This is a genomic window from Oligoflexia bacterium (genome assembly GCA_034439615.1).
GTDB lineage: Bacteria > Bdellovibrionota > Bdellovibrionia > JABDDW01 > JABDDW01 > JAWXAT01.
In genome coordinates this window covers 1-55,529 of record JAWXAT010000010.1, presented here as the reverse complement: position 1 = coordinate 55,529, position 55,529 = coordinate 1, and the positions used below count along the sequence as shown (strand labels likewise).

The following is a 55,529-nucleotide window of genomic DNA, read 5'->3' as shown; positions in this document are numbered from 1 at the left end:
ATCATCGATATGATCAGTTGTGAATTTTATCGCGTCGGGTTTTTTTGATTTATAATTTTCATCAAAATCTTTTGCATCTGCTGAGTCGGCCACCATTAATGTCAGCTGTGGTAACACCTTCTTTTCATAACCTAAAATAATTTGAAGTGCACTCGTGTTTGTATTTATGAATAGTGGATTTGGGTTTTTTGGATCCTCTTTGTCGTTATTTTTTTTGCTAAATGTTTGAGCTATGAGCTTGCCATCACCATCAATTTTAATAAGCAAAGGTACTGTGATAACCAGATCTTGCTTTTTTTCTACACAATCGGGCACCAAAATGTTGTCAGCTTTTTGATCCGCCCGGCATTCAGGTGCAAGAGAGGCTGTGATTCCTGTAAGTCCAAAACTTCTTAATATTTCATTGTTAGTATCTTTTGCGACAATTGCTCGAATATTTACTTTGATATCAGGAATAACTAATTTTAATACAAGTATGGCCCCGTCTCTTTCGCCTGATTTTGCAAAGAGATTATAATCTGGAAGTAATGACATGTGTGAAAGTTTGAGAGAAAAACCTATATCTTTGATTTTCATCTCAAGCTTAGGGTTTTTCATACTGTAGTTTTGAGTCCATTTTTTAATAGCTGATTTTATATCATGTAGGGTGTCTTCATATTTTTTGTATTCCGGAGGTAAACTATTTAGATCAATTTCTTGATCAGGAATTAACGATAATTCTTTAAAATGGCCGGATTTAAACGACATGCCGTAATTCCAAAGAATATGTTCGAGTTGATCATGTAAAAGTACATCTTGCCCTTTTGGATTACTTAAAAAGAGACCCATGGCATCGGGAATGGGATTGTCCATACTCATAGTAATACCCGTGGCAGCCATGGTATTTGGTGTAACCAAAGTTAGTGCTAAAAGTATGAAAACAAGAGACTTCCTCATAACCAATAGTATTGCAAGACTGGCACCCTTTAAATCGAATTTAAGGTCTTATCATGAGTAATTCTAGCTAGTTATGAGTCAAAGAGCTGTAGATTGCTGTTCAGCTGTCTAATGCTTATGCAAAGAAGCCGCAAATCTTGAATGAACCCCTACAGTGTGATTTAAAATAAGTATGAAAATAAATCCTACTGTTTTTGAATATCCGCTCACCATCAGAGAGTTTCACATTGATACACTTCAACACGTAAACAACGCCACTTACCTGGCTATTTTTGAAGAAGCAAGGTGGGAGCTCTGCACTAAAAATGGTTGGGGACTTAAAGAAGTTCATGAAAAACAAAAAAGCCCGATCATCTTAGAAATCAATATTCGGTTTAAGCGCGAAGTTCATTGCCGAGAAAAAACGATCATCAAATCACGATGTATTGAGTATGAAGGTAAAACGGGAAAGCTTGAACAGATACTGTTTAAAGAAAATGGCGAAGAGGCGTGTTCTGCCACGATAATATTTGGTTTTTTTGATTTGAAAACAAGAAAACTTATATTGCCAACTCCTGAGTGGCTCAAGGCCATCGGGATGGATTAAAGCGTGCATTCCAATCACAAAATTAAAATGATCATTTTTGATCTTGGCGGTGTTCTCTTTGACTGGAACCCACGGTACCTATTTAAAAAAATATTTAATTCCGAAGAAAAAATGGAATATTTTTTAAATAATGTCTGTAACCAAGAATGGAATTTACGCCAAGATAAAGGTCGACCATTTATTGAGGGCATCCAAGAGTTACTTAAAAAATTTCCTGAACATAAATCAGAAATTGAAGCTTACCATCATCGATGGATAGAAATGTTAGCAGGCCCCATTTCACCAACAGTTGAACTTCTCGTTGATCTTAAAAATGCAGGCTATCGTCTTTGCGTTCTATCTAATTGGGCCACTGAAACTTTTGCGCTAGTACGGCCAAAGCATGAGTTCTTAAATCATTTTGAAACTATTTTAATTTCTGGTGAAGAAAAACTTATTAAACCCGATCTTGCATTTTATAACCTACTTTTAGAGCGTATAAAAGTGCCCGCCGCAGAGTGCGTCTTTATTGATGATGTCGCCGAAAATATCGAAGCAGGAAAATCTATAGGAATCAGAGGCATTCAATTTCTCAACACCCAACAAGTCAGAAATGACTTAAAAGATCTGGGTGTTGATTTATTTATCTGAAATAATGATCTGACGTTGGCATTCGTAAACAAGAGATTGCATTTTTTGATTAAAAACAAGACTTGTATCGGTGAATTCAGCACCGATGTGTAGAAATTCTTTCGACTCGTAAGTATTTTTTCTTCGAAATTTAACCTTAAAACTCACATCTACGGGTTCACTTGTACCGACAGATAGATTTCCGGTAACAAGGCTCCCCATTTCAAATAATGAAGCCTCAGATACTGGAACTTGAAATGCACAGCCCCCAGCAGAAAGATCTATCAACGTAAAATTCTTTCCAGAAATATTAATAGCCGCATACATGATTATTTTGGGAATCGTAACTCGAAAGCTATCGCGCCTTTGAAGTTTGAATAATTTTTTCAAGGAGATTTCATAAATATTTTCTGCTTCAGATATTAACGTTCCTCCTGCAAAAAACTTTGCGCTGGCCTGATCAAAGGTCAATGTAATTTCAGTGCCCTCGCCAAGACTTGGGCCATTTTTATAACGCCCTTTGATCAATGAATTTTTATATTGGTGCACTGCAACTTCGGTGAGTTGTGCGCTGGCATTTTTATTAGTTACATCTTTGATAAAGATAGAGTTTTTCTTATTACTAATAAATTCAAAAATATCGGCTTGCTCAACAGCATCAATAAGTTGAAAGAAGTTTTGGTCATTACTGTTCGAATCTTTGCTCATACAACATTAGACACATATTAATGGGGAAAAATAAAGGGCTTGGATCGAATCCAAGCCCTTTTCTTGGGCTGCCATACCCAGGGCCGTAGTATTATTTTGATGACGAATCAATTGCTATAAGCCTTTTATTGAAGGCGTTTGTTAATTTAAAAGCCAGAGATTCTTCTGGATTGTTATGTTTGTGTAAATAAAGTGCTGCCATTAATGCGGCTGTGAGGCTTGCGATCATCAGAGCCCCCATGATTTTTGAGAAAGCAGATCTAAAATCAAACTTTTTAGTTATGAGAAATTTCTCACTAAATTCTTTAGAAAAATTTAAACGGCGTCCTTCAAGCGCATCATCATTGACGAGTTTCATAATCGCCGTATCAACATGAGTTGGTAGTTTTGAAAATTCTAATCCTAAGGCATTCAGACTACCTGTTCGTTCTTCAGCTTGTTTCACCCATACAATTTTAGCTTCGCACTCAAAGTTTTCATCTTTGTTCAAATAAAGCTGAACCTTGATTTGTTGGCCCATTTTGAATTCAGACCATTCCGGTGCCTTAAACGCAAGACCCGCAGGACTCAGGTTTGTGATATTTCTAGTAATGAGCGCGTCGTCTCCAATACGTAGCGACCAATTATGATGAGATTTGCGTTGTAATCTATGGATCTGTCTTTTTGACCTATTAAAATTAAGATGCGTCATAATCCCCTTACTCTAATTAATGCGCATTAAAGCCTGTTGGCTGGAAGCCATTCCTGCGTCTGCGCTATGATGTACTACTCTTGGAAGAATCAGACCATCCTGAATGCATGTAAGTATTTGAAATTACTAAATTTTACTTATACGGTGGTGATTATAATATGAGCGGTTGTCAAAAAATTATTAGACAGTCTAAGTGCCAATGGAGGTCACCGTAAGGCCTAATAATGGCACTTTAAACACTCTAAAAGTCTAGAAACACTGATAAATTAGCCATAAGGCTGGCCTCAGCTTTGCTCTAACCAGCACTTGATGAGTCGATTAGGTGTTTGTATCTTCATTATTATCTTAGCCATATTCGCTGTAAATAAAGGCTCCGCGAACCCCAAGGCCAATATGCTTTCTTATAAAGTGTGGAAACAAAAGAAAATCACAGATTCTCAAGCCTTGTTAACAGAACTTAAAAAAGAAATTCGAAAATACAATAATCCAAAAAACCCTGAAGAAGAAGAGTACCTTTCATCTCTGAATTTGCGTTTATCCCATGCAGAACTTAATTGGGGAGTAATCCAAGAGCTTTCAGCTAACGATTATTTTTTGCTCTATTTAGCTCCGCAAGCGAAGAACAATTACGAAGCTCTCAAATCTGCGGCAAAAACTCTAAGTCCCAGTGACATGGCCGATATTCTTGAGGCCTATCAAAGAAAACTACAAGCCCCCGAGCTCGTCGGAGCCCAGGGTGGATCATCCCAATTCGAATCCCCAGCCCTCTAATCAGAGTGCTTGATCTTCAAAAACTCTTACCAATTGCCAACCAGATCGAAGGTTTGTGTTGTTGCACATGGTGGTGTGAGCACAACCCATGATGGTATTGAGGCAGCTTACTGCTTCTTCACAAGCTTGAAGTATGCTTGTTTCTTCACTGGAGTTAACTTTTACGAAACATCGCCCAACGTAATAGGTGTTACGCAATTCGCATGTGCCGCCATTATCGGCTTTGGCTACCGGTGCAAGTGCGAAAATGAACGTAAGTGCGGCTAAAACAGAGAATATGAACTTCATATAAACCCCCTTAAATGCTTACTAGGACTTACTCTTAAGCCCTTATAATTTTTACTACCCGAGGGCAAAATATCAGCACAACCTTGACAAAGTAAATAGCGAACACACATTAGTGACGATTCGAGGAATTTTAATAAATTTCCATACTATGTATCGATATTTATGACGATTTGCGCTACGTTGCGTAGCGCTATAGCAATTAATCAATGAAGGAGGTCTTAAATGGCAACACCCAGTATGAATGTACGCCCATTACACGACAGAATTTTGGTACTACGATTGGCTGAAGAAGAAAAAACAGCTGGTGGTTTGTATATCCCCGACAACGCTAAAGAAAAGCCCCAACAGGCTACAGTTGTTGCAACCGGCAAAGGACGAGTCCTTGATGATGGCCGTGTTGTGCCGTTGGAAGTTAAAAAAGGCGATAAAGTCCTATTTAGCAAATACTCAGGAACAGAACTTAAATTTGAAGGCAAAGAATATCTCATGATTCGTGAAGAAGATGTTCTAGGCGTTATTCAGTAATAATTAAGGAGAATAAAATTATGTCAGCAAAAGAATTGCGTTTTAGTGAAGATGCTCGAAATGCCATCCTTCGCGGAGTTAACCAACTTGCAAATGCAGTAAAAGTAACTCTTGGCCCCAAAGGCCGTAATGTTGTAATCGAAAAATCTTTTGGCGCGCCAATGATCACCAAAGACGGTGTCACTGTTGCAAAAGAGATTGAACTCGAAAATAAATTCGAAAACATGGGCGCTCAAATGGTTAAAGAAGTTGCCAGCAAAACAAACGATGATGCTGGTGATGGAACAACCACTGCGACTGTATTAGCACAAGCTATCTATCGTGAAGGTGCTAAGATTGTAGCCGCTGGCCACAATCCTATGGAAATCAAACGCGGTCTTGATAAAGCCGTTGAGAAAATCGTAGACGAACTTAAAAAAATCTCACAAAAAGTAAACGGTAAAAAAGAAATTGCTCAAGTTGGTTCAATTTCAGCCAACAACGATAAACAAATCGGTGAATTGTTAGCCGAGGCAATGGAAAAAGTTGGCCGTGAAGGCGTTATCACAGTTGAAGAAAGCAAAACTGCTGAAACAACACTAGATGTTGTTGAGGGTATGCAATTTGACCGTGGTTATCTCTCACCTTACTTCATCACCAATGCTGAGCGTATGGAAGCCGTTCTCGAAGACGCTTACGTATTGTTGTATGAAAAGAAAGTAAGCGCTATGAAAGACCTCATTCCTTTACTTGAGGCTGTAGCACAACAACACAAACCACTTTTGATTATTGCAGAAGACATTGAAGGTGAGGCATTGGCAACATTGGTTGTTAATAAACTTCGCGGAACACTTCAAGTTTGCTCAGTTAAAGCCCCTGGCTTTGGCGATCGTAGAAAATCAATGCTCGATGATATCGCTACCTTAACTGGTGGAAAAGTATTGAGCGAAGAACTCGGTCAAAAACTTGAATCAGCTAAGATCAGTGATCTTGGCCGCGCTAAGCGCATTGTTGTTGATAAAGACAACACCATCGTAATTGACGGTGCTGGTAAAAAAGCTGAAATTGAAGCGCGCGTTAAATCAATTCGTGCTCAAGTTGAAGAATCAACAAGCGACTACGATAAAGAGAAACTCAAAGAGCGTCTCGCTAAACTTGTAGGCGGCGTTGCTGTAATTCATGTTGGATCAGCTACCGAAGTTGAAATGAAAGAAAAGAAACAGCGTGTAGAAGATGCTTTAAACGCAACTCGTGCAGCTGTTGAAGAAGGTATTGTTGCTGGTGGTGGCGTTGCACTTGTTCGCGCAGCACAAGCAATCAGAAACATGAAACTTCCTCCCGCTCAACAATGGGGTGCTGATATTGTTCGTCGTGCATGTGAAGAGCCAATTCGTCAGATCGCGTTCAACGCTGGTCTTGATGGTTCAATCGTTTTGGATAAAGTTCAAAATGAAAAGAATCCTAGCTTTGGTTTTAACGCATTTACTGAAGAGTACAGCGACCTTGTTAAAGACGGTGTTATTGATCCCGTTAAGGTTGTTCGTTGCGCACTTCAAAATGCGGCCAGTATCGCTTCATTGATGCTGACAACTGAAACTATGATTGCTGAAAAGCCTAAGAAAGAATCTTCTGGCGGTGGCGGCGGAATGCCCCAAGGTATGCCCGGAGGCGGCTTCGACATGTAATCGAGTCGAATCGAATTTCCAAAGCCCCGATTCTTTTGAGTCGGGGCTTTTTATTTAGTGAGGAGAATTTATGAAATTTAATTTACTCATGCTTTTGGTTTTAATAGTTTCAAACACAGCTGTCGCAGCTACGGAATCCACGGTTAGTATTTCTCGATCACAAGATCAAAGACGAAGTGCCTTGGCTAATATTAATCAAAACAATGTTGAGCTTGGTGGCACAATTGATTTTGGGTATTCAGTAGTTGGCGGATCTCTTTTTCAGATAAATCCTACGGTGCGGTATTTTGTTATTGACCGTTTAGCATTAGGGGTCACTGGTAATTTTATAACAAGTGCTGTGAGTACTTATCTAAATATGGGGCCTTCAGTTGTCTATCATTTTTGGTCAAATGAACGTGTATCTACTTATGTCGGACAAGATTTTCTTTATAACTTAAATGAATACAACGACTACTCGTACAATAGTTCTATTTCAACTCGTTGGACGAGTGAGACAAAGTTGGGGATGAACTATTTCATTACTCCTGTTGTCGCATTTGGCCCAAGAGTTTCATATTTGCGTAATTTTGCATCTGATGTGGGGGCATTTACTCTCGCTGCAGCCTTTAGTCTTTATTTTTAAAAAATTAAAAAGGTCTTAGCTTAAGGTGTCCGCCGCCCCCTTGAAGATAGGGGGCGAGCCATTTGTAGTGATGAAGTGATTTTGGTTCAAAGGATTTATTTTCAGTTAGCCAATTGTAGAGGGCCTCAACTTCTTTAAGCGAAACTTCTGTGAAACCCTCAGACCATGTTGCGGGAATCACATTCACAAAACGTTTAATCTCATCTTTATAAATATCCCAAAGTATTTTTTGTTTTTTCTTATAGAGATCGGCAGTAAGTGTCAGTTTAATTTCAGGTTGTATGTTGTATGCAACTGAATAGACAGAGGTGTTTTTAGAAAATACTTTATGTGTTGCATAGCTGACATCTTGATGGTGAGCGTGGCCGTATTCACCTAAGATTCCGTGTGTGAAAACTTTGTTGAATTTTTTAAGCGTGAGAAGTTTTTCAATTAATGCGTGAACATCGAGTCTGTGTTCAAAGATATCGGGAAATCCCCAACACTCGGCTTTTTTTGCACCAAGAGCTTTGCATGATTTTTTAAACTGCCCGATTCGAAAGTCTCCCATGTCATCGGCGTTTCCATCGGTGACACAAATCACATGCCAGTCATATTTTTTTGAAAGAATAAGGCCGCCAAAAAAAATTGCTTCATCATCGGGGTGAGCAACAACAACGAGTGCGCTGGGTTTTTTGAACATAAATTTTTCCTTAAAGTCTGGTAACACTTGTGTTTTGGTTTGCCTGCTTACACAATAAGGTTACTCAATGAGTGAAGCGTTAAGCAAGGGATGACATGAAACTGATTCACTGCAAAGATCCGCAAGAGGTTGCCACGACAACTGTAGATTTGTTAAAGGCTTATGCACAAGGTGTCACAGGTGCGTTGAATATTTTTTTACCCACAGGTGGTACACCGACATTGATTTATAAGGGTTTTTCTCAAGAAAAAGATTTTTGGTCAAAAAAGCTATGCCCCATTCAAATAGATGAATTTATAGATTCACGCCGTCTGTTTTACAGTCAATTGCGTGAACAAGTTCTTTTGCCATTGGGTGTCGAGAATAAATCAAAACTTATTGATCCATCGTGGTCCGATGCACAAATGCTTATGCATGTGGAAGATGTGATTTCAGAAAAAATCCATGTAAGTCTTTTGGGCTTGGGGCCTAATGGGCATGTTGGTTTTCATGAGCCTGGCCAAAGTGGACTTTCATTTATGGGTGGGCGAGTAATCATTGCCGATGAAACCCGAGACCGCGTGACCGGAGCAAACACAAATGATGTTTTCACTTTCGGAGCCGGAGCATTTATGCGTGCAGAAAAAATAATCATGGTGGTAATCGGAAAAGAAAAATCCGCAATTCTAAAAAAAGTATTAGAAAGTGAACCCACTCCCTTAATTCCAGCCACACTACTAAAATCACACAGTAACCTCACAGTCATCATTACATAAAGGCACGGCCTTACTTTTCGTAATCACTAAATGGCTGATTTTATTCGGAATAATTGATTTGCAAACATCATTGGGATTACGAAAAGTAAGGCCGTGCCTGCTAGAACATGTAGTCGATTCCGGTGATGAGGGTGGTTAGGCTTTGGCTTGAGTTTAGGCCGATGATGCCGTTGCCTCGGTTGCCGGCGCCTGAATAGGTGCTTGAGTAAAATTCAAAATTTAAATGTGCGTGTAGCCCATATTGAGGGGCGAGTTTATATGAGCCGCCAAAAGAGAATGCGGTGATTGTCGTGTCACTTGTGGCGCCGCTTGATACGGGAGTTTCAGTGACGTTGGGGTATAAAAATCTATCTAAATTAATATCTAAATACCAGGCGTGATCGTTAGTAATTGGGAGTGAACCGCCAAGGCCTAAATACATTCCACTATAAGAAGTTGATGTGAATGTGAGTGGGGTGCTGGCATCAACAAACATACTGTATTTTGCAAAACCAGCGTGAAGGTTGATCTGTGGGCCCCAGAAATTATCTTGTAGTAAAAATTTATAACCACCATGTAAATCATAATGCGCATTGTTTGCAGCTAGTCGAGACGGGGCTCCTCCCGCTTCAGGATTTGGTACACTAAACACACCTTGTCGAATGAGACCTGACATATACCAATTTGATGTCAGCCAAATTTCTGCGGCTAAATCAATCTGTGGGTAAATTGGAGCATCACCTGAATATGATTTTTGTTCATTTGTAATTGTATTTTGAATGCTTGTTGAGCTTCTCAGTGAGCCAAGACCTAAACCTAATCCGATTTTACCAAGTGTGGGTTGTTTTGGTGGAAGCCATTCTCTTGGGTTTTTTCCAAAACTCACGTTGTCTTGACCAAGCTCACCATGAGGTGTGGGTCTAAACATTTCGGCAGTGGGATCAGCGTAGGTTATAAAATCAAGACCGGTTACTTTACTCTCAGGTGCAATAACGCCTTGATCTTTTTCGGAGAGAATAATTCCAAAACTTAATGTTTCATCGGCTTTTATGATTTTGATTTTCCCCATAATTTCTTTTTCTGTACTTAGTAGAAAATTAAATTTGGGATGCCTTTTTAGTGAAATAACCTGCTCTACACTTACAACTGTATTGTTTCGAATTCCATCGCGAGCACCGATATCAATAGTAACGCGGTTTCCCTGGCGGCTAAGTACTAAGCCTTTGTATGGAATTTTGTTGATGAGCTTGTTGAACATCTCGGTTGTTTTTTGTTCTAGCTCTTTTGTTTGCATAATAGGTTCGTTTGCAACCAGTTCTTGAACAAAGAGTTGCCCATCAGACACAAGGTAGAGATCAAGTGTGATGTCTAAGCCTTTTTTTTGTTTAAGTACTCTTCCTGCTACAAAGGCCTCGGCATTATTTTTGATGCCTAATTTTTTGATGAGTTCAGGTTGGCCTTCATAATCTTCAATGGAATTTTGTGCGTTAGCGTCTTTGACTTCGACTTGATCAAAGCGATGGGTGTTTTTGAGAAGTTCATTAAGTTTATTCTCTAAATGTCGGGCGTAGAGGCCGTTAACGTTATCTGTTGCGGGTAAAACCCCTACTTTGCGAACAGTAATTTGTTTATCAATTTGACTGTGATAAGAATTTTTAACTGAAACTTTATTTGTGGGTTGTTGCGCAAAAGCGTAAACCCCAAAGACTGTTAAGAAAATAATAATCAGTGTGCTGTGTTTCACGTTGAATTAACCTCTTTCATTAATTTTAAAGGTGATTGCTGCCAGGGTCAATGCAAGCTTGCCAAATAGCGTGAAGCTTAACTAGACCCATCACTATTTCGAGGCTAACGTCGAGCCCAGTTTTTATCGATATTGATCCAAACTAAGACGAAAAATACCGAGAAGTAATGTAATGAGAACACTTGTTGTTATCGCATTACTTCATCTTGGTGTGCTTGCTCACGCACAAGAAATTGACCCAAGTTTTTTGGGCCTAATGGGAGATACCCAATCGCCAACTGCGCGTCGCCCAGTGCAACCGCAAACTCAAGATAGTACTGAGAGTTCTCGCTATATTCGCAAGTCAACATCACATAAGAAAAAAGATAAAACTGCTCAAATTCAAAATAGAAGGCCTGCGCAAGATGATGGCGAAACTGTTTTTGATCGCCCCATAGCTGAATCAGCGGCCCCTAACGTGGCGCCACTTCCCGGGCTAGGTGGCGAAAATTTTAATAATGCATCGGCTCCACCAGCAGAGGTCACTGGAAAAAAAGCAGAAGATTCCGGAATGGGTACGCGCATGAGAGATATGTTGCTCGGCGGTGAATTAGAAGAAATTGATAAATATAGATCGTTTTTAGACTCTGAAGATATTCGTAAGAATCTTTTTGAGTTTACGATAAGTCCTTCGTACATTTACAACTCTTCAGTGAGTCCTTATTATTATCGTAATTATATTAATCAAAGTCCTGGTGCATTTTTCGGATTAAATCTTTGGTTCACACCTTTTTTGGGCATTGTAGCTGACTATCGATTTTCGATGCTCAATGAATTAAAAGACAATCCTACGCAAGATATATATGTTGCTAGCTCTCACACTTGGTTTAATCTCGGTTTAAAATTTAGAAGATTTTTTGGGATGGCACTTAATTCTTCATCTCTCGCATTTACACTTAAGTATGCAGATTATTCACTTTCGTTGCCTCCAAATGTGGGGCGACTTAAGCATGGTTTAGGTGGTGTGGAAATTGACATCGATATGAGTATTCCATCAAGCAAAAGCTATTTTTGGAATTTAGGTTTGATGGTACAGCCTTACATGGTTCATACAGAAAAAGTGGGCAGCGCAGATGTTCGTGCTGGTCAAAGTAATCAAACTATCGGAGTAGGCGCAAATATTGGTGGTGAGTATCGATTCGCTCGACAGACGAGAACGTTTTTTAAAGTTTCAGCGATTATGTATAAATCACAATTTTCTGGCTCTGCAAACAAAACGGACCCAAACACAAGTATGGTTCCAACAAATGTTCCGGTGAGTAATGTGTTTTATCTTTTTGATTTTGGTGTGACTTTTGGCCGTTAAGCCATTTTCATTTTTTTTCTCAAAATATTCAAAACTACAAGTAAGCCAATTACCGCCAATGTGATCATTATGTAGCGTTCTGCGCGTCGCATGTAGAGAAGTCCGATTTCAATTTCATCACCAAAGTAAAATCCTAAATAAGTGAGTGCTGGAACACTGATGAGGGCGGCGAGAGAGTCTAATGTAAAAAAAGTGAGGGGTCGGACTCCGAGCATTCCTGCAGAAAAATAAATCGGAGCTCTAAGGCCTGCGAGAAATCTTGCGACGAAACAAACTTTGCGAGCATTTTTCTTAAGTTTTGCTTGAGCAAGTGCGATTCGTGCTGGGGTCATAACATAACGAACACCTGGGAGACTTAAAACGCGTTTTCCAAAAACTCGTCCGATAGTGAATAATGTAAAGTCGCCAAGCAGAACTCCTACCATGCATACGACTATGGCCCAGTGAAGTTCAATATTTTCTAAATATGAAAGATACCCCGCCGCAAAAAGCGTAATATCTTCCGGAATGGGAAGGCCAAGACCGCAGGCAAAGAGTACAGAGAAGATAGCCGTGTATGCGGCCGAACCTTCAAGGTGACTGATCTTATCTAGAATTAAGTCGAGAAACGATGCGTCCATGGAAACTCTAATTATCCTTTTGGGTGTGCGGTCGTAGCAAGCTTATAATGATATCATGAAACTTCATGTACTTATTGTAGACGATGCACCCTTCATTCGCGAAGTCCTGAGACAGATTTTATTAAAATCTGGACATATCGTCGTGGCGGAGGCGGAAGATGGCGAGGATGCCGTGCAAAAAGCTCAGGAGTTTAAGCCTGATTTAATCATTATGGATATCGTCATGCCGCGAAAAAGTGGTGTGCAAGCCACAAAAGAAATCTGTGCGTTACTTCCTAACACTAAAATAATTGCCTGTAGTACTGTAGATCAAGATACGATGCTTATGAAAATAATGGAGGCGGGGGCCCATGATTTTATCAAGAAACCCTTTGCCGCAAAAGACGTGATAGCAATTGTAAATAAGGTTTGTGAAAAACACCTGGGGGTTTCATCGTGATTAAAGACCTTTTGTTCGTGATAAAAATGCTCGGCCTTACCGTTATTGTTGCATTGGCTTTTCAAACTAAGTTTGGTGATAAAAGTGTTGAAGAAGAATTTCATCACTGGATTAAAACATCTGTCTTTGTGGATCTCATTCAAGAGGCAGTCGATGGCGGTGTTGTGCTCACAAGGGCGGGATACAAATCAGCAGATACGAATGTACGTAAGATTTTGTCAAAATTGAGTAAACGACGTGAAGATAAAAAAGATCGCAGTCTTGGAAATTTTGAACTTAAAAGACATAACGATGGAAAAGAAGATGATGAGGATTTAGAAGAAATCGCTCCAAGAGTGAAATCTTCGGTTCCTCATCCACGGTAATTATTGTTCTCTTTTTCCACTAGATGTTTTGCCTTGATTACTGTTTGCCTTCACATATTTTGCTTCACATGAAAGTTCAGTAGTACAACGGCGTTTCTCAAAATAACGAGAATCATTGCGCGCTGATTTTAAAATACACTCTTCACTACCTTTTATATCAACGGCGTGAGCGGTAGATGAAATCATGGCAAATGCGAATAACAATAAGAGTTTGTTCATAAATACACTCTCCTTCATGGACTTAGTATTACAAGCTATGTGCCAAGGGAGTGGGTGGGCTAACTAGCTGATATTACAGAGGTGAAATGGGTTCTTGACCGTGTGGTTGTCTAAAGAACAGACAACTGGATGCCGTGCAGTCAGCTTATCTGGCGGAGCCTGAGCCGCCAGTATTGCCGGTTGCATCTGATGTAAGTTGAAATTTGCGACGACATTCTTCGGGATTCAGAGCTAAATCGCAGTTTTGATTTTGATCGCAGAGTTCAGTATTTCCATGGAATGCACCGCCTCCTCCGGAAGATGGTTGGTAGGGAGTGCCGCGAAAGCCCACTGTTTGCGCATTAATTCCACCATACAAATCTTGAGTCTTAGTTGCTATAGCACTTGAGACGAAAACGCTCATGAGGATAAAAACTAATACGCTAATTATTTTTTTCATGTTCACTCCTTAAAAGCTCAAGCTTACGCCCGTGGGCTGTAATAAATCTAAAAGATTGCTAAATGTACTTGCCACTTGAATGGCGACCGATGGGCCGGCGGGGCTTGTTACTTTTTCGATTTCGCCACCTTTGCCGTAATTAACAGTAATGCTGCCAACCCCCTCACGCTCAATAATGGAAGGCTTTCCAAAACGCTCTTCGTACTTGATTGCTACTTTGCGTTTTGCTTGGTCTTCAATAACAGCGATGCGTCCGCGAGCATCATAGTTTAGTGTGATTTTTTGGCCATCAGAATTACTGGCTCTAACGAGATTTCCTTTGGTGTCGTAAAAGAACTCACTGGATTTATTGCCGCGAATAACTTTGTTAACTTTTTTAAGATTCGCATCATATTGCAATACTGTTGAAACTCCATCGGGTGTGAGTTTCTTTTTCAAAAGCCCATTATCGTAGTATTCAAATTTTGTAGATTTACCGTTACGAGCAACATTCATGGGTTTGCCTAGTTCATTATATGTAACATCTGTGCTCGCATCGTTTTCTTGGGTTTTACTGCGCTTAAGATATTTTCCGGTTTTATCGTTTTTAAGTTCGTACCAAAATTCATATTTTGCTCTCAAGATTATTTTGTCTTTGCATTTTTTAATAACGCTTGCCCAAAAATGATCACGTGGTTTGTCTTCGGACTCTTTGTAATCATAAGTCTCAAGGCAACCTTCTGGATCTTTATATGAAGTCACGAGATCGTAGTTTTTATTGTAGGTAAGTTCTTTAGTGGCTTTATCTGGAAATGTTACTTTTGTTAGATTATGGAGATCATCGTAGTCATATGTGAAAATCTGCCCGTTAGCGGCTTTGACATAGATGAGATCATTTAGATTCTTAAATTTATAATCGACTTGAATTCCACCAGGCCCGGTGATGCTTTTTACTTTGCCATTGTCATAATAGCTAAAACTTATTTTACGGCCATTGTTGTCAGCTACATCGCGAAGGCGTTTTCCGTCGTAAGCGAAGGTGAGGTAATTGCTGTTGCGGTCATAAATTTTTTCAAGCTTTCCCTGCAATGTAAATTTTTGAATGCTGCCTTCAACTGTTGTGCGTGAATAGTAATTTCCAGATTTTTCAATAAATTCAACATCACGCCCGTGAGCGTAGAAGCGCGATTTATCGACGATAGGGCGAACGATATTGTATTTACTGGCATACTCAGAGCGAAGTGCGTTTTCTGTTTTTAATCGTTTTTCTAATTCATTCAAATAAGCTGCATTTGAATTGGGATTATCGGCCTTTGTTTTTTCAATAATAGTTTTAACTGTTTTCTCAATGTCTTTTTCTGAAAAGCCTTTTGATAAAAATAGTGTTTCTTGTCCGGCGCCACATTCTGTAAGCCTGAGATTTCCTTCGGCGGTGATTTCAAGTGAGGTTTCAAAATCAGAACACCATCCAAAACCAAACAGACCATTATAAAGAGTGCGGCTGTTATAAGCTCGAACAACTTTAAGATCATAACCTGTGCCGGGAATAGATAGGTCTAACCACGCATCAGCGTAATTAGCGTTTTTTAAATCGACAAGAGCGTGGGCATTAATAGAAACCAAACTCAGTGTCAAAACCAGTGCATTAAAAATTGTTTTCATTGAAAATTCCCATATTGTTGTTAGACCTTAATTTTAACAATTTTCCTGATCATCAAGCCACCAATAATTTGTAGCGTCAACATGATTACCAAGATGAACCAGCCCAATGTCTTATTAAAAAGTGGTGCAATGTAAGCTGGATCCATAAAATAAAACACCACAAGCAGTACAAACGGTGTGGCGGTTATAATCATTCCTTGCATAACACCTTGTGCTGTTACGGCTGCGATTTTTTTCTCTATTTTAATTCTCTCACGAATTGTTTTTACGATCGTGTCAAAAGTTTCAGCAATATTTCCGCCGGTGTCTTTGAGAATGTTAACAGCAGTCACGAACATTTGAACATCCGCATAGGGAATACGTTTTGCGAGATCTACCATAACTTCTTCTAAACTTACGCCTAAGGAAATTTGTGAGAGCATAAGTTCAAATTCTTGGGAAATTGGATCGGGCATATTATCGACGATTAATTTCATGGCTTGAGGAATACTTAAACCTGATTTGAGTCCGCTTGACATCAATGTTAGGCCGTCAACTAGTTGATCGACAAACTGACTTGATCTGCGCGCATAGTAAGCGTCAACCAAAAATCGGGGAATCTTCCAGCCCACAAAGGTAACAATGCAACCGAGTGTGATTCCAAATAATAAATTAGGATAAAACAAAATAAATACAAGTGCGCCGCCGCCAAAACTTCCCATGAGCATGGCGCCTGTGATCTGGCGATGATTGATTTCAACAAACATAATATCAAGGCGCTTAATAACGTACTCACGATTGCCAAGGCTTTGTTCTTTTAGCCATTCGAGAATACGATCTGCGTAAGAGTAGACAATAATAAAAATACACATTCCTACGCCAGGTATAACGATCCATGGAGAGCCAAAGAGGGTCATTTCTTAACTCCTCCAGCGGCTAATCCGTTACTCACGCCGGTAAAAAGTGTGCGCGGAACTTTCACACCTTTACGTTCAAACTCTTCAATGAAAGTTGGTATAAAACCAGTAGCTTGAAATTGGCCGATGATTTTTCTATTTTTATCAAAACCTTCTTCTTTGTATCGATAAATTTCTTGAAGTGTGACGATGTCACCTTGCATTCCGATGACTTCGGTAATACTGGTAATTTTTCGTGTACCATCTGAGAGTCTACTAATTTGAATAATGAGATCTATTGCACTTGCAACTTGTTCACGAATGGCGCGTGCTGGGAGTTCCATGCCAGACATTAAACAAAGTGTTTCAAGACGACTAACAGCTTCACGTGGATTATTTGAATGCACTGTTGTTAAACTTCCATCGTGACCTGTATTCATAGCTGAGAGCATATCTAATGCTTCACCGCCTCGACATTCTCCGACGATAATTCTATCAGGTCGCATGCGTAGTGTGTTGCGTACGAGATCGCGAATCGTAACGGCTCCCTCGCCTTCAATGTTTGAGGGGCGAGTTTCAAGGCGAATAACATGTTCTTGTTTAAGTTGTAGTTCTGCTGCATCTTCAACAGTTATGATGCGCTCAGTAGCGGGAATAAACCCTGAGAGCACATTCAGGAGTGTTGTTTTACCAGAACCTGTACCACCGCTGATAATAACGTTGAGTCTATTTTCAATGCAGATGCGCAAGAAATCTATCATCGGTTCAGTCATTGTGCCAAAGCCAACATAGTCTTTATATGTGATGGGAGTTTTTGCAAATTTTCTTATCGTGATACAGGGGCCGTCAAGTGCTAGTGGTGGAATCACAGCATTCACGCGGCTTCCGTCTTTAAGTCTTGCATCAACGTAAGGTGATTTTTCATCAATGCGACGACCAAGTGGTGTAACGATTCTTTCTATGATTGTGAGAAGTTGTTGGTTGCTAGTAAAACTTAAATCAGATTTTGTAAGTCGACCATTTCTCTCAACGAAGATAAGATCACGTCTATTAACCATGATTTCAGAAACTGCGATATCAGCTAATAAATCTTCCAGTGGCCCAAGGCCTAAGGCTTCATCAAGAACTTCTTTTACGATTTGTGCGCGCTCTTCGCGAGAAAAACTTTGCCCTTCTTTTTCAAGAAGACTAGCAATGACTTGTTGAGTTTTAAGTCTCAGATCACTTTCTTTTGCAACATCACCACCTGTTTCAGTAATGCCTTTTTTGAGATCCATTGTTTCAATAAGGCCGCGGTGTAAGCGTCGCTTAAGACTTGTGCGAACATCAAACTCTTCAGATTTTTTTGTATCATTGGGGCGCGCTTGTGTTGTGCTCGCAGCACCGAGAGCTTTGATTTGATTGCCCGTTGTATCAATAGCTTTAACACTTTTGGGTTTATTAAGTTGTCGCATTTTATCAAGTGCGCCACCTTGTGTGAGTTTTCTTACGGTCTCGTGAAATGCTACTGAAATTGCGGTTCTGGGTTGCGACGCTACAAAAGGGGTTGAGCGAGCAAGGGCCGCACCTGCTGTTGTGTCGTCTTGAGGAATTAAACCCACAACATTTTTTCTTAAAGCTTGAGCGACACCCTGGGGGTTGAGTTGTGAACCAGCGCCCACTTTGTTAATAACTATTTGAAGCATGTCAGATGGGAACATCATGCCCATAAGTTGATTGAGCATTTTCATGGTTTGATTTACAGCTAATATTTCAGGCAATGTTAATACCAGTGCGCATGAGGCAACTTCCATAACTGCGAGTTGTGGATTTAAAAAAGTAGTGCCAACATCTACAATGATAAAATTATAAAAATTACTTAAGCCATCGAGAGATTTTTTAAGACCTTCGATATTCACATCATAGGCATCGCTAGGGCTTTTTACAGCACCGATAAAATGTAAGCCTGATGCATGTGGTGTAATGAGAGAATTAATTGTTGCTGGCGCAATTTGTCCGCTAAACGTTGCGACTTCAGAAATTGTTTTATTCGGACGTAAACCAAGAATGACGTTTTGATCACCACAACTTTGTGCATCAAGGTCGATAAGTAAAACGCGAGCACGCAATTCTAAAATCAGAGCTTGGGCAAAGCCTGCTGCAAAAACACTTTTGCCAACGCCGCCTTTTCCGCCTGATACCGCAATGATATGACATTGTTGATTGATCGCCACAGTGACTTTTCTCCCAACTTCTTATCGGAAAAAACGTGAGAATCTTCAAGGTAACTAGATCTATGTCGAGTCGAGTTTTAGCTTATTCTTTTAAGCGAAACTTCTTTTTGATGTCATCACTGCCTTCAGAGGCTGAATACATAATTACGGGTGTGACAAACACCACAAATTGACTTTGGTTACGCTGAAACTGTTTACTGGCATACAGTGAAATCAAAGGATTCTCACTAGCACCTTTTGGTAATCGATTATAAGCCATGCTTGAGTCATTGCTTACGAGTCCACCAATTGCTGCACTTTGTGCACTTCGTACGGCAAGACGAGTAGAAATGCTTTTACTACTAACAAGCGGGCCTTTTTCGGTCTGACCGATAAGACTTTTTAAACTAAATACGATAGTCATATTCACGCTGTCTGATTTGCTACTCACAATGCTGGGAGTAATTGTCATGTCAATGCCAGCTTCTTCAAAATTTGTTGTGAGTTGACCGTACTGATTTTGAACGGTGTATGGAATACGCGTAATTGATTTAATCATTCCGGGATTTCCATCTTGAACGATAATGCTTGAGCTTTGAAGAACGCGCGCATGCCCGTGTGCTTTTGCGAAATTAAGTTTTGGCAATAAATCGTTTATTGTACCTGTGATCGTGCTTAAAACTCCTCCCGGTGAGTTGCCACCGGTGGAGAATTGCACTCCTGAATCTTCTTTTAAAGTAGGGGTCCATTGAAATCTAAAACCCCGCGTGTAATCTTTTTGAAGTTCAACAAAGTGAACAACAACCTTGATGATTTTACCGGGTTGGGGTTCAGCACCGGGCTTAACACTTAATAAATTAATTACAGAATCAATTTTACGTTTTTTAAGAAGCCCCGCACTCTCTGCAGCTTCAATAATAATGTCGGGAACATATGTTTTTGCTATGATCTCAGCTTTTTGCTTTTCGGATTCACTTGCAGCTACACCTTCAAGAATAAATTTTTCATTAACAGCGCGAACATGAATCTCAGGGTTACCGATATCCTTTTCAATAAGTTCAGCGATTTTTTTCTGAGCAAGTGGACTCATTGTAACAATGCTTGAGGCAACATCGCTAAATTGAGTAACAACACTATAAATGCGGTTCATATCTCGTGGTAATAATATTTCTCCGTCGATAATGACCTTGTTATTAACTATTTTAATTTGAATGCCATCAACGTCACCTAGTAGGCTTTTAATTTCTGAAGCAACGCGGTTAAGATTGTTTTTTCGTACAGTGATGACGTATTCGGCAATGAGTCGGCCTTTTGAATCGCGTAAGTTAAAATTTGTGGTTCCGGCTTGTAGGGGCTCAAAGCGAATGATTTTTAATTCTTTAGCAATTGCGATTCTTACAACACTTCGGTTGTACGATGAATCTTCGCTTAAAGTATCAGGCATGTTTGGAACTTTCTTTTCCTCAGTCAAACCAATGGTAAGGCCGATGTATTGCTTTCCAGCAAAACTTTGATTTGGTACCAGGATAAGAAATCCTAGAAATAAAAATATCAACATTTTCACCTTAATCTTCATGATCCTCCCTAATACTTAACTTCACTGCCACGAACTTCGACAAAGCCGCCCGCTTTAGCAGGAGCGCGTTGGGCAGAGCTAGCAGCTTGTGCTGCAGCAGTGGCAGTAGCTGCTTGTTGTTGGGCTTGTTGAAGTTTGGCTTGTAAAGCGCGATCACTGTCCATTTCTAAGACAGAATCAATTGTGGCTGTTCTTAAACGTGTGAGAATTTTATCATTGCCATTTCTTAAGCTTAGAAAAATTGCTCCGGGCGCAACGCTTAAAATGTAAATTAGATTTTGCGCCTGACGGGGATCTACTTCTACGGTGACGGTATTATAACCGGTGTCGCCGTTAAGATTTTTATAAACGGGTTTTCCGTTAAATGAATCAAGTTGTAATACGCGAGGTATATTATTTGTGACATTAAGACCTGTTGCTAATATCAAAATATCTTGGAGCAATGTTTTAACTTCGCGGCGCTCGTTTTTACCATCTCCATAACTTATGCTTGTAAGTATATCTACGCGATCGCCAGGGCGAATGAGTTTTCCAACGCCTCTGACTTCGTCAACGGGAATTGTAACTGCGCGTTTATCAGGAGCCACTTGTAGTGATAGACCGGTGTTTGGCCCGGGGGCTAAAAGTTTTGTCAGTAAAATTTGCTCACCTTTTTTAATGGGGGCAGCTGCTACTAAACCAACAGCGTCGTCGGGGTTTTCAATTGCACCTGGCTGAATAAAATCAACTGGACGCTCTTCTTGAGTTAACATTGTTTCATCAAGAGTGATCATTTCGACTATATCTTTTGATGCAATGAGAACTGTTTTTGTTGTGCCGTAGCGTTTATCGTATTGGGCTTTTTGCTCTTGAGTGTAACTGTAAATAAGAAACATCGCCACGAGTGCGCATCCCATTGATACCCAAAATGTTCTACTGTTTTGATTCATACTTATCCCCCGCACCGAGCATCTAAGCAAATTCCGTAACCAGATTTAATAACGATCGTTGATGCTTTTGAAGTGCGATCATCCAATCGATCAGACTGCGTGATACTTGGCTTAACTTGATTATCTTCTTTTACCTGAGTTAAAATTCTACCAACGGCACTGATTTGAGCATTATCATTTTCTAATTGATCTTCGTCGTTTATGGCGTGAAATCGTTGTCCGTCGGCTGTGAAATCAACCCCTTTTTGCTTGGCCTCTTCTAGTGTAAGTTCTTGTCGAAGAGTGTTTGGATTGCTGCGATGTTGAAGTGTTTCAAAAAGATAGGTGCGTGCAGCAATAGAATTTAAAATACCTGTATGAATGACGGTGAAAAAATCAATGACGTAAGCAGTGAGTGTGATGAACACAAATAAAAAAGCTAAAGTTTCTACAAGTGCAAAACCTTTTTCATCCTTTTTATTTTTCTTACACATTTTCATCATCAACATCCATTATCTGTAATTGGTATAAATCTTCCGGCATCACAACCCCCGGGGCATGTTGGCGAGACCACTTCAAGAAGTGCCTTATAACTTGTTGACATGAATTTGGAGCATTCTTGAAAAGAGGGCTCTCGAAGTAAAAAACTTGATACCGTAGCTTTAAAAGAACCTCCGTTTGGCGGTTCAATAGCTTCACCCAAAAAAGGTAAGTTTAAATTTAATATCGGAATTATAAATTTGATTTGTGCGCCTACAAATTGATTACGGGTAGATGGAGCATTTATTTGTTCTCGATACGCGGTGAAATCTCCGACATCGCGGCTTTGGGGTGGAAGAACGATCCAACCAGCTTTTTGCGCTGAGGCTAAGAAGGGTAAGCTCTTTGTGAGAACTTCCATTTTATTATTTCCAACATTTTTTTGATCTGTCTCGGTGAGATCGGCTGCAAAATAAGCGCGGCTTCCGGCAAAACTCACATACTGTACGACTTCGGTTAATGTTAATGCAAATGTCAGTGCGCCTAAAAGAGTAGAGATGCTGATAATAAGAATCAGTGAAAACATGAAGTCTACGGTGAGTTGCCCTGATTGATTTAATATATTTTTCATTTTGACACCCGCGTTGAGTGACGTTGAAAAGCCGTTGGGTGATTAGGCGCAGCAGTCCCGCGAGCGGTGACGGGTATTCCAAATTCTATTACGGTTGAAAGTTTGCCCCAAGATTTTCCGAACACATTTTGAAACAAACCTTTTTCACGTAAAATTTTTGCAGCGCCAGTCCAACATACGATGACTACGGCCATCAGAAGAATTGACTCTACAAGAGCTTGACCTGATTTTGATTTCAATCGTTTTAAATTTTTCATGGCATTTTGCTCCATGACCATTGAGTAAGTGCTGCCATCAACATTGATGCTGCAAATGGAAAACGATGAAGTTGTTTATTTTCGATTTTTTTAAATAAAAATAAATGCAAAAGATTTTGTGAAACAGCCTTAATTTCTCCGCGAAATGCAGATTGCAAAACGCCAAAGATCGCACCCCAGATGAGTGAGAAGAGTCCGATCATCAAAATGTTAAGCGCACCAGTGGTGATGCCAACTACTGCTAAAAGTTTAAGATCACCGCCACCAATCACGCCAAACCAAGCCAAAGGAAAATAAAATCCAAAGCCTGTTAAAAACCCAAGTCCTGCATTTGTTAACCCAGCTCCGCCTGCTGTAATTACAACTACGATTACTGAAATAACAGCGCTGATGAGCATGAGTTTATTTGGTATGCGATGAGTGCGAAAGTCGGTAATTGTCGCAGCGGTTAAAATTCCAAATGCGCAAAGAAGAGTGTAGTTATTTATCATTATCCACTCCTCCCTTTGATTTCACAGGAACAGCCCATGCGCCTTTGGCAAAACCCCCGCCTGTTTCAAGGCGTTGTTGGATTTTACCTCCGAGATAGGGTGTGGCACTGCTAAAAGTAAGCGGGACCTTCTTGGCGATGACGCCAATGAAAGTTAAAAAGATAGCCGTGAGTAGAACGAATTCTACAAGTGCTTGCCCTGCCGCATTCACTTTTTAGCCCTTCTCCGATAAATTGAGACTTCTATGTCTCGCCCGTTAATTATTTAAAAACATTGTCGCCAGCATCGCCGACATTACCTGTCCACTTTGTAATTAAGCCGGAAATTTGGCCTTTAAAAACAAGAATGATGGTCGCAAGTACGCCAACAAGTAGAATGTACTCAAGCATCCCCTGGCCGTTTTCATCTTTTAAAATTGCCATAAATTTTTTCATCTGCCCCTCCGGGTAATAAAATAGACATCAATGGATGCGCTTAAACACATCTCACCAATGATTATATCGGCCCAAACCCTTGAATACTTGAGGACCTCCGTCGAGCCACGAAATGCACGGCCTTACTTTTGGTAATTATGAGCTTTAATTGGATATAATAACGAATGTAGTGGAATTGAGGTTTTTAAGACTTAAATCTAGATGGAAAAAACCTGAGGAGCCGTTTGTTTGCTTTTTAAATGCAAATTAACTCAAATAATTACCAAAAGTAAGGCCGTGCATTTTTAGCCGTGGGTGAGGTGATAGCGGACGGTGGTTACGACGACGCGGCGTTTGAAGGCGAGGGCGGCTTTTATGATAATTGCGGTTTGATTATGCAGAATGTTTTGCCACCATTTTGCTGTAACAAACTCAGGAATAATTACGGTAATTCGACCTTCGGGATTTCGCTTCATTTCTTCAGCAATAAAATCAAATAATGGCCGCGTCACTGAGCGGTAAGGTGAAGGCAATATTTTAAGCTCAACACCCATTCCATATATTCCCCATTCATTAATAATGCGCTCTGTGATTCGAGGAGTAATGTCGATGTAACAAGCTGTGATGTTTTTACTAATGCTTCGAGCGTAATTCAGTGCTTCTAAAACGCCACGATGAATTCCTGAAACAGGAATCACCACGTGATGTGTAGAAATGGGCGGGGTTTCTGGTGGTGGCCCGTCAAGGCGCAGTTGACTTCCGACAAGTGTGTAGTGATGTTTGATGCGGCGAAATTGAAAAACCAAAAGTGGTGTCATCAGACAAACGAGCCAACCACCTTGAGGAAATTTTGTAATAACAATAACCATAAGAACCACAAAAGTAGTCAAGCAACCAACAGCGTTGATCACGATATTGCGTTGCCAGTTATTGCCTTTGTGCACATACCAATGTTTCACCATGCCCGCTTGTGACAAAGTAAAACTTAAGAAAACCCCAATAGCATAGAGTGGAATCAAAAGATGAACGTCTGATTTAAAAATCCAGATGAGAAACATCGAAATTAAACCAAGACCCATAATGCCGTTACTAAACACCAGGCGATCTCCGCGCGATGCGAGTTGTCTTGGCAAATATCGATCTTCAGCTAAGAGTGAAGTGACTAAGGGAAATCCGTTGAAACTTGTATTGGCAGCTAAAAATAAAATCAAAGCAGTTGACGCTTGAATGAAGTAATAAAAAAGATTGCTGCCCGTGATGCGCGCCAATTGCGAAATAACAGTTTCATGATCTTTAGGCATAATATTGTAAACGTGCGTGAAGTAACTAACCCCCGCGAATAAAATGGCGAGCAGTATTGCCATCCACACAAGAGTTGTTTTTGCATTTTTTTGTTCGGGTTGTTTAAATGCTGTTACGCCATTACTGATGGCTTCAACTCCCGTGAGTGCTGCGCAACCACTTGAAAAGGCAATTAAGATCATAAAAATACCAACACCATCAGTTGTTTGAGGCATGAGTGGAGTTGTAACTTCTGGTGGATTAATAAAAATGGATTGAATTCCTAACCAAGCAAATAAAATGAACATTCCAATAATAAAAACATAAGTCGGAATAGCAAAAACGCTTCCTGATTCGCGTATGCCTCGCAAATTCATAAACATCAAAATTAAAATCGCAACATTTGCAATCGCCACACTATGCGGCAGCATCGTCGGAAATGCTGACGTAACGGCGGCCACACCAGCTGCAATAGAAACAGCGACTGTTAAAATATAATCTATAAGTAGAGATGCTCCCGCAACGAGGCCAACATTTTCTCCTAAGTTTTCTTTACTCACTGTGTAGGCGCCACCGCCATTTGGATAAGCAGAAATGGTTTGGCGATAGCTCAAGACTAAAATCCACAACAAGCCAACAATGCTTAGTGAAATTGGCCATGTCCAGGGAAGTGCGTGGACAATAATTGCAGCTTTGGCGAGTTCAAGAATTATAGCTTCAGAGGCGTAGGCAACAGATGAAAGGGCATCAGAGGAAAATACAGCTAAGGCTTTTCGTTTAGAGAGTCGTTCGTGGCTGACGCGGTCTGTTGAAAGTGGTACGCCGACCATGAATCTTTTAAGTGCGCTTAACATTGCTGAAAATCCTTACGCTGATTAATGTTGGTGACACTGAGTATAGGCACGTTGCCAGGTGATTGCAAGTAAGGCATATTTGAAGTGTTAATTTGTATTTAGCAAGCGGAGGTAATGCATGTTTCATCAAAATAAAGGTAAGACAACGCCACAAGCTCATGTGGATATTCCCAAAGGCACTTATGAGGATGAACATGGGAGAAAAGGTTTTTTCGGGCGAGTTACACATCTCTATCACACAAACGCTCCCACAAATTGGCAAAAGATTGAGGGTAAATGCAAACCCCAGGCTTTTAACTATTTAAAAATGGCCGCCGGAAAAGACCCCTGGCAGGCAACTTTTGGATTAGAAAATAACGATGTGAAAGTTGGGTTCATGCAACCCACTGGAACAATGCCTTACTTTTATCGTTGTGCAGATGGCGACGTTGTTTATTTTATTCATGAAGGTCAAGGCGTAATTGAAACTGATTTTGGCCCGCTTAATTACGAGCGTGGCGATTATTTAGTTGTTCCAAAAGGAACAACACATCGTTTTGTTACGTCTTCAGGTGCGCAAAAATATCTTGTCGTTGAATCTCGAACAGAAGTTAATTTGCCCGATAAAGGTTTATTAGGTCAGCATGCGCTCTTTGACCCAGCTGTTATTGCAACTCCGAATCCTGAGCCTAAAGATGAAAAAGGAAGTTTTGAAGTAAAAATAAAAAGACAAAATGAATTCACAATAGTCACTTATGGTTTTAACCCACTTGATGTCGTCGGTTGGAAGGGTGATTTGTGTGTTGTGAAAGTGAACATTAAAGATTTTAGACCGGTGACAAGTCATAGATATCATTTAGCGCCTTCTGTGCATTCAACTTTTGTCGGCGGTGGATTTGTCATTTGTAGTTTTGTGCCAAGGCCTTTTGAAACAGAGCCTGGTGCAAATCGAGTTCCGTTTTATCATCGCAATATTGATTGTGATGAAGTGATATTTTATCATGACGGTGATTTCTTCTCACGTAAAGACATGGGTGCTGGAATGGTAACGTTTCACCCGTACGGCATTCATCATGGCCCACACCCAACTGCCGCCGAAGGTGCTAAAGGAAAAGTAATGACAAACGAGTACGCCGTGATGGTCGATACCTACAGACCACTGAACCCAACAAAAGAAGCGCTGGCTGTTGAAAACGCCAACTACTATTTAAGCTGGAAAGAATAACGGCGATGACCAAGTTATTATCCACAACTGTATTTGCATTTTTAATTTTTAATTTATTTTCTGTTGATGCAGAAGCGCGAAAGAAAAAACGTTCGAAACTTAATATTGTTGTGAATCAAATTCTAAAACTTGACGGAACACTTACGCGTAATGGTGAGCCTGCGCCTGAGTTTTCTGGAGTTAAAGATGGCGATCTTCTTGAAACGGGGGAAAGAAGTGTTGCGATAATAAAAATTCCAGGGCTCGGCCTTTTTCGCATGGGTTCTCAGACAAAATTTCGTATGACAAAATTTCAAGGCCGAGACCTTACGCGCTTAGAACTTATTGGCGGTGATATTACAGTTTTATTTAAAAGATTGGGTGATCACGAGATGATTTTGCCCCGAGGTGTAATCGAACCATTGGGCGCAAGTTTTAAAGCTTCAACTGACGCAAAAGAAATCGACAATGTGGTTTTATGCAGCGGTAAACTAAAACTTAAAGCGTTTACAAAGGCAGAAGAAAATGAACGCGCAGCTGAAGCGAATCCAAAACCAAAAGGTAAAAAATCATCACTAACTAAAATTAATCAAACTGCGATTATCGGAATGCCGGTTGTTGCAGCGCCCGTTGTTACAACCGCGAGTGCCACACCGGCTCCTACTGATACACCCTCTGATAAATTACCCACGGAGATTACTCTCACTCTGGAGAGTGAAAGCAAGTATGTGCAACTTGTGGATCAAGGTTTAGAAATAAAACCAAAAGGTGAAATCATAAGTTGTAATCAAAAATTGATGGCGGATTTAGAATCGCTTTACGGTTTGCCGTAAAAACAAAAACCCCTCACTGTTCAGGTGAGGGGCTTAAAGTTCAAATTAAATTTTCAAAAATTTATAATGGATCCTCAGAAGCAACGTCGCGATCATTTTCTACATCTGCTTCAGAAACGCGTCCTTTACCTGGTTTTTGTGGAGAGCTGCCACCTTCTTTTTTTGCCTTAGCAGCTAAGCAATTATTGTATGCACGGATAATAGCGTTGAGGCGTGAATTATGCCGACTATAATCAGACGCCACTTTAATTGGAGCCACACATTTGTTATTTGCGAGTCCAAGGTAGCCATTAAAAGTGCTAACATATGCTTTTTGAGCTGGAGCAAGTTCATTTTTTCTAATTTCATTGATTTGCTTTTGCAACTCATTGATTTTAGCTTGTGCCGTTTTAATTTTTTCATCAGCAGTTTTAATTTTAAGATCGTTACCAACTAAAAGGTATTCAGCTTTACAGGCTTTGGGGTCTTTACATTTACAAACATGCTCTAAACCTTTAAGTTCGCATGCTGGAGTTTCAGCCACCTGTGTTGGTGCGGGTTTTGGCACTACAGGGGCGACAACTGGAGGCGCGGGCTCAGTAGGTGCAGATGTTGACTTTGTATCTGTAATTTTTTGATGACCAGATTCACTATCAAGACCAAAACTAGTTGAAGTTTTAGCGCCCTCTTTAAGTTTTCCGAAATCTTGTACATCTTTTGAAAACCCTAAATAAACGCGTTCACTTTTTTGATTTGCAAATTCTAATTTTCCATTTACTGAACGAACGTAGACTCCGTTTGAATCATTACCTTTAACACGAATAAAACCTTCAAGAGCCTTACCATCGGGGCTAACAAGTGGTGATTTTGGAAGTTTTGAAACGCGCTCTTCTTTTTTAGCACCCTGAGCAACTTGTAAGTTACAGACTTGTTTGCTTACATTTTTTGCTCGGTGAATTTTCCAAAAACTACCATCTTCTTCATAAAAACAGTCTTTCTCGACCATAAAGAAGTGTGCGTTTTCATATTTAGCCATTGCAGAGCTTGCGAACAGCACCATGAGTGAGAAAAGTATTAAATGTTTCATATAAAAGGCCCCCTTAAAAGAATTAGCATTAAGCATATGCACCTCACTGATCGGCTGATATCGACGGAACTTTAGGCTAGATCGCCAAATTAATATACACATAGCGTCAAAACGTTAGACAAGATTCGCATCTATATATCTTGGTCGTTGACTCAATTTTCTGCACCGTGCTAGTTTGCGCCTAACGACTTGCAACCACATGTGGAATATTCAATTTAAGAGGTGGTAATTCTTTGTCCAAAGTAACTTTAAAAGCTTTTAGTTTTATCGACTCACTTCAACCGCAACTTGCCACATTCGTCGGCACAACGGCTCGCGGTTTTTTGCCAATTCCAGGGGATGCTGCCTTATATGTAGAGATCGCGCCAGGTATTGCGATCAACACAGTTATGGATATCGCTTTGAAGGCGACAAAAGTCAGACCCGCAATGCAAATTGTTGAGCGTGCGTTTGGTTTGCTTGAAGTTCATCATCCAGATCAAGGTGAAGTGCGCCAAGCGGGTAAAGCAATTCTTGATTCATTAGAATTAAGCGAAGAACAAAGACAAAAACCAAAAGTTGTTTCAAACCAAGTCATCAGACACGTAGAACCTGACCATGCGATTTTAGTTAACTCAAATCGCTGGGGAAATATGCTGTTACCTGGCCAATCACTTTTTATTTTAGAAACTGAACCAGCGGGCTACATTACTTTTGCTGCAAACGAAGCAGAAAAAGCGGCCAACGTTTCTTTAGTTGAAGTGAAACCTTTTGGCGCATTCGGGCGTTTGTGGATGGCGGGTACTGAAAGTGAAATCGATTCGGCTCGTGAAGCCGCTATTAAAGCTTTAGAAAATATTACGGGTGTATAACTCATAACTAGTGTCGCGCTAATAATGGCGCACACATCAGGAGATCCAAATGGATAATTCATCAGACGCATTAGGCATGATCGAAACCAAAGGTTTTATCGGAATGGTTGAAGCTTCCGACGCCATGGTTAAAGCTGCAAAAGTAGAACTCGTTGGTTACGAAAAAATTGGTGGTGGTTATGTAACTGCTATCGTTCGTGGCGACGTTGCTGCAGTGAAAGCTGCAACAGAAGCGGGTTCACGCGCTGCTGAAAAAGTAGGCGAACTTGTAAGTGTACACGTTATTCCTCGTCCTCATGGCAACATCGATATGGCTCTTCCACTTGGTCGTGGCGCAAAACGCGTTAACAATAAGTAAGGTTAAAACGCACAGCCGATGTGTACTTTATTAAGTAGTTCACCAAGGACCAAAAGGAACAAATGCTGTTAGGGAAAGTGGTGGGGACATGTGTCGCCACCCGAAAAGACGAAAAGCTTCAGGGTATGACAATGCTCGTGGTTCAACAAATCGATGCTAGCGGTAAAAACGCTGGCGGAGTGATTGTTGCCATTGATTCTGTAGGAGCTGGTGTTGGTGAAACAGTTTTGTTCGCCACAGGTAGCTCAGCTCGACAAACTCAAACTACGCAAAATAAACCAGTAGATGCCGTCATCATGGCCATCGTGGACACCATTGATGTCAACTCTTGATCAAGAGCAAATTAACGTTCTTGTGAAGCGTGTACTTTCACGCATGGGTGAGGTTGAACAAAAAGAATCTCCAGTTGCTGGTTCACGAGGCATTTTCAGCGACGTCAATCGCGCAGTTGAAGCAGCACAAACAGCTTTTCCTGTTTGGTCAGCACTGAGACTTGATCATCGTAAACGAATAATTGATAAATTACGGTGTCGCCTTCGTGAATGTTTACAATGGATGGCAGCTGAGGCTGTGAGCGAAACTGGTCTTGGCCGCGTTGAAGATAAAGTTAAAAAAAATCTTTTAGTAATAGATAAAACTCCTGGCCCTGAAATTTTAAATCCTGAAGTTTTCACAGGCGATGATGGCCTAGCACTTATGGAATATGCCCCATTTGGAGTTTTAGGAAGCATCACACCCACAACAAATTCTACGGAAACAATTATCAATAATGGTATCAGTATCATTTCAGCTGGTAACACTGTCGTATTTAACCCACATCCTTCAGCTAAAAAAGTCTGTGCAAAAGTTGTCGATGTGATGAATCAAGTCATTGTGCAAAACGGTGGGCCAGATAATTGCATCACAGTATTACGTGAACCAACAATTGATTCTGCAAAAGAACTTATGCGCCACCCCGGTATTAGATTACTTGTTGTCACGGGTGGTCCCGGTGTTGTGAAAGAGGCTATGAGTTCTGGCAAAAAAGTTATTGGAGCAGGCCCTGGTAACCCACCAGTAGTTGTCGATGAAACAGCTGATCTTGCAAAAGCTGCGCGGGATATTATCGCTGGTGCAAGTCTTGATAATAATATTGTCTGTATCGTTGAAAAAGAAATTATTGTGGTTGACGCTGTTGCAGATGAGTTAGCTAAACTTTTAAAAACTTTTGGCGCTTATCAATTATCGGCTGAGCAAACGCGTAGACTTGAAAAAGTAGTTGTTGATGGAAAATACCCGGCAAAAAAATTCGTAGGCAAAAACGCAGGTGTTATTTTAAAAGAAATTGGAGTTCCAGCTGGTGATGAACTAAGGCTTATCTTTGCTGATGTTTCTGAGAATCATCCTTTTGTACAGTTAGAACTATTAATGCCCGTTGTTGGTTTTGTTCGTGCACCCAATGTACACGCGGCAATTGATATGGCAAAACGTGTTGAGCATGGCTACGGTCACACGGCTGTTATGCATTCTCGTCACATCGATCATCTTCACAAAATGGCAAAAGTGATCAATACAAGTATCTTTGTTAAAAATGCTCCTAGTTATGCTGGCCTTGGAATGGGTGGTGAAGGTTATACTTCATTTACAATTGCTTCACCCACAGGAGAAGGCATGACAACGGCTCGTAATTTTAGTCGCGTACGTCGTTGCACACTTAAAGATCATTTTAGGATTGTATGATATTTGGCCCAGCCATTGCGTCTTTTGAAATCTCAAGCATTGCGCGGGGATATTTCCTTTTAGACAAACTTGTTAAAAAAGCACCTGTACGAATTCTTGAAGCAGCTGCCGTGAGCCCAGGTAAGTTTTTTATTTTAATCAATGGTGATGAAGCAAGTGTTGAAGAAAGCAGAAAAGAGTTACTGGAGTTAGCTGCAAATCAAATTATTGATGAAGTGTATATTCCATATTTGCATCCTGAAGTTTTACCGGGAATGTATTCTCAAAATCGATTTCCTGTTTTAGAAAGCATTGGTATTGTTGAAACCGCAGCGGTGAGCTCGGGGTTAATCAGTGCAGATCGTGCTTGTAAAGCAGCCGATGTTCATTTGATTGATTTTAGAATGGCTAGAGGAATTGGTGGAAAAGCATATTACTTTGTTACTGGCACATTAGAAAATGTACAAGCCAGTGTGGCAGATGGAATATCGTCGATAGCTGATAAAGGTACACTCATTCGTACAGAGATTATTGCGAGTCCTCACGAGGATTTTTTAAAGTATTTTAATATTGAACCAGTCTCATAAAACATATGTCGTTGAGTCCAAGTTCAATTATAAGTTTAAGGTGTGACTTATGCATTTAGGAAAAATTTTAGGCACAGTAGTTTGCTCACAAAAAGATCCAAGTCTCTTGGGTGTTAAACTTTTATTAATGCAACCCCTTGATGATCAATTAAATCCTGTGGGTGGAACCATCGTTACGGCTGACCCCGTTGGTGCTCGTCATGGTGATACAGTGATGTGGGTTGCAAGTCGTGAAGCAAGCCTTGCTTTAGATAATAAATTTGCACCAGTTGATGCAGCTGTTGTAGGTTTGGTTGATCGCATGGGCGATAGGTCATTTGAATTATGATTTTAGCAAAAGTTTTAGAGTCAGTTGTCAGCACACAAAAAAACCCACACTTTGAAGGGAAAACTATTTTTTCCGTTCAACCACTCAATGAAGGTCTCAAGCCTCACGGCTCAGCTTACTTAGCGTTTGATCATGTGCAATCAGGCCCCGGCGATATTGTGCTCATTTGTCGTGAAGGTAATGGTTGTCGGCAAATGTGGGGTAACGATCAAGCGCCAGTCAATGCAGTGATTGCGGCGATTGTTGATCATATCGAGTTGGAATAATTTAAAAGTAGCGAGTGTCCATTATCCGGACATTTTTCTTAATTAGTCGATTAAATCAATCTAGGCATAGGCACTCATTTGCACAACGAAGATGCAAAGGAGGGTTTTGTGGAAAAAAATCAAATTCATATTGAGATCAGTCAGAAAATATTTTTCATTCGTGGACATAAGGTCATGCTGGATTCGGATTTGGCATTACTTTATGAGGTTAAGACCAAAAATCTGAACAAGGCCGTACGCCGAAATATCATCAGATTTCCTGAAGATTTTATGTTCCAAGTTACTGAAAAGGAAGGGGAATTTTTGAGGTTCCAAATTGGAACCTCAAAAATTCGAGCTACTGATGATGAAAGAGGCGGTCGTCGTTACAGACCCTTAGTATTTACAGAACAAGGTGTTGCTATGCTTTCAAGTGTACTTAAAAGTGAAAAAGCCGCTCTCGTGAATATTGAAATCATGAGAACTTTTGTAAGACTTCGACAACTTCTTTTATCAAACAAAGAACTTTCAGAAAGATTGGACGAATTAGAGAAAAAATATGACTCTCAATTTAAGGCGGTTTTTTGAAGCTATTAGACTGCTTATGCAACCACTCAACCCACCTCGTCGGCCAATTGGGATTTAAGAAATCTTTGAACCTGTCATTAATACGAAAGTCCTGTACTTGATCTAATTAATCGCAATTAGAAGTCGAGTTTTACGGCCCTTCTGTGCGTGCGCCACAACCTTTGATACAATTAAACCATGTGTCTAAAGCATAAGTTTAAATCCAGTGAATCTGGCCAAACTCTCATCGAGTACATCTTCTTGCTCTCTATTGTTATAATTGTTTTGCTTGGCGCTGTTTATCGTTTCAACACGGGCTTTGCTGATTTCGCAGATAAATTTTTTGGTGATGAAAATAGCTACATTGCTTGTCTAATTAAAGAAGGGCTCTTGCCCGGTGACACTGGCGGGCAATGCCCAAAGCCTAAACTTACATTTGAAGCAGGAAAAAAACTTCCCACAAATACCTCAGGTGTTGGTGGCACATCGATTAATCCTACAAATCCAAATAGTGCAACGGGTTCAAAAAATGCCAAGAGTCCCGCGCAATCTTCTTCAGGTGCGGGTGGTGCAGGACGTGCTAATGAAAAATCAAGTAATATTCCAGCCGGAAAATTTGCGGGCAACAACGGAAAATATATTGGTGATAGTGGTGCTGGTGAATCAGGTGAAGGTTCAAATCAAAAAGCCACGGGCACTGGCGGGGTTGCTTCGCGAGGTGGCGGTGGCTCCGGCAGCAGTGGCGGAGGCTCTAATCAGCAAGATTTAAAAACTCGCTATGTTCCGTTTAATAAAGGCGATAATATTTCTGCCAATAAAGGCAATGATTCAATTCCACTTAATGAGCGAGATAAAAAAACGTTGCGAGAAATTTCAGCAGAAAAACAACAGAAGACAGCTAAGGATATCGAAGTAGAACTAACTTTCGGAAATATTTTTCGCTATCTACTTATCGCAGCACTTATTTTTGCAATTATCTTTTTTGTGGGTTCTCAACTCTTGGCAATTAGTAGGGGTAATAAGCGATGATGGCACTTGAATTAAGAGCAATGTACCGTGGCCTTTTGAGTAAGTTTGATTTTGATGGTGTGGCTGCGGATCTTATGCAAAAAATTATCGCTGGTAGTGAAAAAGCTGATGATTATGAAGAGATCTTAAAAAAAGATAAATTTTTTACTACAGTGATTTGTTCACGAGCATCAGCAAATATGAAAGCTTCTGTCGTTTCTAGTTTAGGCCATGGAGTTGTTGTTGTTGGGCAAACAAACGTGCGCAACATGGTATTAGGGCATTCAATCATGCGTATGTTTTCTGAGAACGCAGATGCAGAATATGTAAGTCTTGAAGAATCAGGAAAGCATCTTAAATACGCCTTAAAAGCCGAAGAGCATGCGAAAAAATGTAATAATGAATATGCTGGGCTCGCATTTGCTGCGGGCTACATATTTGATGTCTTCACTTATTGGATAAATAGTGAACTTCGATTTAAAGAAACTCTAGAACCATATTTAGAATCGATATGGAAACACGGAATTCGCACCGCTACATTGGCTTGGGCATTGGCGACTCATGAACGCGTTTTTATTTCACATAGAAAAATTGTATTCGCCGCAGGACTATTACATGACATTGGAAAATTGGCCACATCAATACATGTGTTTAGAGAGTATGCCCCGCTCATTATAAGAATGCGCGATGAAAAAGATTCTCATAAGACCAACGATGCCTACGAGGCTCGAATTGAGCGTGAATATTTTGATTTATCTCATATGGAAGTAGGTTCAGCACTTGTGTTTCAAACTAAGTTTTTAAGAGATCTTGAAACAGATATTGATTTTCACCACGATAGTACACTTTTAAAAACACGGAATCCTGATGCATTCTTGGGTGTCGCAATTTTAAACATTGCAGATCGTCTCGCATGGACAATGGAGCGTAATGCCTCTTTTGGGCAAGAAGAGTTGCAAGAAATACTTAAACCCCATGCAGCATATTTTCCTCTCAAATCAGCTGACGTCATGGAGCTTTTCGCTAAAGTTCGTGGCAAAGGTCAACTTCTCTAAATCCGCATTATTTTACAGTAAAGAATTCACGGTCACTAACCAGATGAAATATTCTGTATGTCTAACTATTAGGTTGAATGAAACCCAGGGGGGTGTAATAAGCGTGAACATGGGGAATGTTTTCGAGTTAAATCGAAAGAGGGTGTTTACAATTGGGGACGCGCGGGAATTACTGCCCGTGGTTCGTCGTGTTACCGAAGAAGCCAACAATCGAATCAAAGGTTTGCTATCACTGCTTGAAGCTGTGCGCGATCGAGATCCTGTAAAAACAAAGGAACTCGAAGAGAAAATCAGCAAGCACGTTGAAGAATGGCAAACAAAAATTGCTAAGCTCGGCGCTGAAGGCAAGGGTTTGTGGTTGGTGGATTTCGATTGTGGAACCGGATATTACTGTTGGAAATTTCCAGAAGAAAAACTGGAACACTTTCACAGTTATACAGAAGGGTTTCAAGCGCGGATACGAATCACGCCAGAGATTTATGGCGCCAAGCATGAACCTTCTCTCGAGCATTAGTTAAATTTGAATTCAGGGATCGTTATGAAATTTAGACTTTTGATGGTCTTTGTTCTATTGCTCTTTGCTTCATTGGGTTTAGCTCAAGATATGACTTTTAAAAGTCATGGAAGAGTCGTTAAAACCCTTGGTGCTAGCGAGTTAGAAAAAATATCACCAGCGCAAACGATTCTCGTGTGGGATCCAACTTCTGAAAAAGAAATTTCTTATCGTGCTCATTCGGTAGAAGCTGTTTTTCAATCTGTTTTCGGTAATGCTTGGAAAAATTCAGAAGAAATACTTTTTACTTGTATTGACGGATATCGCCCCTCGATTCCAACTTCTCGATTCATACAACACAAAGCCTTTATCGCAGTGGCGCGAACAGATAATAAAAATTTTGATCTCATGAAGATTAATAAAAAAATTGAATTAGGTCCGTATTATTTAATTTGGGAAAATAGTAAGTACCCAGAACTTAAAGTGGGTGATGGTCCAAGCTGGCCCTACCAATTAGCGGCTGTTGATCTCACAACGTTTAATGAGACGTTTCCAAAAATTGCACCTCCGAAAAATTCTTCACCCGCTGTGAAAAGGGGTTTTCTGGCGTTTAGAAAAAACTGTCTTCCATGTCATTCCATAAATGGTAATGGCGGAAAAGAAGCGCCAGAATTAAATTATCCAGTTAACATTACGCAGTATTATAAAGAGACCTGGCTTAAAAAATGGATAAGTGACCCAAAAAGTATTCGTTTCCGCACACCCATGCCTCCATTTCCAGAGGTTTCGGGGAGAGATAAAATCATTAATGACATCATTAGTTATTTAAAAGCTATTAGAGCAAATAAACACAAACCTGATTAATTTGATCTGGCTATTATCTATACCAAAACTGGCTTGTTTTGATGCAGTTTTCAGGGCCTAGTCTAATTAAGATGTCACAAGTTGATATTTATTCTTATCAAGATTTTCGTAACTACCTAAAGGACTATTACAAAGTTCGTCGTAGCACTGATCGTAAATTCTCAATTCGATTTTTTGCGCGCATAGCAGGCTTGCGCTCACAAAATTATCTCAAAGTGGTGATGGATGGTAGTCGTAGTCTTACAAACCGCAATGTTCCAAAATTCATAAAAGGTTTAGGTCTTGATCATGCGCGGGCAGAGTACTTTGAAGCACTTGTGCATTTAAATCAATCTCGAGATAATGTCGAGTATCGTAAATATTTAAATCGCGTATTACATTTGCAAAAGAAAAAATCAGCCCTAACACTAGATAGTGCGCAACATGAATTCTTCACAACTTGGTATCACATAGTTATTTTTGAAATGCTTTGCCAAGATAATTTCGTAGAAGATCCTGCACTTATTAGCCGTCGACTTAAGGGGCTAGTAACTCCAAGTCAGGTGCACGAAAGTTTAGAGTTGATGGAGAAAATCGGAATCATCAAGCGTCATGATAAAAAACTCATGCCCATCGCTGCTCAAATCGCAGCACCTGAAAATGTTTCAGTTAAAGAGTTTCGTAAATTTCATGATTCTTTTATTGAACAAGCCTCCCAAGCCCTTCACTTTGATAAACCGGAAGATCGTGAAATACGCACCCTCACGATCGCTTTAACGCCAACACAATTGCCACAGTTTAAGTTAAAGCTAAAAGACTTTCTTAGAGAGATGAACGCTTATTTTTCACATGGTAATGGTACGAGTGTTTATCAACTCAATTTGCAGTTTTTTAAGCTGACAAAGGGTGATGCTGAGAGTTAAATTTGAGCCATGAGAATTGCACTGGCGCAAATAAACCCAACTTTGGGTGATTTTAAAAGCAATGCTGATAAAATTATTGAATTCATTAAGCGCGCTCATGAAAAAAGGGCACATGTAGTTGTTTTTTCTGAAATGGTTCTTTTTGGCTACCCAGCCACTGATTGTATTGAAAATGCCGATGTTGTAGCCAAACAAGAAGTTCAACTTCAGCGAATCATCAAAAATATCCCTTTAAAAATCACCGCTGTATTTGGAGCGGTAATTAAAAATAAATCAAAAATGGGTAAACCCTTTAGCAATGTTGCAGTCATTGCACGTAAGGGTAAAAAACTTAAGTTTTTTGCAAAACAACTTTTACCCACATACGATGTGTTTGATGAGACAAGATTTTTTGAACCTGGCGATGATACCGGCATAATCAAAATTGAAGGTATTGGAAAATTAGCCATCAGCGTATGTGAAGATATGTGGACTGATTTTCCTGGTGGGCCAGTATCTTATTATAAAAATGATCCCATGAAAAAAATAAAGGATGTAGATCTTATTATTAATATTTCTGCCAGCCCCTTTTCAAAAAACAAAATGCAAAAAAGATTAGAGACAGCGCGCAAACATGTCAGAAAAATAAAAGCTCCTTTTGTGTATGTTAATCAGGTGGGTGGGCAAGATGAGCTCATTTTTGACGGCCGCAGTTTTATTTTAGATGAAAAAGGTAAAGAAATAGTAAGAGCTGCTTCATGTGAAGAAGATCTTGTCATGGTCGATTTAGCTTCAAAGCGCTTTGAGCATCGGCCTCAAGATGAATCGCCAATAGAAATAATGCGAAAAGCACTTGTGCTTGGTATTCGTGATTTTATTAATAAAACAGGTCAGAAAAAAATTCATCTCGGTCTTTCAGGCGGAATTGATTCAGCCCTTGCCGCAGCATTGGCAATTGATGCCGTGGGGCCGGGTAATGTCACCGGAATTTTATTACCAGGCCCTTACAGCAGCAAGGGTAGCATCGACGATTCTTTGACCTTGGCTAAAAATTTAAAAATTAAAACTGAGACGATAAGCATTGTTTCTATGTATGAGACTTCGAAACAAACAATGAAATATTTTTCTGGAGATCAAGCTGCTCGAACAGCTTTTGATCAAAATCTCCAAGCAAGACTTCGATGTGTTGTATTGATGGCTTATTCAAATGTGCAATCGAGTATGCTTTTGGGAACATCAAATAAAAGTGAGATCGCTTCAGGCTATTCAACGCTTTACGGTGATTTAATTGGGGGGCTGAATCCGTTGGGTGATCTTTTAAAAGCTGAAGTATATGCTTTAGCAAAGCATTATAATTTAGGGCGAGAAATTATTCCAAAAGAAATTTTAGATAAAGCACCTTCGGCTGAACTTGCTCCAGATCAGCATGATCAAGAATCACTTCCTCCTTATGATGAACTTGATAAGGCAGTTGTAAAATTAGTGGAGCTTAAAAAATCACCTTCAAATAAAACGGAAAATTGGCTAGCTGATAAATTAATTAGTAATGAATTCAAGCGATGGCAATCTCCGCCAATATTACGTGTATCAGAACATGCCTTTGGTCGCGGCCGTCGAAAGCCAATTGCATTCAAAAACAATTAAGTAGTAATTATTTAAGACAAAAATCCCATGAGATCTAGTTGACGATAACTTTTGAGCACTTGTGGAAATCGTACGGGTTGCCCGCTTGAAAGGTTAATTAGATTTTCTAAAACCACAGGTTGACCTTGGGCAAAAATTCTTCCGAGCATTATTGCAAAAAGATTTCCGCAATAACGAGCATCAGCTTCAGCCCTGTGATAAGCCCCCTCTACTGGAATTTGTAAATGAGCCACAAGGGTTCCTAGTTTATAATTGGCGCTGCCTTGAATTACTTTTCGAGCCATTGCACAACTATCAAGAATAAGCCCTTTTGGAGCATTGGTTTCAAATTTTTGAATATCAGCTTTTAAAAATTCGGTATCAAAAGGTGCATTGTGGGCAACCATAGGATCACTAGCGCAAAAGGTCGAAAATTCTTCTAATACTTTATCTATGAGTGGTTGATCTTTAACCATTTCATCTGTGATGCCGTGGATGCGTGCTGCCTCAGGTGGAATGCGCACTTTTGGATTAACTAAACTGGCATAAGATTCAACAGGTTTTCCATTAACAAAACGAACAGCTGCGACTTCAACGATTTGATCGACATGGGGTAAAAAGCCAGTTGTTTCAATATCAAAGGCTACAAATTGCATGATTTTATTTTATTCCCCAAAACAGATAATAATTAACAAGTAGTTACTGAATACTTTAGAATCTACGAATGGTCAAAAAGAAAAAAAACGCCCCTAAAGGGGACAAACTCATGACATTTATGCCTCTGAAGCGCCACTGTTGGTTTTCGGGCATGCCCAGCATTCTCGAGGTGGCTATCGCAAACGACATTCCACTAAATCACTCCTGCGGCGGGATGGGTAGCTGTACGACTTGTCGTGTATTTATTGAAAAAGGGCTCGAAAAACTTGCCCCGCCTAATGGGGTTGAAAAAGAACATATTATAATGCGTGATTGGAAGCCCGATGAACGGTTGGGTTGTCAGGCTACTGCAGAGGATGGTTTGGTTGTCGTTATTCCGTCATTCAACTCTGATGGCATTTGAAAAAATCCATGTGTACCAAGTTTTGCCATCAGGCAATGGGAGTGTGGGGATAACTCGCACTGTGACGCGATATGCTCCCGCTTGATCAGCCGTATATTCTAAGCGGTGAGAGTTTGAGATGCCAACTTTAACCCCGTTTCGGTATAAAATAATCTCGTGAGGAAGTTCAATCTGGCGGCCTAAATCTACGACAAAACGAATCGGACCATTACTTCTTGAAACAGTAGAGCCTGGTAACCACTCTTGTCTTCGTTGTTGCCCGATAAAATAAAACCCAGTTGGATCACCGATAATATCTACGCTGAAATAAAAATTACCTTGAGCAAGGGCTGACATTATTTTTGTGCGGTCACTTTTGTATGACCCGGTTAATTCACTTTTTAAAAGTAAATGATTTTTCATCAAGCTAAACGATTGTGTGTAACTAGGAAATTTAAACGATTCGTTGGGCCATGGAATAGCGTTGGCTGTGGCGTCGCTTCCGCCGACACCTACAAATGAGCGTGTTTTTAATATTTCATCCCAAGCGGATAATTCTTTTTCGGGGTCATTGAAAAGTCTTAAGTAACTTAGATCTGGGTTAAAGGGTAAAATTAGAATGCTCCAAAGAATTGATAATTTATTACTTACAATCTCATCTCTCCAGAGACTATCAAGATTTATAACTTCCATGCCTGTGAGCCCGGAGTCATTTAAATTTCCCCAGGTATGCTGAGGTAAATTAGGATGTGAAGCAATGAGAAAACCCTGACTAGAGGGTCTTGGTTTTTGATGGAGGAGATCGTTAAAAATAATTTGTGCTTGCCCTAAACCTTTAAAAGATTCTGTTTCTGGCAGATCATAGGCTAATAGGTGACCGCCCAAATAGCTAAACTCACCAGCCCAAATAACAGCGACATCATCTTTGTAACCTTCTACAAACTCAGGTTTTTGACCGACGTTAAGATCAGTTAAAATTAAGAAGTCACAATTTGCTAAGCTTGCAGCTTGTGCAATTTCATCGATTGTACCACTGCCTGTACTGAGTTTGGAGTGCACATGAGTAACACCTGAGTAATCATAATATTTTAACTTAGAAACAGAACTCAAAGATGAAATTAAAGGAAAAGTAACTTGTGAACTAATAAATGTAAGTGTTGTATAAAAAATCACGAATAAAAATAAAACAAAAAATACCCAGCGTTTCATTTTGGAATGATTTCAAAGACGACAAGATTACTTGGTAACAGTGTCGGATTTTGTAAGGTGTAATTTTTTTCGATGATCTCGGGCAATTTATCATCTGCTTTTAAAATCACATATCCTTTTTGTGAAGGTAGTGATTCTGGTAAAAAATCATAAACATCCAATCGATCAATACCTTTTATTTTAAAAGCTTCATCTTCGGCGGGGCGGTAATAAGAGTGAAATGCCGCCATTTGATAACTACGTGTATACAGTGGTCGTAAGTTTTTAACCGCCTGTATGTCGGGGGTCCATTCACGAGTAATTTCTGTGTGGTCTTTGTCTTTTCTGATGGGAAGCCAAGGGTGTACAGTGTGAGTAATAATTAATATGCAAAAAACCCCTGCGATACCCAGGCTCATTTTTACCCATTTTGTCCAACGTTCTCTTTCTGCAGTATAATCAAAAACCATCGCATAAAATGCAAGTAGGCTCGGATACCCACACACGGGCCAATTGGCTTCGACCCGTGCACGAAATGATGTCATGAAAAAAAATGCAAATGGAATTATCGCAAAAACAAATAAAAGTTTTTGTTTGTCCCAACGTTTGCGAAGTGACGAATAGGCGACAAAAAATAAAAGTGGATTAATCATCGCAAATTGAGTGCTCAGATATTCAACGGGCATTTTCCATTGAATGGCAGTGCTCTCAAGGCCGTGCTTGGCTTGAAATAAAAATGAAGCAAAATCATTTTGATAATTCCAAATTAGGACAGGCGAAAAAGTTATGATCGAAACAATTCCTGCTAGCCAAATTCCAGGTTTTTTAAGCTCATGAGCTTTGTTATCCCAAAACATCCACGCAAGCATGCATGGAACAAATAAAACCATGACGTACTTTGAAAGCATCCCAAGCCCTACGATTACTCCGAGAAGCAGCCATCTTGAAACGGTGGGCTTATCAAATATCCAAAGTAGTGCTAACATTCCTAAGCTCCAAAAAAATGTTAATGGAACGTCGGGTGTGATGACAAATCCACCAAGTCCGGTAAGTGGGCCAAGTAGAAGAGAGATCATCCAAAAAATTTGTGCACGTTCAGAAAAACCGAGCCTTCGTAACATAAAAATCCAGGGAATATAGCCAAGATGAATGAGTATTACTCCGGGCCAGCGAATACCGACGGCGGTTTTCCAGAGAGGTTGAGCTACTGTCATGATCCATGAGATAAAGGGCGGATGATCAAAATAACTTAAGGCAAGATGACGTGACCATGCGAAGTAATATGCTTCATCAGGTGTAATTGGGATAATTGGCAGCAAAATAGTTTTGATAGCAAGTGCAAGCCACCAAATTTGCCATAACGTCATTTTCCAAAAACCATTGTTTTTGGCTGACCTAGATTTCCTGGAACACCTAATTCGCGACCATTATGGATAATGCTAATTGCCCCACCATTTTCGATGCTGAGTGTGATCTTGCGTTTTGCTTTGAATGTTTGAATTTGATCGGCATTCATGCTGACTTCCTTTGCCGCTGCACCGTCGACATTGATTTTCACGGTGACCATATCAAGTGCTTCAACAATAATTTCTTGGGGAACGGCTACTTCAGCGGGTGATGCAGACGCTGCTGGAGTTGCCGATGGTGAAGCTGATGGTGAGGCCGATGGACTTGCTGATGGTGAAGGCTTAGGTGTTGGAGTTGCTTTGGGTGAAGGTGATGGCGACGATATCGGTGACGGTGATAGCACAGCTGATGGTGATGGCGAACTAATAGCCACGACAGTTGGTGCCGATGATTCCGTCACACTTGCGCCTGGTGAAGCTGCGGCTTCGACGCCGGGACTTGTGTTTGCTGACGGTGCCGATGAAATATTAAGTGGCGCATCGCTGCCGGTAATTGCTTGAACTTCGCCCGAACGCATTTCTTCTTCGCGTTGATTAAGCACTCTTTGTATGGCGATAATTCCAATAATAGTTAAAACGATTGCAACAATTGCTAAAATATTTCGCCCACTGCCAGGTAAGTTTTTTTCAATATCTTCTGCTGTTTCTCGTTGCTTTGTTGCTGCTGAGCTTGGACAAGATAAATTATTTGATTGGGAAGTTACGGGTTTTGTGGTCTTCATTGATGACTGAAAAAGTGCAAGTATGTCAGTAACATCGAGACCTAAATATTTTGCATATGACTGAATGAATCCGCGAATAAATGGTTTTGCGGGAAGTTTACTAAGATCTCCATCTTCAATAGCTTGTAATATCTTGAAACCAATTTTTGTTGCTACTGAAACTTCTTCAAGAGAAATTTTAAGTGACTCGCGTTTGTCTTTAAGAAGTTGTCCTATGTCTTTCATGTAATCTTCCTATTGAATAATTTTAAGCATTGATTTTGCCTTACCTGAATATTCACTATCTGGGTAAAGCTTAACCACTTCTTCTAAACGAGCCTTAGCTTTTTCTCTTTGCCCTAATTTATAATAACAAAGTCCTGTGTAGTAATGGGCTTCGTCGTAATTATTGTTGCAGAGTTTAAGTGCATTTTCAAACGCGTCGGCAGCAGCTTCATATTTTTGAAGCTGAAAGAGCGCTTGTCCATAATAATTATGCCCTGGGCAAAATCGATTGTTAGCTTCCATGGCTTTTTTGAAGCTTTGTAGTGCATGGTTTGTGTCGTTTTTTTTCAGATGCGCTAGCCCCAAATTAACATAGGCTTTTTCTGGCGTTGGGTAAGTGAGATCTTTTGTAACTGTGTTTAACTCAAGAATTGCGGCATCATAGCGTGTGAGTTCAATATAAACACGTCCAAGATTATTTCTCGCATCACTGTACTTGGGGTTAAGTTGTAAGGCTTTGTTCATGTGTGTGAGCGCTAACTCGTATTCTTTGCGTACAAAATAAGCCAAGCCCAAATTGTTTTGAATAACCGGATCTTCAGGGTCAAGTTTCTCTGCTTCGAGTAGTACTTTAAGTGCTTGGGGGTAGTGGCCCTTCATCAAATGGCTGGTTCCAATTTTTAAATGCAACTGAGCTTGTTCTTTACGAAGTGAACTAGAGGAACAGCTGATCAATCCCATGAAGAGAAGTGCGAGAAGAAGCTTTTTAATCATCATTAATTGCTAGCAAACGGACTCAATAAAAACAAGTGAATTTCAATACTTGAATTATTTTTGAAGCACCGCTGTAGCGACTAATTCCACATGAAAAGTCTGAGGGAACATATCAAAGGGTTGAATGCTGATGAGTTTGTAGGGGGCAGTTTGCTTAAGGCGAGCCCAATCACGAGCAAAAGTGGTGGGGTTACAACTCACATACACAATTTTTGGTGCCGCTAATTTTGCCAAAGATGTCCATATGCGTTCATCGGCTCCGACGCGGGGCGGGTCTATGAGAATCACTTCGAATTTTCGATTTTGAGAGGCTAATTTCGTCACTCCTAAAGTGCAATCTTCTGGAGAAAAAAATGCGCTTTGGCTTGCTGTTTCGCGAGCTGCTTGAATGGCTGACCGATTGTTATCGATTCCGTGAATGCGCCATCCTTTTTTGTTTAAGGGTAGGGAGAAATTGCCATTTCCACAGTAAAGATCCAAGAGATTGCCCGCGAAGCTATTATCGGTGGCGATTTGACCAGGTGTTCCTAAAAGATCGGCAACATATTTGAGCATTTGTTCATTTTGCTGAGTGTTTACTTGAGAAAACCCCGATTCTTCGCCATGTGCATGATTGAGTGAGCGAATGACTGCATTTTTCTGAGATAAAAATACTTCAATCTTGTCTGTTTTTTCTGATGGAGTATTGATGCGTTCATTTTTAATTTTTGCCAATTCTTCGTTAAGTTTTTCATCGATGATAAGGCATTTTTCAAATTCGATTATATTGTGAGATTTTTTTTGATAAAACCCCACGGTTTTTCCCTCGGCACGAAATTGTGCGCGGTTTCGGTAATGAAATTCTTGAGGTGAGGGGATAATCGGTAAAATTTCAATATCGCTTTCGTGAGCAATGCGATTGAGCGCATGTTCAACGATGAGTTGTTTTTGTTTTAATTGTTCTTGATAGGTCACATGCTGCCATTGACAGCCCCCGCATTTCATAAAAACGGGGCATGGGGGATTTACTCGAGAACTCGATGGCGCCTCGATAGATATTAGTTCTGCTTCAGCGTAGCTTTTTTTGTGATTGAGTATACGCACGCGCGCGACATCGCCGGGTGCCGTGTAGGGTGTGAAAATAACAAAATTATTATAGCGGCCCACACCGCTTCCTCCGTATGAGAGAGAAGCGATGGGCACTGTGATTTCTGAATTTTTATCGAGCGTTGACAAGTTCGTTTGGTTCAAAGAAAAAAGCAATTTCGCGCTTAGCGCTTGCGAGACTATCAGAGCCATGAACGGTATTCTCACCCATGCTATCACCTAGATCACGTCGAATGGTGCCGGGATCAGCTTTTTTAGGATCAGTTGCGCCCATGATTTTGCGATTTTTTTCAACGGCGTTTTCACCTTGAAGAACCATTAATAGAACCGGGCCAGAAGTCATAAATTGTACAAGTTCACCAAAGAAGGGGCGTTCTTTATGTTCTGCGTAGAAACCCTCTGCTTTTGCGCGATCAAGGTGTGCTAGTTTTGCCGCAGCAATTGTTAGACCGCTTGATTCGAAACGATCAATGACTTTGCCAATAACGTTTTTTTTCACACCATTGGGCTTAATAATACTGAAAGTTTGTTCCATTTTATAACTCCTTAAAAGCTGACCACTGGGGCCAGACACTTGCGATAATGATTTTGAATCACTTTCTCCCATAGAAGGTGGCTTTTGGGCAAGAATTTCTGTCATAGACACCCCAAATCCACTCTATTAATAATAAGAAATGCTCTTTAATTCATATGTCTTCATTTTTGTATTTTTGCCCATCACTTTGCTTGGGTATTACCTGATTAAAAACCCAAGGGCGCAGCTATTTTTTCTATTCCTATCGAGTGTTGTCTTTTATGCCTATTGGAGTACTAAGTACGTTTTTTTGCTTTTATTCACAGTAATTCTTGATTTTTATTTAGCGAAGAAAATTTTTAATACAAAAGAATTAAAAATCAAAAAAAGACTTTTAATAGTTTCACTTGTAACTAATTTTTCAGTACTTGGGTTTTTTAAATATTATAATTTTTTTGCTGGAACACTTAATGAAGTACTAGATGTGTTAACGGGCGCAAGCACGGTACTTCCAACGTTGGCGCTTGTATTGCCCATTGGAATTTCTTTTTATACATTTCAGTCACTTTCATATGTTATCGATGTTTATCGAGGAACCTCCACAGCACATGCAAGGTTACTTTCATTTGCAAGTTATGTGACTTTATTCCCTCATCAAATTTCTGGGCCCCTTGTAAGGCACAATCAAATTGTTCCGCAGCTTGAAGATAGTAAAACTTATAATTTCACTGCTGATAATTTTTGGAGAGGTTGCGCATTTTTTATTCTCGGCTTGTCTAAAAAAATTCTTATCGCAGATCTTTTGGCTCTCATTGTTTCACCACTTGTAACTAATATGTCATCGGCTTCAAACACGGAGGCCGTTTTGGCTATGCTTGGTTACACAATGCAACTTTACTTTGATTTCAGTGGTTATTCAGACATGGCCGTGGGTTTGGGTTTGATGATGAATATTCAGTTTCCTCAAAATTTTAATTCACCATATAAAGCACGTTCGATAACTGAATTCTGGCAAAGATGGCATATTACTTTGTCTTCATGGTTAAAAGATTATCTCTACGTCTCGTTGGGTGGTAATCGCTTTGGGAAATTACTGACGTATAGAAATCTTTTAATCACCATGGCAATTGGTGGAATGTGGCATGGTGCAAATTGGACATTTTTTGCCTGGGGTCTTTTTCACGGAATTATATTGTGCACAGAAAGATTTTTTAAAGATCGAAACTGGAATCTTTTAAATAACAACACAGTAAAATGGATGTTTACTTTTTTGCTCGTGAATTTAGGTTGGATATTCTTTCGTGCCCCTGATTTTTCAACGGCATTTTTATGGTTACAAAAAGTATTTTTGCTTAATGGCGATCTCACTTGGGATGTTTTATCTCTCCCCGAAAGACATAAAGATCGATTTTTTATCGCCTTAGCATTGTCTGTGTTGTTGGCATTTTTTAGTAAAAATACGTGGGAGATAAATCTTAAACCCTCGCGAGTTACTGCTTTGGTATTGGGATTATTATTTGCTGTTTGTTTGATGTATATGGGCGATGAATCGCCGTTTCTTTACTTTCAGTTTTGAGGATTAAAATGAATCCAAAAACAGCACTTTTTATATCAGCGTCTGTGACATTAGTAATTTTATTGGTCATTGCTGTGTTTAACTACCGTGTTGATCCGATGTGCTATTACAATTGTGAAAAACTCGATTTAACAAAACGTACGCGTAATCATTTTTATCAGATTGGCCAAAAAGTATTAGCACACCCTGATGCTGAAATTGCAATTTTAGGATCATCTAGAGGGCAAACCACTCCACTTAAATGGATTGAGAAGCGTGAAAAATTAAAAGTTATTAACCTCTCAATGGGCGCTTCAGAATTGTCTGCTAAAATTGCTTTTCTCAATATTGCTTTAGAAAAACTAAAACTTAAAAAAGTGATTTGGTATGCTGATTATTTTGAACTCATAACAGATGTCGCTGATGCAAAAATTAAAAACACGCCCGCACTACGTGCGTATCTTGAAGAAGGTTTTGGCGAATCAAATTTGTCTGCTAAATTTAGTCAATATTTGGGGCTCATTGATCATAATACGCTTGAGGCATCTTTTTACGCACTTAATAATTCTGATCAGTACGAACTAGATCGAGGAAGTGGCTGGCACCTTGATGATGAACTTTGTGATAGTGATGAATACATAGGTGAAAAAACACCCCATGAACTTCAAAAAGAAACAGGAATCACATACGATACATATTCTCGGAATGTTTTAAAAAAACAACAATCACCTCAAGCGTGGTCAGCTTTTGTTAAAAAATTAAATGCCTTAAGTGAAATGGGTATTGAGGTGTTAGTCTTAATTCCGCCTTATTATCCACAATTCACAATCAGACTGACAAAAGATTTCCCAGAAGTTATAGAACGCCATGGCCAATGGATTGAAAAACTTAAAGCTCTTAAAATTTCAAATGTAAAAGTTTTAGATTTTTTCTCTGGTATTCCAAATGATGATAAATCAGTTAGGTATTGGAACGACGGAGTTCACTTCACCTGCAAAGGTGCCATTGAAATGCTTAAATCAGGAATTTAATGTGAGTATTTCAGAATCCATTGATGCTTTAGAAATAGCAAAGCGTCTAGGGTGACCTTCTTCATCATCTAAGAAGCGTACTTCTTTAACCGCTTTAAAAATATTTTTTACTGAACCTTTAACCTTAATAAATAAAACGCCCGAAGGTATTTTTGAAGTGTCGTTTTCATCAGGAACAAAATTGTATGATAAAACTTCAAGATTAAAAACTTGAGTTTTCCAGAGATCATTATTGGTTTTAATTTCAAAAAAATGTTCACGAAAATCTTTGGCATCATGAAGGCCATGAAGACATGGAACTTCAAGAATAACTGTGAGCTCAACATTTTTCTTGGGATTTTTATCAATGGTGCGACGCAAGTTTTCGCTAATGCTTGCGGTCCAATCAAATATGTTTAAGTTCGTCATATCCACGCCCACCTTAGAGTTTACGCCTGCTTTATAGCACGCCCGCAGCGACCTTGAACCACTTTAATTGCATAATTAGTACCAGCTGAAAAGCCGTCCTGAGAGCAATGTGACAAGAAAATACATGAGAATTATTAAGGGGTTGTAAGTACGCTTGGGGGCAGGTCTAGGTTAAGCCTGGCCACGATTTAGACAACTATGACCTACTTGAGGTCACTCTTTATAAAGTCAGAATAAAGTCAGAAATCATCGCCCTATGGAGTTAGGCATCTAATAGAAGCCTAACTCCATAGGTGTAATCTTGTGGTACTCGTTTTCACTTTGTATTTCGATTCAAATAGAAGTCAGAAACTATTACTTTCGGTAGCAACATATTACCCAGCCCAATCTAACTTGAGCTTCTTCTTTTTTTGCACACAATCCAAAAGATACATATCGATAAGTTTTTGATAAGGAATTGCTGTTTCTTCGCTCATCTTTTTGAAATAATCAATAACCGTAGGACTCAAATTAATGCCAACACCAATCTTCTTGCCTTTAAGAGGATTAGCTGCTTCTTTCATTTTTGAAAAATTATATTCCTTCTTCATAATATAGCCTCTCTTTTTTTGTTGCTCTACGAGCGGACACAATTCTCACGATCTCAGTGGCGTTACAATAAACATGGATTACAACAAGTAATCTGTTCTCAGCCCCATAACCAATAACGATATATCTATCTTCATGGTCTGAGTGGTCTTTATCTAAAAAGAAGCGGTGATAAGGATCACCGAATACATGGGTCGCCTCTTCAAACCAAACTCCACGTTTCCGGCGATTTGATTTATTCTTCTTTTCATCCCATTCAAATCTTACTAACGTAACCACTCCTTGATATCTATACAATATATAGATTTGTTCTATATGTAAGGGTGATTTTCGTCACCTCGACGAGAAGTTACACATTCGTAGATCCATTTGGTTTCGAATCAAATATCGATCAGAAATTATTTAGATAACTGATTTTAAAGTAGAGCCGAGTTCAGCGGGGCTGCGGGCGATTTTACAGCCGGCACTTTGAAGAGCTGCGAATTTTTCTTCAGCTGTTCCTTTGCCGCCACTAATAATTGCTCCTGCGTGACCCATGCGTTTGCCGGCGGGTGCGGTTGAACCTGCAATGAAGCAAACAACGGGTTTTTTCATGTTTGATTTAATCCATTGAGCGGCTTCTTCTTCAGCTGAACCGCCGATTTCACCAATCATGATTACGGCATCTGTTCCTGGGTCAGCGGCAAATTGTTCAAGGACATCAATAAAATTTGTGCCGTTCACGGGGTCTCCACCGATGCCAACGCATGTGCTTTGGCCAATACCAAGTTTAGTAAGTTGACCCACGGCTTCGTAGGTCAAAGTACCTGAGCGTGAAAGGACGCCAATGCGACCTGCCAAATGAATGTGCCCGGGCATAATTCCGATTTTGCATTCTCCTGGAGTAATAACTCCGGGGCAGTTGGGGCCAACAAGGCGCGTTTTTCTGCCTTGCATGAAGCGCTTTACTTTAATCATGTCATTAACGGGTATGCCTTCAGTAATGCACACGACGAGTTCTAATTTTGCGTCAACAGCTTCCATAATCGCGTCAGCTGCAAATGGTGGTGGAACATAAATCACACTAGCGTTTGCGCCTGTTTTTAAAACAGCGTCACCAACAGTATCAAACACTGGCAAGCCTTCATGTGTGGTGCCACCCTTACCTGGAGTTACGCCCCCAACCATTTTTGTTCCGTATTCAATTGCTTGTTTTGTGTGAAACGTTCCTTGGCTACCTGTGAGGCCTTGGCATATTACTTTTGTATTTTTATTTATAAAGATACTCATGACTTGCCTCCACTGGCTTTTGCGGCAGCAACAACTTTTTTTGCTGCATCACCCATTCCATCTGCAGATTCGATTTTGAGGCCTGAGTTTTTTAAAATTTCTTTGCCCTTTTCGGCATTGGTACCCTCAAGTCGAACTACCAGCGGAACTTTAAGACCAACTTCTTTTGCTGCGGCGATAACCCCATCAGCAATGATGTCGCATTTCATGATTCCACCAAAGATATTAACTAAAATCGCTTTTACGTTTGGATCAGACAGAATAATTTTAAAAGCAGCTGTAACTTTTGTTTTATCTGCACCGCCACCGACGTCGAGAAAATTTGCAGGTTCGCCACCAGCAAGTTTAATAATATCCATGGTAGCCATCGCAAGGCCTGCGCCATTTACTAAGCAACCAATGTTGCCGTCGAGACTGATATAGCTTAATCCAAACTTGCTTGCTTCAATCTCATTTGGGTTTTCTTCGGTGAGATCACGAAGCTCTAAAATGTCGGGGTGTCGAAATAATGCGTTGTCATCGAAATTAAGTTTGGCATCGAGAGCCATAATGTCTTTGTCTTCAGTTTCAATTAACGGATTTATTTCAGCGATTGAACAGTCAAACTTCACAAATGCTTCGTAAAGAGCTGAGAAAAATTTCACAGCCTTATTGATGGCCTCAGGGTGTATTCCAATTTGAAATGCTAATTTTCGAGCTTGATACGCCCCTAAACCAACTGTGGGATCAATAATTTCTTTAAAAATCTTATCGGGATGCTCTTCAGCAACTTTTTCGATTTCAACGCCACCTTCAGAAGAGGCCATCATAACTATTCTTGAAGACACACGATCAACAACGCAGCCAACGTAATATTCTTTTTTAATTTTACAGCCTTCTTCTACAAGAACTTTTAAAACTTTTTTACCTTCAGGGCCAGTTTGATGAGTAATGAGTTGCATTCCTAAGAGTTGAGCCGCAGCAGCTTCAACTTCAGCAATTGATTTCACAACTTTTACGCCGCCGCCTTTGCCTCGACCCCCAGCATGAATTTGAGCTTTGACGACCCAAACATTTCCACCGATTGCTTTTGCATTTGCGATGGCTTCGTCTACTGTAAAAGCCACTTTGCCTTGAGGGGTTTTAACACCCATGCGCGAAAGAAGTACTTTTGCTTGATACTCATGAATATTCATTGGGTTCCTTTGTTGCTGCTTTAAAGTCTCAACATGAATGTTTGAATTATAATTTCAAAGCCGTAACGAGTTCTTGAACTGCAGCGATACTCTTGTTGAGTCCTGCACGTTCTTCATCGTTAAGTTTTACTTCAATTACTTTTTCCATACCCTCAGCGCCTAGTTTTGCTAATACGCCAATAAATAAACCATTTACACCGTACTCACCTTCAAGATGAACAGCGCATGGTAATATTCTTTTTTGATCCTTGATAATACTTTCAGCCATTTGAACTGCACTTGCAGAGGGTGCGTAGTAAGCACTTCCTGTTTTCAGTAAATTTACGATTTCTGCTCCGCCGTTACGTGTGCGAGTGAGAAGTGCATCGAGTTTTTCTTTAGAAAGCATTTCAGTAAGAGGAACTCCACCGACAGAACAGTGACGTGGCATCGGGACCATCGTATCGCCGTGTCCGCCAAGTACAAACGCTTGAACGTCTTTAACACTTACATTTAGTTCTTCAGCGATGAATGAACGAAACCGTGCTCCATCGAGAACCCCTGCCATACCGATAATGCGACTACGAGGAAAGCCTGAAACTTTTTTTGCTACAAAGGCCATCGCATCTAGTGGGTTTGATACAACGATGATTGTACAATTGGGAGAGTACTTTACGATTCCCTCAGTGCATTCTTTTACGATTTTTGAATTTGTGGCGAGAAGATCGTCGCGGCTCATTCCGGGCTTGCGAGGAATTCCGGCTGTTAAAATAACAACATCTGAATTTGCAGTGTCTTTATAATCACTAGTGCCAATCACTCGTGAGTCAAACTGCTCAACAGGTGAAGCTTCAAAAAGATCAAGTGCTTTGCCTTTTGCAACACCTTCGTTGATATCAATGAGTACAACGTCGCCTAATTCTTTTGCTGCTGCCCAATGTGCCGCGGTTGATCCGACGAATCCAGCTCCTACAACAGTGATTTTTGCTCTTTTATTTGCCATGTTTTGGCTCCCTTACATTTGTTTGATAATTTCAGATGCGAATTCAGAACACTTCAATAGTTTTGCTCCGGGCATAAGACGTTCGAGATCATACGTAACTGTCTTATTAGCTATGGCTCGGGTCAAACCTTTTTCAATTAAAACTGCAGCCTCACTCCAACCTAGGTATTGAAGCATCATCACAGCACTTAAAATAACTGAACCTGGGTTTACTTTATCAAGCCCTGCATATTTTGGTGCTGTTCCGTGAGTTGCTTCAAAAACTGCGTAACCATCTCCAATATTGCCGCCAGGAGCTATTCCTAAACCACCAACTTGTGCAGCCAGTGCGTCACTTAAGTAATCACCGTTTAGGTTTGACGTTACAATAATACTGTATTCATCGGGTCTCAACAAAGCTTGTTGAAACATATTATCTGCAATGCGGTCTTTAATAACAATTGCACCTGCGGGTGCTCGGCCTTGAAATTTTTCTGTGACTTCATTTTCAGTTACCGTGACGGCTCCGAATTCATCGTGGGCCACTTGATAACACCAGTCTTTAAAAGCTCCTTCGGTGTATTTCATTATATTGCCTTTATGAACCAAAGTAACGCTGGGGAGTTTATGTTCCATTGCGTACTTAAGGGCTTTACGCATTAACCGCTTAGAACCAAACTCACTCATGGGTTTGATTCCCACAGCTGAGAAATCTCGAATATCTTTTTTCATTTCGCGTATGAGTGCAATTAAACGATTTGCCTCTGGCGAACCTGCGGGCCATTCAATGCCTGCGTAAACGTCTTCAGTGTTTTCTCTAAAAATAGTCATATGAACTTTTTCAGGAGCAACTACTGGTGATGGAACACCTGGGTACCATTTAATGGGTCTTACACAAGCGTAGAGATCAAGATCTTTTCTCATAGCAACATTGAGTGAGCGCATTCCACCGCCAACGGGTGTTGAGAGCGGGCCTTTGATTGCTACAACGAATTCTTTAATGGCTTCTAATGTTTCAGCTGGAAAATAATTTCCGTTATAAATTTCTTTGGCCTTATCGCCGGCATAAACTTCACACCATTCGATTTTCTTTTTTCCGCTATAAGCTTTCTCGATAGCGGCATCGACGACTTTCACGGATGCCTTCCAGATATCGGGGCCCGTGCCATCACCTTCAATGAAGCAAATAATGGGATTGTTTGGGACTTCAATCTTTCCATCTGCTAAATTTTTGATTTTTTGGCCTGTGGTTGGAATTTTGATTTTTTCATATGTTGACATGGAAATCCTCGCGGTAAAAAGCTCACTGAACTCTCGTAAATGTATCGGCGTTTAGTCCGGAAAGGTTAGTTACAATTACGTGACGTTATGTGGCAACAAAATACTGTTATGCGCCTCGCGTTATTTTTGTAAACACATTGCATACCAAGCCTTATCGAATAACTATAAGTGAAATGATTAAAATGCAAAATGTCAGTGTATCCTTTTCTCAAAATGATGAACTCTTGTGCAACGTAAATCTTGCGGTGCGCCGCGGTGAAACTTTTGTCGTCATTGGCCCGAGTGGTGAGGGAAAGTCAGTTTTAATTAAAACGGTCGCGGGGCTTATTACGCCTCAAACTGGTCAAGTTTTACTTGATGGAAATGATCTGCAAAAAGTTTCACGAACACAACGTGCACAAATCACTCAGCGTATGGGCATGCTTTTTCAAAAAAATGCACTCTTTGATTCATTCACAGTGGGTGACAATCTAGCGTTTCCTTTAAGAGAAACTACAAAGTTAAATGAATCAGAAATTCAAGAGAAGGTAAAAAAGTTTTTAGAGGCAGTTGGTTTAAGTTCATCAATTGATCTTTACCCTGATGAAATATCGGGCGGAATGCAAAAGCGAGTAGGCATTGCACGTGCGCTTATTTTAAACCCAGAAATTATTTTGTATGACGACCCAACAGCGGGCCTTGATCCGATAACGAGTAAACTTATTATTGAGCTTATAATTAAATTAAATAAAGAATTTGGAACCACAGTTATAGCCATAACAAATGATATGAACCGCGCTTTTCAAATGGCTGATCGAATAGGAATTTTACTCGATAAAACTTTATTTATCACAGGTACAGTTGAAGAAACAAAACATCATAAAAATCCGCGTGTGCAAAAATTTATTCGAGGCGAGCTTGATGAGCCCTCTGGTTTAGGTGTTGTTCATGGCGCTTGAAATTAAAAAACTACTAAAACAATTTGGTTCAAGGCGAGTACTCGATGAAATTGATTTAAAGGTTTCACAAGGCGAAATACTTTTTGTATTGGGAAAATCAGGTACGGGTAAATCAGTTTTACTTAAAAACATTGTTGGTCTTTTAAGGCCTGATGGTGGTG

At 40.1% G+C, this 55,529-nt stretch carries 67 protein-coding genes (1 of these 67 running past the window's edge); 31 read left to right on the top strand and 36 right to left on the bottom strand.

Annotated elements, in window-relative coordinates:
* Positions 1-936: the beginning of a hypothetical protein gene (locus SGI74_03255; GenBank protein ID MDZ4676504.1), read on the bottom strand. It extends 936 nt beyond the left edge of the window; the window shows 936 of its 1,872 coding nt (coding positions 1-936); the start codon lies at positions 934-936; its stop codon lies beyond the left edge, outside the window.
* Positions 937-1,108: 172 nt separating this feature from the next.
* Between SGI74_03255 and SGI74_03250 the strand changes: the two genes are divergently transcribed.
* Together SGI74_03250 and SGI74_03245 are read left to right on the top strand one after the other, a co-directional pair.
* Positions 1,109-1,522, top strand: a complete 414-nt coding sequence (locus tag SGI74_03250; protein ID MDZ4676503.1) for an acyl-CoA thioesterase — start codon at positions 1,109-1,111, stop codon at positions 1,520-1,522.
* A gap of 27 nt (positions 1,523-1,549) precedes the next feature.
* Positions 1,550-2,152 carry an HAD family phosphatase gene (locus tag SGI74_03245; protein ID MDZ4676502.1) on the top strand — a complete coding sequence of 201 codons (603 nt, stop codon included), beginning with the start codon at positions 1,550-1,552 and terminating at the stop codon, positions 2,150-2,152.
* Here SGI74_03245 and SGI74_03240 read toward each other — a convergent pair.
* Complete coding sequence (locus SGI74_03240; GenBank protein MDZ4676501.1) at positions 2,141-2,839, bottom strand: PilZ domain-containing protein; 699 nt, start codon at positions 2,837-2,839, stop codon at positions 2,141-2,143. The genes SGI74_03245 and SGI74_03240 overlap by 12 nt on opposite strands.
* Positions 2,840-2,930: 91 nt before the next feature.
* Positions 2,931-3,530: a PilZ domain-containing protein gene (locus tag SGI74_03235; protein MDZ4676500.1), complete on the bottom strand. Its 600-nt coding sequence runs from the start codon at positions 3,528-3,530 to the stop codon at positions 2,931-2,933.
* A gap of 393 nt (positions 3,531-3,923) precedes the next feature.
* Between SGI74_03235 and SGI74_03230 the strand changes: the two genes are divergently transcribed.
* On the top strand, positions 3,924-4,301 hold the full coding sequence (locus SGI74_03230) for a hypothetical protein (GenBank protein MDZ4676499.1): 378 nt from the start codon (positions 3,924-3,926) through the stop codon (positions 4,299-4,301).
* On the opposite strand, the gene SGI74_03225 is transcribed toward SGI74_03230, so the two are convergent.
* Entirely contained in the window at positions 4,302-4,589 is a 288-nt protein-coding gene (locus tag SGI74_03225; protein ID MDZ4676498.1) for a hypothetical protein, read from the bottom strand. It lies immediately after the preceding gene.
* A gap of 237 nt (positions 4,590-4,826) precedes the next feature.
* On the opposite strand from SGI74_03225, the gene groES reads away from it, so the two are divergent.
* From groES to SGI74_03210, 3 genes are all read left to right on the top strand, one after another.
* Positions 4,827-5,114: a co-chaperone GroES gene (gene groES, locus SGI74_03220; protein ID MDZ4676497.1), complete on the top strand. Its 288-nt coding sequence runs from the start codon at positions 4,827-4,829 to the stop codon at positions 5,112-5,114.
* Positions 5,115-5,134: 20 nt separating this feature from the next.
* Positions 5,135-6,778 carry a chaperonin GroEL gene (gene groL / locus SGI74_03215; protein ID MDZ4676496.1) on the top strand — a complete coding sequence of 548 codons (1,644 nt, stop codon included), beginning with the start codon at positions 5,135-5,137 and terminating at the stop codon, positions 6,776-6,778.
* 70 nt (positions 6,779-6,848) lie between these two features.
* Entirely contained in the window at positions 6,849-7,403 is a 555-nt protein-coding gene (locus SGI74_03210) for a hypothetical protein (GenBank protein ID MDZ4676495.1), read from the top strand.
* 4 nt (positions 7,404-7,407) lie between these two features.
* On the opposite strand, the gene SGI74_03205 is transcribed toward SGI74_03210, so the two are convergent.
* A complete protein-coding gene (locus SGI74_03205) occupies positions 7,408-8,085 on the bottom strand; it encodes a PIG-L family deacetylase (GenBank protein ID MDZ4676494.1) in 678 nt (225 codons plus the stop codon).
* 95 nt (positions 8,086-8,180) lie between these two features.
* Here SGI74_03205 and SGI74_03200 point away from each other — a divergent pair, with 95 nt between their 5' ends.
* On the top strand, positions 8,181-8,840 hold the full coding sequence (locus SGI74_03200; GenBank protein ID MDZ4676493.1) for a 6-phosphogluconolactonase: 660 nt from the start codon (positions 8,181-8,183) through the stop codon (positions 8,838-8,840).
* 100 nt (positions 8,841-8,940) lie between these two features.
* On the opposite strand, the gene SGI74_03195 is transcribed toward SGI74_03200, so the two are convergent.
* On the bottom strand, positions 8,941-10,563 hold the full coding sequence (locus tag SGI74_03195) for a hypothetical protein (protein ID MDZ4676492.1): 1,623 nt from the start codon (positions 10,561-10,563) through the stop codon (positions 8,941-8,943).
* Between the two features lie 172 nt (positions 10,564-10,735).
* Here SGI74_03195 and SGI74_03190 point away from each other — a divergent pair, with 172 nt between their 5' ends.
* Positions 10,736-11,908 carry a hypothetical protein gene (locus SGI74_03190; GenBank protein MDZ4676491.1) on the top strand — a complete coding sequence of 391 codons (1,173 nt, stop codon included), beginning with the start codon at positions 10,736-10,738 and terminating at the stop codon, positions 11,906-11,908.
* On the opposite strand, the gene SGI74_03185 is transcribed toward SGI74_03190, so the two are convergent.
* Positions 11,905-12,528 carry a DedA family protein gene (locus SGI74_03185; protein ID MDZ4676490.1) on the bottom strand — a complete coding sequence of 208 codons (624 nt, stop codon included), beginning with the start codon at positions 12,526-12,528 and terminating at the stop codon, positions 11,905-11,907. The two genes, SGI74_03190 and SGI74_03185, sit on opposite strands and share 4 nt — an antisense overlap.
* A gap of 55 nt (positions 12,529-12,583) precedes the next feature.
* Here SGI74_03185 and SGI74_03180 point away from each other — a divergent pair, with 55 nt between their 5' ends.
* Both SGI74_03180 and SGI74_03175 read left to right on the top strand, forming a co-directional pair.
* Complete coding sequence (locus SGI74_03180) at positions 12,584-12,967, top strand: response regulator (GenBank protein MDZ4676489.1); 384 nt, start codon at positions 12,584-12,586, stop codon at positions 12,965-12,967.
* Positions 12,964-13,332, top strand: a complete 369-nt coding sequence (locus tag SGI74_03175) for a hypothetical protein (protein ID MDZ4676488.1) — start codon at positions 12,964-12,966, stop codon at positions 13,330-13,332. Before SGI74_03180 ends, SGI74_03175 begins: the two co-directional genes overlap by 4 nt.
* On the opposite strand, the gene SGI74_03170 is transcribed toward SGI74_03175, so the two are convergent.
* The 14 genes from SGI74_03170 to SGI74_03105 all read right to left on the bottom strand — a co-directional run bounded on the left by SGI74_03170 (position 13,333) and on the right by SGI74_03105 (position 25,589).
* Positions 13,333-13,551 carry a hypothetical protein gene (locus SGI74_03170; protein ID MDZ4676487.1) on the bottom strand — a complete coding sequence of 73 codons (219 nt, stop codon included), beginning with the start codon at positions 13,549-13,551 and terminating at the stop codon, positions 13,333-13,335. It abuts the gene before it with no gap.
* 145 nt (positions 13,552-13,696) lie between these two features.
* Positions 13,697-13,990, bottom strand: coding sequence for a hypothetical protein (locus SGI74_03165; GenBank protein MDZ4676486.1), 294 nt, complete (start codon positions 13,988-13,990; stop codon positions 13,697-13,699).
* A gap of 9 nt (positions 13,991-13,999) precedes the next feature.
* Positions 14,000-15,631 carry a DUF6531 domain-containing protein gene (locus tag SGI74_03160; protein MDZ4676485.1) on the bottom strand — a complete coding sequence of 544 codons (1,632 nt, stop codon included), beginning with the start codon at positions 15,629-15,631 and terminating at the stop codon, positions 14,000-14,002.
* A gap of 20 nt (positions 15,632-15,651) precedes the next feature.
* A complete protein-coding gene (locus SGI74_03155; GenBank protein ID MDZ4676484.1) occupies positions 15,652-16,527 on the bottom strand; it encodes a type II secretion system F family protein in 876 nt (291 codons plus the stop codon).
* The gene (locus SGI74_03150; GenBank protein ID MDZ4676483.1) at positions 16,524-18,719 is read right to left on the bottom strand and encodes an ATPase, T2SS/T4P/T4SS family; all 2,196 of its coding nucleotides are present in this window, start codon (positions 18,717-18,719) and stop codon (positions 16,524-16,526) included. Before SGI74_03150 ends, SGI74_03155 begins: the two co-directional genes overlap by 4 nt.
* 82 nt (positions 18,720-18,801) lie before the next feature.
* Entirely contained in the window at positions 18,802-20,274 is a 1,473-nt protein-coding gene (locus SGI74_03145) for a BON domain-containing protein (GenBank protein ID MDZ4676482.1), read from the bottom strand.
* Positions 20,275-20,282: 8 nt separating this feature from the next.
* Positions 20,283-21,203 (bottom strand): Flp pilus assembly protein CpaB, encoded by a 921-nt coding sequence (gene cpaB, locus SGI74_03140; GenBank protein MDZ4676481.1) that lies wholly within the window; start codon positions 21,201-21,203, stop codon positions 20,283-20,285.
* Between the two features lie 2 nt (positions 21,204-21,205).
* Entirely contained in the window at positions 21,206-21,682 is a 477-nt protein-coding gene (locus SGI74_03135) for a hypothetical protein (GenBank protein ID MDZ4676480.1), read from the bottom strand.
* 2 nt (positions 21,683-21,684) lie between these two features.
* Positions 21,685-22,293, bottom strand: coding sequence for a hypothetical protein (locus tag SGI74_03130; protein MDZ4676479.1), 609 nt, complete (start codon positions 22,291-22,293; stop codon positions 21,685-21,687).
* A complete protein-coding gene (locus SGI74_03125; GenBank protein ID MDZ4676478.1) occupies positions 22,290-22,550 on the bottom strand; it encodes a hypothetical protein in 261 nt (86 codons plus the stop codon). The genes SGI74_03130 and SGI74_03125 overlap by 4 nt, the downstream gene beginning before the upstream one ends.
* Entirely contained in the window at positions 22,547-23,041 is a 495-nt protein-coding gene (locus tag SGI74_03120; protein MDZ4676477.1) for an A24 family peptidase, read from the bottom strand. The genes SGI74_03125 and SGI74_03120 overlap by 4 nt, the downstream gene beginning before the upstream one ends.
* Positions 23,031-23,252 (bottom strand): hypothetical protein, encoded by a 222-nt coding sequence (locus tag SGI74_03115; protein ID MDZ4676476.1) that lies wholly within the window; start codon positions 23,250-23,252, stop codon positions 23,031-23,033. Before SGI74_03115 ends, SGI74_03120 begins: the two co-directional genes overlap by 11 nt.
* Positions 23,253-23,301: 49 nt before the next feature.
* Positions 23,302-23,475: a Flp1 family type IVb pilin gene (locus tag SGI74_03110; GenBank protein MDZ4676475.1), complete on the bottom strand. Its 174-nt coding sequence runs from the start codon at positions 23,473-23,475 to the stop codon at positions 23,302-23,304.
* Between the two features lie 284 nt (positions 23,476-23,759).
* Positions 23,760-25,589 (bottom strand): APC family permease, encoded by a 1,830-nt coding sequence (locus SGI74_03105; GenBank protein ID MDZ4676474.1) that lies wholly within the window; start codon positions 25,587-25,589, stop codon positions 23,760-23,762.
* Positions 25,590-25,707: 118 nt separating this feature from the next.
* On the opposite strand from SGI74_03105, the gene SGI74_03100 reads away from it, so the two are divergent.
* Positions 25,708-26,793 carry a homogentisate 1,2-dioxygenase gene (locus SGI74_03100; protein MDZ4676473.1) on the top strand — a complete coding sequence of 362 codons (1,086 nt, stop codon included), beginning with the start codon at positions 25,708-25,710 and terminating at the stop codon, positions 26,791-26,793.
* A 5-nt stretch (positions 26,794-26,798) separates the two neighbouring features.
* Entirely contained in the window at positions 26,799-27,605 is an 807-nt protein-coding gene (locus SGI74_03095) for a hypothetical protein (GenBank protein ID MDZ4676472.1), read from the top strand.
* A gap of 61 nt (positions 27,606-27,666) precedes the next feature.
* Here the strand turns inward: SGI74_03095 and SGI74_03090 are convergent, their stop codons facing one another.
* A complete protein-coding gene (locus SGI74_03090) occupies positions 27,667-28,671 on the bottom strand; it encodes a hypothetical protein (GenBank protein MDZ4676471.1) in 1,005 nt (334 codons plus the stop codon).
* A gap of 233 nt (positions 28,672-28,904) precedes the next feature.
* On the opposite strand from SGI74_03090, the gene SGI74_03085 reads away from it, so the two are divergent.
* From SGI74_03085 to SGI74_03020, 14 genes are all read left to right on the top strand, one after another.
* Positions 28,905-29,522 carry a hypothetical protein gene (locus SGI74_03085; protein MDZ4676470.1) on the top strand — a complete coding sequence of 206 codons (618 nt, stop codon included), beginning with the start codon at positions 28,905-28,907 and terminating at the stop codon, positions 29,520-29,522.
* 49 nt (positions 29,523-29,571) lie between these two features.
* Entirely contained in the window at positions 29,572-29,880 is a 309-nt protein-coding gene (locus SGI74_03080) for a BMC domain-containing protein (protein MDZ4676469.1), read from the top strand.
* 62 nt (positions 29,881-29,942) lie between these two features.
* Entirely contained in the window at positions 29,943-30,212 is a 270-nt protein-coding gene (locus SGI74_03075; GenBank protein ID MDZ4676468.1) for a EutN/CcmL family microcompartment protein, read from the top strand.
* The gene (locus SGI74_03070; GenBank protein ID MDZ4676467.1) at positions 30,166-31,599 is read left to right on the top strand and encodes an aldehyde dehydrogenase family protein; all 1,434 of its coding nucleotides are present in this window, start codon (positions 30,166-30,168) and stop codon (positions 31,597-31,599) included. The genes SGI74_03075 and SGI74_03070 overlap by 47 nt, the downstream gene beginning before the upstream one ends.
* Positions 31,596-32,165 (top strand): BMC domain-containing protein, encoded by a 570-nt coding sequence (locus tag SGI74_03065; GenBank protein ID MDZ4676466.1) that lies wholly within the window; start codon positions 31,596-31,598, stop codon positions 32,163-32,165. The genes SGI74_03070 and SGI74_03065 overlap by 4 nt, the downstream gene beginning before the upstream one ends.
* 49 nt (positions 32,166-32,214) lie before the next feature.
* Entirely contained in the window at positions 32,215-32,493 is a 279-nt protein-coding gene (locus tag SGI74_03060) for a EutN/CcmL family microcompartment protein (protein MDZ4676465.1), read from the top strand.
* Complete coding sequence (locus SGI74_03055; protein MDZ4676464.1) at positions 32,490-32,759, top strand: EutN/CcmL family microcompartment protein; 270 nt, start codon at positions 32,490-32,492, stop codon at positions 32,757-32,759. The genes SGI74_03060 and SGI74_03055 overlap by 4 nt, the downstream gene beginning before the upstream one ends.
* Before the next feature lie 108 nt (positions 32,760-32,867).
* Positions 32,868-33,326, top strand: a complete 459-nt coding sequence (locus tag SGI74_03050; GenBank protein MDZ4676463.1) for an ORF6N domain-containing protein — start codon at positions 32,868-32,870, stop codon at positions 33,324-33,326.
* A 177-nt stretch (positions 33,327-33,503) separates the two neighbouring features.
* A complete protein-coding gene (locus SGI74_03045) occupies positions 33,504-34,334 on the top strand; it encodes a hypothetical protein (protein MDZ4676462.1) in 831 nt (276 codons plus the stop codon).
* Positions 34,331-35,368 (top strand): HDOD domain-containing protein, encoded by a 1,038-nt coding sequence (locus SGI74_03040; protein ID MDZ4676461.1) that lies wholly within the window; start codon positions 34,331-34,333, stop codon positions 35,366-35,368. Before SGI74_03045 ends, SGI74_03040 begins: the two co-directional genes overlap by 4 nt.
* 109 nt (positions 35,369-35,477) lie before the next feature.
* Positions 35,478-35,882, top strand: coding sequence for a DUF2203 family protein (locus SGI74_03035; protein ID MDZ4676460.1), 405 nt, complete (start codon positions 35,478-35,480; stop codon positions 35,880-35,882).
* Between the two features lie 24 nt (positions 35,883-35,906).
* Positions 35,907-36,725, top strand: coding sequence for a cytochrome c (locus SGI74_03030; GenBank protein MDZ4676459.1), 819 nt, complete (start codon positions 35,907-35,909; stop codon positions 36,723-36,725).
* A 41-nt stretch (positions 36,726-36,766) separates the two neighbouring features.
* Positions 36,767-37,627: a TIGR02147 family protein gene (locus SGI74_03025; GenBank protein ID MDZ4676458.1), complete on the top strand. Its 861-nt coding sequence runs from the start codon at positions 36,767-36,769 to the stop codon at positions 37,625-37,627.
* 9 nt (positions 37,628-37,636) lie between these two features.
* Entirely contained in the window at positions 37,637-39,250 is a 1,614-nt protein-coding gene (locus SGI74_03020) for an NAD+ synthase (protein ID MDZ4676457.1), read from the top strand.
* A gap of 11 nt (positions 39,251-39,261) precedes the next feature.
* Here the strand turns inward: SGI74_03020 and SGI74_03015 are convergent, their stop codons facing one another.
* On the bottom strand, positions 39,262-39,885 hold the full coding sequence (locus SGI74_03015) for a 3'-5' exonuclease (protein ID MDZ4676456.1): 624 nt from the start codon (positions 39,883-39,885) through the stop codon (positions 39,262-39,264).
* 110 nt (positions 39,886-39,995) lie between these two features.
* Between SGI74_03015 and SGI74_03010 the strand changes: the two genes are divergently transcribed.
* On the top strand, positions 39,996-40,289 hold the full coding sequence (locus SGI74_03010; protein ID MDZ4676455.1) for a 2Fe-2S iron-sulfur cluster-binding protein: 294 nt from the start codon (positions 39,996-39,998) through the stop codon (positions 40,287-40,289).
* Here SGI74_03010 and SGI74_03005 read toward each other — a convergent pair.
* From SGI74_03005 to ndk, 6 genes are read right to left on the bottom strand one after another with little or no spacing between them, the layout of a single operon-like run.
* Positions 40,266-41,477, bottom strand: coding sequence for a hypothetical protein (locus SGI74_03005; GenBank protein MDZ4676454.1), 1,212 nt, complete (start codon positions 41,475-41,477; stop codon positions 40,266-40,268). The genes SGI74_03010 and SGI74_03005 overlap by 24 nt on opposite strands.
* Positions 41,474-42,823, bottom strand: a complete 1,350-nt coding sequence (locus tag SGI74_03000; GenBank protein ID MDZ4676453.1) for a glycosyltransferase family 39 protein — start codon at positions 42,821-42,823, stop codon at positions 41,474-41,476. The genes SGI74_03005 and SGI74_03000 overlap by 4 nt, the downstream gene beginning before the upstream one ends.
* Positions 42,820-43,809 carry a helix-turn-helix domain-containing protein gene (locus SGI74_02995; protein ID MDZ4676452.1) on the bottom strand — a complete coding sequence of 330 codons (990 nt, stop codon included), beginning with the start codon at positions 43,807-43,809 and terminating at the stop codon, positions 42,820-42,822. The genes SGI74_03000 and SGI74_02995 overlap by 4 nt, the downstream gene beginning before the upstream one ends.
* 9 nt (positions 43,810-43,818) lie before the next feature.
* Positions 43,819-44,562, bottom strand: coding sequence for a tetratricopeptide repeat protein (locus SGI74_02990; protein MDZ4676451.1), 744 nt, complete (start codon positions 44,560-44,562; stop codon positions 43,819-43,821).
* 54 nt (positions 44,563-44,616) lie between these two features.
* Positions 44,617-45,777 (bottom strand): class I SAM-dependent RNA methyltransferase, encoded by a 1,161-nt coding sequence (locus tag SGI74_02985; protein MDZ4676450.1) that lies wholly within the window; start codon positions 45,775-45,777, stop codon positions 44,617-44,619.
* Positions 45,761-46,183: a nucleoside-diphosphate kinase gene (ndk, locus tag SGI74_02980; GenBank protein MDZ4676449.1), complete on the bottom strand. Its 423-nt coding sequence runs from the start codon at positions 46,181-46,183 to the stop codon at positions 45,761-45,763. Before ndk ends, SGI74_02985 begins: the two co-directional genes overlap by 17 nt.
* Before the next feature lie 289 nt (positions 46,184-46,472).
* On the opposite strand from ndk, the gene SGI74_02975 reads away from it, so the two are divergent.
* Positions 46,473-47,738: an MBOAT family O-acyltransferase gene (locus SGI74_02975; protein ID MDZ4676448.1), complete on the top strand. Its 1,266-nt coding sequence runs from the start codon at positions 46,473-46,475 to the stop codon at positions 47,736-47,738.
* Positions 47,739-47,746: 8 nt separating this feature from the next.
* Positions 47,747-48,748 (top strand): hypothetical protein, encoded by a 1,002-nt coding sequence (locus SGI74_02970; GenBank protein MDZ4676447.1) that lies wholly within the window; start codon positions 47,747-47,749, stop codon positions 48,746-48,748.
* On the opposite strand, the gene SGI74_02965 is transcribed toward SGI74_02970, so the two are convergent.
* The 7 genes from SGI74_02965 to icd all read right to left on the bottom strand — a co-directional run bounded on the left by SGI74_02965 (position 48,737) and on the right by icd (position 54,430).
* Complete coding sequence (locus SGI74_02965; GenBank protein MDZ4676446.1) at positions 48,737-49,156, bottom strand: hypothetical protein; 420 nt, start codon at positions 49,154-49,156, stop codon at positions 48,737-48,739. The two genes, SGI74_02970 and SGI74_02965, sit on opposite strands and share 12 nt — an antisense overlap.
* Before the next feature lie 374 nt (positions 49,157-49,530).
* The gene (locus SGI74_02960) at positions 49,531-49,746 is read right to left on the bottom strand and encodes an antitoxin (protein ID MDZ4676445.1); all 216 of its coding nucleotides are present in this window, start codon (positions 49,744-49,746) and stop codon (positions 49,531-49,533) included.
* On the bottom strand, positions 49,730-50,023 hold the full coding sequence (locus SGI74_02955; protein ID MDZ4676444.1) for a BrnT family toxin: 294 nt from the start codon (positions 50,021-50,023) through the stop codon (positions 49,730-49,732). Before SGI74_02955 ends, SGI74_02960 begins: the two co-directional genes overlap by 17 nt.
* 123 nt (positions 50,024-50,146) lie before the next feature.
* Entirely contained in the window at positions 50,147-51,013 is an 867-nt protein-coding gene (sucD, locus tag SGI74_02950; protein ID MDZ4676443.1) for a succinate--CoA ligase subunit alpha, read from the bottom strand.
* Positions 51,010-52,188: an ADP-forming succinate--CoA ligase subunit beta gene (gene sucC, locus SGI74_02945; GenBank protein ID MDZ4676442.1), complete on the bottom strand. Its 1,179-nt coding sequence runs from the start codon at positions 52,186-52,188 to the stop codon at positions 51,010-51,012. Before sucC ends, sucD begins: the two co-directional genes overlap by 4 nt.
* Before the next feature lie 46 nt (positions 52,189-52,234).
* The gene (gene mdh, locus SGI74_02940) at positions 52,235-53,170 is read right to left on the bottom strand and encodes a malate dehydrogenase (protein MDZ4676441.1); all 936 of its coding nucleotides are present in this window, start codon (positions 53,168-53,170) and stop codon (positions 52,235-52,237) included.
* Positions 53,171-53,182: 12 nt separating this feature from the next.
* Positions 53,183-54,430, bottom strand: a complete 1,248-nt coding sequence (gene icd, locus SGI74_02935; GenBank protein ID MDZ4676440.1) for an isocitrate dehydrogenase (NADP(+)) — start codon at positions 54,428-54,430, stop codon at positions 53,183-53,185.
* Positions 54,431-54,603: 173 nt separating this feature from the next.
* On the opposite strand from icd, the gene SGI74_02930 reads away from it, so the two are divergent.
* Both SGI74_02930 and SGI74_02925 read left to right on the top strand, forming a co-directional pair.
* Positions 54,604-55,368, top strand: coding sequence for an ABC transporter ATP-binding protein (locus SGI74_02930; protein ID MDZ4676439.1), 765 nt, complete (start codon positions 54,604-54,606; stop codon positions 55,366-55,368).
* The coding region (locus SGI74_02925; GenBank protein ID MDZ4676438.1) for an ATP-binding cassette domain-containing protein at positions 55,358-55,529 on the top strand (172 nt) is incomplete at its 3' end. The genes SGI74_02930 and SGI74_02925, both read left to right, overlap by 11 nt.

What these genes read in the sequence shown, in the direction of transcription:
- SGI74_02990 (MDZ4676451.1), bottom strand. Translation starts at nt 44,562, where the DNA reads ATGATTAAAAAGCTTCTTCTCGCACTTCTCTTCATGGGATTGATCAGC.
- SGI74_03075 (MDZ4676468.1), top strand. Translation starts at nt 29,943, where the DNA reads ATGCTGTTAGGGAAAGTGGTGGGGACATGTGTCGCCACCCGAAAAGAC.
- SGI74_03065 (MDZ4676466.1), top strand. Translation starts at nt 31,596, where the DNA reads ATGATATTTGGCCCAGCCATTGCGTCTTTTGAAATCTCAAGCATTGCG.
- SGI74_02995 (MDZ4676452.1), bottom strand. Translation starts at nt 43,809, where the DNA reads ATGAAAGACATAGGACAACTTCTTAAAGACAAACGCGAGTCACTTAAA.
- SGI74_03000 (MDZ4676453.1), bottom strand. Translation starts at nt 42,823, where the DNA reads ATGACGTTATGGCAAATTTGGTGGCTTGCACTTGCTATCAAAACTATT.
- sucC (MDZ4676442.1), bottom strand. Translation starts at nt 52,188, where the DNA reads ATGAATATTCATGAGTATCAAGCAAAAGTACTTCTTTCGCGCATGGGT.
- SGI74_03155 (MDZ4676484.1), bottom strand. Translation starts at nt 16,527, where the DNA reads ATGACCCTCTTTGGCTCTCCATGGATCGTTATACCTGGCGTAGGAATG.
- SGI74_03035 (MDZ4676460.1), top strand. Translation starts at nt 35,478, where the DNA reads ATGGGGAATGTTTTCGAGTTAAATCGAAAGAGGGTGTTTACAATTGGG.
- SGI74_03110 (MDZ4676475.1), bottom strand. Translation starts at nt 23,475, where the DNA reads ATGAAAAAATTTATGGCAATTTTAAAAGATGAAAACGGCCAGGGGATG.
- SGI74_03170 (MDZ4676487.1), bottom strand. Translation starts at nt 13,551, where the DNA reads ATGAACAAACTCTTATTGTTATTCGCATTTGCCATGATTTCATCTACC.
- SGI74_03100 (MDZ4676473.1), top strand. Translation starts at nt 25,708, where the DNA reads ATGTTTCATCAAAATAAAGGTAAGACAACGCCACAAGCTCATGTGGAT.
- cpaB (MDZ4676481.1), bottom strand. Translation starts at nt 21,203, where the DNA reads ATGAATCAAAACAGTAGAACATTTTGGGTATCAATGGGATGCGCACTC.
- SGI74_03080 (MDZ4676469.1), top strand. Translation starts at nt 29,572, where the DNA reads ATGGATAATTCATCAGACGCATTAGGCATGATCGAAACCAAAGGTTTT.
- SGI74_03225 (MDZ4676498.1), bottom strand. Translation starts at nt 4,589, where the DNA reads ATGAAGTTCATATTCTCTGTTTTAGCCGCACTTACGTTCATTTTCGCA.
- SGI74_03160 (MDZ4676485.1), bottom strand. Translation starts at nt 15,631, where the DNA reads ATGAAAACAATTTTTAATGCACTGGTTTTGACACTGAGTTTGGTTTCT.
- SGI74_03200 (MDZ4676493.1), top strand. Translation starts at nt 8,181, where the DNA reads ATGAAACTGATTCACTGCAAAGATCCGCAAGAGGTTGCCACGACAACT.
- SGI74_03245 (MDZ4676502.1), top strand. Translation starts at nt 1,550, where the DNA reads ATGATCATTTTTGATCTTGGCGGTGTTCTCTTTGACTGGAACCCACGG.
- SGI74_03025 (MDZ4676458.1), top strand. Translation starts at nt 36,767, where the DNA reads ATGCAGTTTTCAGGGCCTAGTCTAATTAAGATGTCACAAGTTGATATT.
- sucD (MDZ4676443.1), bottom strand. Translation starts at nt 51,013, where the DNA reads ATGAGTATCTTTATAAATAAAAATACAAAAGTAATATGCCAAGGCCTC.
- SGI74_03010 (MDZ4676455.1), top strand. Translation starts at nt 39,996, where the DNA reads ATGACATTTATGCCTCTGAAGCGCCACTGTTGGTTTTCGGGCATGCCC.
- SGI74_03015 (MDZ4676456.1), bottom strand. Translation starts at nt 39,885, where the DNA reads ATGCAATTTGTAGCCTTTGATATTGAAACAACTGGCTTTTTACCCCAT.
- SGI74_03045 (MDZ4676462.1), top strand. Translation starts at nt 33,504, where the DNA reads ATGTGTCTAAAGCATAAGTTTAAATCCAGTGAATCTGGCCAAACTCTC.
- icd (MDZ4676440.1), bottom strand. Translation starts at nt 54,430, where the DNA reads ATGTCAACATATGAAAAAATCAAAATTCCAACCACAGGCCAAAAAATC.
- SGI74_03055 (MDZ4676464.1), top strand. Translation starts at nt 32,490, where the DNA reads ATGATTTTAGCAAAAGTTTTAGAGTCAGTTGTCAGCACACAAAAAAAC.
- SGI74_03145 (MDZ4676482.1), bottom strand. Translation starts at nt 20,274, where the DNA reads ATGAAGATTAAGGTGAAAATGTTGATATTTTTATTTCTAGGATTTCTT.
- SGI74_03205 (MDZ4676494.1), bottom strand. Translation starts at nt 8,085, where the DNA reads ATGTTCAAAAAACCCAGCGCACTCGTTGTTGTTGCTCACCCCGATGAT.
- SGI74_03130 (MDZ4676479.1), bottom strand. Translation starts at nt 22,293, where the DNA reads ATGAAAAATATATTAAATCAATCAGGGCAACTCACCGTAGACTTCATG.
- ndk (MDZ4676449.1), bottom strand. Translation starts at nt 46,183, where the DNA reads ATGGAACAAACTTTCAGTATTATTAAGCCCAATGGTGTGAAAAAAAAC.
- SGI74_03095 (MDZ4676472.1), top strand. Translation starts at nt 26,799, where the DNA reads ATGACCAAGTTATTATCCACAACTGTATTTGCATTTTTAATTTTTAAT.
- groL (MDZ4676496.1), top strand. Translation starts at nt 5,135, where the DNA reads ATGTCAGCAAAAGAATTGCGTTTTAGTGAAGATGCTCGAAATGCCATC.
- SGI74_03120 (MDZ4676477.1), bottom strand. Translation starts at nt 23,041, where the DNA reads ATGATAAATAACTACACTCTTCTTTGCGCATTTGGAATTTTAACCGCT.
- SGI74_03070 (MDZ4676467.1), top strand. Translation starts at nt 30,166, where the DNA reads ATGCCGTCATCATGGCCATCGTGGACACCATTGATGTCAACTCTTGAT.
- SGI74_03030 (MDZ4676459.1), top strand. Translation starts at nt 35,907, where the DNA reads ATGAAATTTAGACTTTTGATGGTCTTTGTTCTATTGCTCTTTGCTTCA.
- SGI74_03060 (MDZ4676465.1), top strand. Translation starts at nt 32,215, where the DNA reads ATGCATTTAGGAAAAATTTTAGGCACAGTAGTTTGCTCACAAAAAGAT.
- groES (MDZ4676497.1), top strand. Translation starts at nt 4,827, where the DNA reads ATGAATGTACGCCCATTACACGACAGAATTTTGGTACTACGATTGGCT.
- SGI74_03020 (MDZ4676457.1), top strand. Translation starts at nt 37,637, where the DNA reads ATGAGAATTGCACTGGCGCAAATAAACCCAACTTTGGGTGATTTTAAA.
- SGI74_03165 (MDZ4676486.1), bottom strand. Translation starts at nt 13,990, where the DNA reads ATGAAAAAAATAATTAGCGTATTAGTTTTTATCCTCATGAGCGTTTTC.
- SGI74_03240 (MDZ4676501.1), bottom strand. Translation starts at nt 2,839, where the DNA reads ATGAGCAAAGATTCGAACAGTAATGACCAAAACTTCTTTCAACTTATT.
- SGI74_03105 (MDZ4676474.1), bottom strand. Translation starts at nt 25,589, where the DNA reads ATGTTAAGCGCACTTAAAAGATTCATGGTCGGCGTACCACTTTCAACA.
- SGI74_03005 (MDZ4676454.1), bottom strand. Translation starts at nt 41,477, where the DNA reads ATGAAACGCTGGGTATTTTTTGTTTTATTTTTATTCGTGATTTTTTAT.
- SGI74_03040 (MDZ4676461.1), top strand. Translation starts at nt 34,331, where the DNA reads ATGATGGCACTTGAATTAAGAGCAATGTACCGTGGCCTTTTGAGTAAG.
- SGI74_02930 (MDZ4676439.1), top strand. Translation starts at nt 54,604, where the DNA reads ATGATTAAAATGCAAAATGTCAGTGTATCCTTTTCTCAAAATGATGAA.
- SGI74_02970 (MDZ4676447.1), top strand. Translation starts at nt 47,747, where the DNA reads ATGAATCCAAAAACAGCACTTTTTATATCAGCGTCTGTGACATTAGTA.
- mdh (MDZ4676441.1), bottom strand. Translation starts at nt 53,170, where the DNA reads ATGGCAAATAAAAGAGCAAAAATCACTGTTGTAGGAGCTGGATTCGTC.
- SGI74_03190 (MDZ4676491.1), top strand. Translation starts at nt 10,736, where the DNA reads ATGAGAACACTTGTTGTTATCGCATTACTTCATCTTGGTGTGCTTGCT.
- SGI74_02960 (MDZ4676445.1), bottom strand. Translation starts at nt 49,746, where the DNA reads ATGAAGAAGGAATATAATTTTTCAAAAATGAAAGAAGCAGCTAATCCT.
- SGI74_03250 (MDZ4676503.1), top strand. Translation starts at nt 1,109, where the DNA reads ATGAAAATAAATCCTACTGTTTTTGAATATCCGCTCACCATCAGAGAG.
- SGI74_03135 (MDZ4676480.1), bottom strand. Translation starts at nt 21,682, where the DNA reads ATGAAAATGTGTAAGAAAAATAAAAAGGATGAAAAAGGTTTTGCACTT.
- SGI74_03125 (MDZ4676478.1), bottom strand. Translation starts at nt 22,550, where the DNA reads ATGAAAAATTTAAAACGATTGAAATCAAAATCAGGTCAAGCTCTTGTA.
- SGI74_03235 (MDZ4676500.1), bottom strand. Translation starts at nt 3,530, where the DNA reads ATGACGCATCTTAATTTTAATAGGTCAAAAAGACAGATCCATAGATTA.
- SGI74_02965 (MDZ4676446.1), bottom strand. Translation starts at nt 49,156, where the DNA reads ATGACGAACTTAAACATATTTGATTGGACCGCAAGCATTAGCGAAAAC.
- SGI74_03185 (MDZ4676490.1), bottom strand. Translation starts at nt 12,528, where the DNA reads ATGGACGCATCGTTTCTCGACTTAATTCTAGATAAGATCAGTCACCTT.
- SGI74_03090 (MDZ4676471.1), bottom strand. Translation starts at nt 28,671, where the DNA reads ATGAAACATTTAATACTTTTCTCACTCATGGTGCTGTTCGCAAGCTCT.
- SGI74_03180 (MDZ4676489.1), top strand. Translation starts at nt 12,584, where the DNA reads ATGAAACTTCATGTACTTATTGTAGACGATGCACCCTTCATTCGCGAA.
- SGI74_03230 (MDZ4676499.1), top strand. Translation starts at nt 3,924, where the DNA reads ATGCTTTCTTATAAAGTGTGGAAACAAAAGAAAATCACAGATTCTCAA.
- SGI74_03210 (MDZ4676495.1), top strand. Translation starts at nt 6,849, where the DNA reads ATGAAATTTAATTTACTCATGCTTTTGGTTTTAATAGTTTCAAACACA.